This is a genomic window from Aminobacterium sp. UBA4908, assembly GCF_002398115.1.
Classification (GTDB): Bacteria; Synergistota; Synergistia; order Synergistales; family Aminobacteriaceae; genus Aminobacterium; species Aminobacterium mobile.
This window is the reverse complement of the sequence record NZ_DHCG01000002.1, coordinates 57,672-115,150: the sequence shown is the minus strand read 5'-3', so window position 1 is coordinate 115,150 and position 57,479 is coordinate 57,672. Positions and strand designations below refer to the sequence as shown.

The 57,479-nt window shown below is 42.5% G+C and carries 61 protein-coding genes and 1 tRNA gene (2 of these 62 cut by a window edge); 57 read left to right on the top strand and 5 right to left on the bottom strand.

Translation table 11 applies throughout. The annotated features are described in order from the left end of the window. Positions 1-508: the start of a pyridoxal phosphate-dependent aminotransferase gene (locus B4J50_RS01410; protein WP_286847635.1), read on the bottom strand. 530 nt of this gene lie to the left of the window's left edge; only the first 508 of its 1,038 coding nucleotides appear in the window; its start codon is at positions 506-508; its stop codon lies beyond the left edge, outside the window. Positions 509-768: 260 nt separating this feature from the next. Here B4J50_RS01410 and B4J50_RS01405 point away from each other — a divergent pair, with 260 nt between their 5' ends. The 31 genes from B4J50_RS01405 (at position 769) to B4J50_RS01255 (ending at position 30,645) form a co-directional block, all read left to right on the top strand. After that, positions 769-1,947 (top strand): HD-GYP domain-containing protein, encoded by a 1,179-nt coding sequence (locus B4J50_RS01405; RefSeq protein WP_286847634.1) that lies wholly within the window; start codon positions 769-771, stop codon positions 1,945-1,947. A gap of 101 nt (positions 1,948-2,048) precedes the next feature. Further along, entirely contained in the window at positions 2,049-2,621 is a 573-nt protein-coding gene (gene efp, locus B4J50_RS01400; protein ID WP_286847633.1) for an elongation factor P, read from the top strand. 20 nt (positions 2,622-2,641) lie between these two features. Beyond that, positions 2,642-3,064: a CD1247 N-terminal domain-containing protein gene (locus B4J50_RS01395; protein ID WP_286847632.1), complete on the top strand. Its 423-nt coding sequence runs from the start codon at positions 2,642-2,644 to the stop codon at positions 3,062-3,064. Positions 3,065-3,085: 21 nt separating this feature from the next. Next, the gene (locus tag B4J50_RS01390) at positions 3,086-3,631 is read left to right on the top strand and encodes an Asp23/Gls24 family envelope stress response protein (RefSeq protein WP_286847631.1); all 546 of its coding nucleotides are present in this window, start codon (positions 3,086-3,088) and stop codon (positions 3,629-3,631) included. Between the two features lie 69 nt (positions 3,632-3,700). After that, on the top strand, positions 3,701-4,189 hold the full coding sequence (locus B4J50_RS01385) for a hypothetical protein (protein ID WP_286933638.1): 489 nt from the start codon (positions 3,701-3,703) through the stop codon (positions 4,187-4,189). A gap of 3 nt (positions 4,190-4,192) precedes the next feature. Continuing rightward, complete coding sequence (gene nusB / locus B4J50_RS01380) at positions 4,193-4,669, top strand: transcription antitermination factor NusB (protein ID WP_024822178.1); 477 nt, start codon at positions 4,193-4,195, stop codon at positions 4,667-4,669. Continuing rightward, a complete protein-coding gene (xseA, locus tag B4J50_RS01375) occupies positions 4,626-5,846 on the top strand; it encodes an exodeoxyribonuclease VII large subunit (protein ID WP_286847629.1) in 1,221 nt (406 codons plus the stop codon). The genes nusB and xseA overlap by 44 nt, the downstream gene beginning before the upstream one ends. A 12-nt stretch (positions 5,847-5,858) precedes the next feature. Further along, entirely contained in the window at positions 5,859-6,869 is a 1,011-nt protein-coding gene (mtnA, locus tag B4J50_RS01370; RefSeq protein WP_286847628.1) for an S-methyl-5-thioribose-1-phosphate isomerase, read from the top strand. A 32-nt stretch (positions 6,870-6,901) separates the two neighbouring features. Beyond that, positions 6,902-8,143, top strand: coding sequence for an adenosylhomocysteinase (locus B4J50_RS01365; protein ID WP_024822181.1), 1,242 nt, complete (start codon positions 6,902-6,904; stop codon positions 8,141-8,143). A 3-nt stretch (positions 8,144-8,146) separates the two neighbouring features. After that, a complete protein-coding gene (locus B4J50_RS01360) occupies positions 8,147-9,430 on the top strand; it encodes an amidohydrolase (protein ID WP_286847627.1) in 1,284 nt (427 codons plus the stop codon). A gap of 21 nt (positions 9,431-9,451) precedes the next feature. Then, on the top strand, positions 9,452-12,100 hold the full coding sequence (alaS, locus tag B4J50_RS01355; RefSeq protein WP_286847626.1) for an alanine--tRNA ligase: 2,649 nt from the start codon (positions 9,452-9,454) through the stop codon (positions 12,098-12,100). Positions 12,101-12,102: 2 nt separating this feature from the next. Continuing rightward, positions 12,103-12,519, top strand: coding sequence for a Holliday junction resolvase RuvX (ruvX, locus tag B4J50_RS01350; protein ID WP_024822184.1), 417 nt, complete (start codon positions 12,103-12,105; stop codon positions 12,517-12,519). A gap of 3 nt (positions 12,520-12,522) precedes the next feature. Continuing rightward, on the top strand, positions 12,523-15,099 hold the full coding sequence (gene mutS / locus B4J50_RS01345; protein ID WP_333593008.1) for a DNA mismatch repair protein MutS: 2,577 nt from the start codon (positions 12,523-12,525) through the stop codon (positions 15,097-15,099). Beyond that, positions 15,086-16,852, top strand: coding sequence for a DNA mismatch repair endonuclease MutL (gene mutL, locus B4J50_RS01340; RefSeq protein ID WP_286847625.1), 1,767 nt, complete (start codon positions 15,086-15,088; stop codon positions 16,850-16,852). The genes mutS and mutL overlap by 14 nt, the downstream gene beginning before the upstream one ends. Further along, entirely contained in the window at positions 16,852-17,808 is a 957-nt protein-coding gene (gene miaA / locus B4J50_RS01335; protein ID WP_024822187.1) for a tRNA (adenosine(37)-N6)-dimethylallyltransferase MiaA, read from the top strand. Before mutL ends, miaA begins: the two co-directional genes overlap by 1 nt. Next, entirely contained in the window at positions 17,805-18,641 is an 837-nt protein-coding gene (gene ispH / locus B4J50_RS01330) for a 4-hydroxy-3-methylbut-2-enyl diphosphate reductase (RefSeq protein ID WP_286847679.1), read from the top strand. Before miaA ends, ispH begins: the two co-directional genes overlap by 4 nt. A gap of 22 nt (positions 18,642-18,663) precedes the next feature. Continuing rightward, positions 18,664-20,169, top strand: a complete 1,506-nt coding sequence (locus B4J50_RS01325) for a 30S ribosomal protein S1 (RefSeq protein WP_024822189.1) — start codon at positions 18,664-18,666, stop codon at positions 20,167-20,169. Between the two features lie 74 nt (positions 20,170-20,243). After that, positions 20,244-20,744 (top strand): peptide deformylase, encoded by a 501-nt coding sequence (def, locus tag B4J50_RS01320; RefSeq protein ID WP_024822190.1) that lies wholly within the window; start codon positions 20,244-20,246, stop codon positions 20,742-20,744. Further along, on the top strand, positions 20,741-21,676 hold the full coding sequence (gene fmt, locus B4J50_RS01315) for a methionyl-tRNA formyltransferase (RefSeq protein WP_286847624.1): 936 nt from the start codon (positions 20,741-20,743) through the stop codon (positions 21,674-21,676). Before def ends, fmt begins: the two co-directional genes overlap by 4 nt. Beyond that, positions 21,669-22,445, top strand: coding sequence for an ATP synthase (locus B4J50_RS01310; protein ID WP_024822192.1), 777 nt, complete (start codon positions 21,669-21,671; stop codon positions 22,443-22,445). Before fmt ends, B4J50_RS01310 begins: the two co-directional genes overlap by 8 nt. 41 nt (positions 22,446-22,486) lie before the next feature. Next, entirely contained in the window at positions 22,487-22,705 is a 219-nt protein-coding gene (locus tag B4J50_RS01305; RefSeq protein ID WP_024822193.1) for a 4Fe-4S dicluster domain-containing protein, read from the top strand. Between the two features lie 24 nt (positions 22,706-22,729). Continuing rightward, entirely contained in the window at positions 22,730-23,794 is a 1,065-nt protein-coding gene (gene vorB, locus B4J50_RS01300; RefSeq protein WP_024822194.1) for a 3-methyl-2-oxobutanoate dehydrogenase subunit VorB, read from the top strand. 13 nt (positions 23,795-23,807) lie between these two features. Continuing rightward, positions 23,808-24,554: a thiamine pyrophosphate-dependent enzyme gene (locus B4J50_RS01295; RefSeq protein ID WP_024822195.1), complete on the top strand. Its 747-nt coding sequence runs from the start codon at positions 23,808-23,810 to the stop codon at positions 24,552-24,554. Between the two features lie 12 nt (positions 24,555-24,566). Beyond that, entirely contained in the window at positions 24,567-25,127 is a 561-nt protein-coding gene (locus tag B4J50_RS01290; protein WP_024822196.1) for a 2-oxoacid:acceptor oxidoreductase family protein, read from the top strand. Then, complete coding sequence (locus B4J50_RS01285; protein ID WP_024822197.1) at positions 25,128-25,673, top strand: NUDIX hydrolase; 546 nt, start codon at positions 25,128-25,130, stop codon at positions 25,671-25,673. 65 nt (positions 25,674-25,738) lie between these two features. Beyond that, positions 25,739-26,620 (top strand): tyrosine-type recombinase/integrase, encoded by an 882-nt coding sequence (locus tag B4J50_RS01280; RefSeq protein ID WP_286847623.1) that lies wholly within the window; start codon positions 25,739-25,741, stop codon positions 26,618-26,620. 18 nt (positions 26,621-26,638) lie between these two features. After that, positions 26,639-27,472 carry a purine-nucleoside phosphorylase gene (locus B4J50_RS01275; protein WP_286847622.1) on the top strand — a complete coding sequence of 278 codons (834 nt, stop codon included), beginning with the start codon at positions 26,639-26,641 and terminating at the stop codon, positions 27,470-27,472. Next, a complete protein-coding gene (locus B4J50_RS01270) occupies positions 27,435-28,775 on the top strand; it encodes a thymidine phosphorylase (protein WP_286847621.1) in 1,341 nt (446 codons plus the stop codon). Before B4J50_RS01275 ends, B4J50_RS01270 begins: the two co-directional genes overlap by 38 nt. Further along, positions 28,772-29,713, top strand: a complete 942-nt coding sequence (locus B4J50_RS01265; protein WP_286847620.1) for a M23 family metallopeptidase — start codon at positions 28,772-28,774, stop codon at positions 29,711-29,713. Before B4J50_RS01270 ends, B4J50_RS01265 begins: the two co-directional genes overlap by 4 nt. Positions 29,714-29,732: 19 nt before the next feature. Then, entirely contained in the window at positions 29,733-30,227 is a 495-nt protein-coding gene (locus B4J50_RS01260) for an NUDIX hydrolase (RefSeq protein WP_286847619.1), read from the top strand. Positions 30,228-30,240: 13 nt separating this feature from the next. Continuing rightward, complete coding sequence (locus B4J50_RS01255) at positions 30,241-30,645, top strand: translation initiation factor (protein WP_286847618.1); 405 nt, start codon at positions 30,241-30,243, stop codon at positions 30,643-30,645. A gap of 12 nt (positions 30,646-30,657) precedes the next feature. On the opposite strand, the gene B4J50_RS01250 is transcribed toward B4J50_RS01255, so the two are convergent. Continuing rightward, positions 30,658-31,005, bottom strand: coding sequence for a nucleotide pyrophosphohydrolase (locus tag B4J50_RS01250; protein ID WP_024822204.1), 348 nt, complete (start codon positions 31,003-31,005; stop codon positions 30,658-30,660). A gap of 251 nt (positions 31,006-31,256) precedes the next feature. Continuing rightward, entirely contained in the window at positions 31,257-31,688 is a 432-nt protein-coding gene (locus tag B4J50_RS01245; protein WP_286847617.1) for an OsmC family protein, read from the bottom strand. Between the two features lie 90 nt (positions 31,689-31,778). Between B4J50_RS01245 and B4J50_RS01240 the strand changes: the two genes are divergently transcribed. Together B4J50_RS01240 and B4J50_RS01235 are read left to right on the top strand one after the other, a co-directional pair. Then, positions 31,779-32,213 carry a hypothetical protein gene (locus tag B4J50_RS01240; RefSeq protein ID WP_024822205.1) on the top strand — a complete coding sequence of 145 codons (435 nt, stop codon included), beginning with the start codon at positions 31,779-31,781 and terminating at the stop codon, positions 32,211-32,213. A gap of 246 nt (positions 32,214-32,459) precedes the next feature. Then, positions 32,460-33,167, top strand: a complete 708-nt coding sequence (locus B4J50_RS01235; RefSeq protein ID WP_286847616.1) for an SAM-dependent methyltransferase — start codon at positions 32,460-32,462, stop codon at positions 33,165-33,167. Positions 33,168-33,467: 300 nt separating this feature from the next. Here B4J50_RS01235 and B4J50_RS01230 read toward each other — a convergent pair. Beyond that, positions 33,468-33,566, bottom strand: a tRNA-Sec gene (locus B4J50_RS01230). A gap of 182 nt (positions 33,567-33,748) precedes the next feature. On the opposite strand from B4J50_RS01230, the gene B4J50_RS01225 reads away from it, so the two are divergent. Then, on the top strand, positions 33,749-34,993 hold the full coding sequence (locus B4J50_RS01225; protein WP_286847615.1) for a Zn-dependent hydrolase: 1,245 nt from the start codon (positions 33,749-33,751) through the stop codon (positions 34,991-34,993). A 63-nt stretch (positions 34,994-35,056) separates the two neighbouring features. Next, positions 35,057-35,548 (top strand): QueT transporter family protein, encoded by a 492-nt coding sequence (locus B4J50_RS01220; RefSeq protein ID WP_024822208.1) that lies wholly within the window; start codon positions 35,057-35,059, stop codon positions 35,546-35,548. A gap of 31 nt (positions 35,549-35,579) precedes the next feature. On the opposite strand, the gene cysS is transcribed toward B4J50_RS01220, so the two are convergent. After that, positions 35,580-37,001: a cysteine--tRNA ligase gene (cysS, locus tag B4J50_RS01215; protein ID WP_024822209.1), complete on the bottom strand. Its 1,422-nt coding sequence runs from the start codon at positions 36,999-37,001 to the stop codon at positions 35,580-35,582. 108 nt (positions 37,002-37,109) lie between these two features. On the opposite strand from cysS, the gene B4J50_RS01210 reads away from it, so the two are divergent. From B4J50_RS01210 to ispF, 22 genes are all read left to right on the top strand, one after another. Next, a complete protein-coding gene (locus B4J50_RS01210; protein ID WP_024822210.1) occupies positions 37,110-38,585 on the top strand; it encodes an excinuclease ABC subunit UvrC in 1,476 nt (491 codons plus the stop codon). Continuing rightward, complete coding sequence (gene ribD, locus B4J50_RS01205) at positions 38,563-39,672, top strand: bifunctional diaminohydroxyphosphoribosylaminopyrimidine deaminase/5-amino-6-(5-phosphoribosylamino)uracil reductase RibD (RefSeq protein ID WP_286847614.1); 1,110 nt, start codon at positions 38,563-38,565, stop codon at positions 39,670-39,672. The genes B4J50_RS01210 and ribD overlap by 23 nt, the downstream gene beginning before the upstream one ends. Further along, the gene (locus B4J50_RS01200; protein ID WP_024822212.1) at positions 39,654-40,316 is read left to right on the top strand and encodes a riboflavin synthase; all 663 of its coding nucleotides are present in this window, start codon (positions 39,654-39,656) and stop codon (positions 40,314-40,316) included. The genes ribD and B4J50_RS01200 overlap by 19 nt, the downstream gene beginning before the upstream one ends. Before the next feature lie 26 nt (positions 40,317-40,342). Beyond that, the gene (locus B4J50_RS01195) at positions 40,343-41,584 is read left to right on the top strand and encodes a bifunctional 3,4-dihydroxy-2-butanone-4-phosphate synthase/GTP cyclohydrolase II (RefSeq protein ID WP_024822213.1); all 1,242 of its coding nucleotides are present in this window, start codon (positions 40,343-40,345) and stop codon (positions 41,582-41,584) included. Between the two features lie 23 nt (positions 41,585-41,607). Further along, the gene (gene ribE, locus B4J50_RS01190; RefSeq protein ID WP_024822214.1) at positions 41,608-42,099 is read left to right on the top strand and encodes a 6,7-dimethyl-8-ribityllumazine synthase; all 492 of its coding nucleotides are present in this window, start codon (positions 41,608-41,610) and stop codon (positions 42,097-42,099) included. Beyond that, the gene (serS, locus tag B4J50_RS01185) at positions 42,092-43,375 is read left to right on the top strand and encodes a serine--tRNA ligase (RefSeq protein ID WP_286847613.1); all 1,284 of its coding nucleotides are present in this window, start codon (positions 42,092-42,094) and stop codon (positions 43,373-43,375) included. The genes ribE and serS overlap by 8 nt, the downstream gene beginning before the upstream one ends. Before the next feature lie 195 nt (positions 43,376-43,570). Further along, positions 43,571-45,277 (top strand): WecB/TagA/CpsF family glycosyltransferase, encoded by a 1,707-nt coding sequence (locus B4J50_RS01180; protein ID WP_034326688.1) that lies wholly within the window; start codon positions 43,571-43,573, stop codon positions 45,275-45,277. A 7-nt stretch (positions 45,278-45,284) separates the two neighbouring features. Then, the gene (locus tag B4J50_RS01175; RefSeq protein WP_024822217.1) at positions 45,285-45,752 is read left to right on the top strand and encodes a CBS domain-containing protein; all 468 of its coding nucleotides are present in this window, start codon (positions 45,285-45,287) and stop codon (positions 45,750-45,752) included. Beyond that, positions 45,736-46,077, top strand: coding sequence for a hypothetical protein (locus B4J50_RS01170; RefSeq protein ID WP_286847612.1), 342 nt, complete (start codon positions 45,736-45,738; stop codon positions 46,075-46,077). Before B4J50_RS01175 ends, B4J50_RS01170 begins: the two co-directional genes overlap by 17 nt. A 44-nt stretch (positions 46,078-46,121) precedes the next feature. Then, the gene (locus B4J50_RS01165) at positions 46,122-48,029 is read left to right on the top strand and encodes a V-type ATP synthase subunit I (protein WP_286847611.1); all 1,908 of its coding nucleotides are present in this window, start codon (positions 46,122-46,124) and stop codon (positions 48,027-48,029) included. After that, on the top strand, positions 48,014-48,232 hold the full coding sequence (locus tag B4J50_RS01160; protein WP_024822220.1) for an ATPase: 219 nt from the start codon (positions 48,014-48,016) through the stop codon (positions 48,230-48,232). The genes B4J50_RS01165 and B4J50_RS01160 overlap by 16 nt, the downstream gene beginning before the upstream one ends. Before the next feature lie 10 nt (positions 48,233-48,242). Further along, positions 48,243-48,881: a V-type ATP synthase subunit E gene (locus tag B4J50_RS01155; RefSeq protein WP_024822221.1), complete on the top strand. Its 639-nt coding sequence runs from the start codon at positions 48,243-48,245 to the stop codon at positions 48,879-48,881. Then, positions 48,793-49,890, top strand: a complete 1,098-nt coding sequence (locus tag B4J50_RS01150; protein ID WP_286847610.1) for a V-type ATPase subunit — start codon at positions 48,793-48,795, stop codon at positions 49,888-49,890. The genes B4J50_RS01155 and B4J50_RS01150 overlap by 89 nt, the downstream gene beginning before the upstream one ends. A 17-nt stretch (positions 49,891-49,907) precedes the next feature. Further along, complete coding sequence (locus B4J50_RS01145; protein ID WP_286847609.1) at positions 49,908-50,174, top strand: V-type ATP synthase subunit F; 267 nt, start codon at positions 49,908-49,910, stop codon at positions 50,172-50,174. A gap of 17 nt (positions 50,175-50,191) precedes the next feature. Further along, complete coding sequence (locus B4J50_RS01140; RefSeq protein ID WP_286847608.1) at positions 50,192-51,949, top strand: V-type ATP synthase subunit A; 1,758 nt, start codon at positions 50,192-50,194, stop codon at positions 51,947-51,949. Next, entirely contained in the window at positions 51,946-53,328 is a 1,383-nt protein-coding gene (locus B4J50_RS01135; protein WP_286847678.1) for a V-type ATP synthase subunit B, read from the top strand. The genes B4J50_RS01140 and B4J50_RS01135 overlap by 4 nt, the downstream gene beginning before the upstream one ends. Then, a complete protein-coding gene (locus tag B4J50_RS01130) occupies positions 53,325-53,978 on the top strand; it encodes a V-type ATP synthase subunit D (protein WP_286847607.1) in 654 nt (217 codons plus the stop codon). Before B4J50_RS01135 ends, B4J50_RS01130 begins: the two co-directional genes overlap by 4 nt. A gap of 5 nt (positions 53,979-53,983) precedes the next feature. Further along, positions 53,984-54,448 carry a 23S rRNA (pseudouridine(1915)-N(3))-methyltransferase RlmH gene (locus B4J50_RS01125; RefSeq protein ID WP_024822227.1) on the top strand — a complete coding sequence of 155 codons (465 nt, stop codon included), beginning with the start codon at positions 53,984-53,986 and terminating at the stop codon, positions 54,446-54,448. 27 nt (positions 54,449-54,475) lie between these two features. Continuing rightward, positions 54,476-54,784, top strand: a complete 309-nt coding sequence (locus tag B4J50_RS01120; protein ID WP_024822228.1) for a YbaB/EbfC family nucleoid-associated protein — start codon at positions 54,476-54,478, stop codon at positions 54,782-54,784. A gap of 1 nt (position 54,785) precedes the next feature. Then, positions 54,786-55,400, top strand: a complete 615-nt coding sequence (recR, locus tag B4J50_RS01115; protein ID WP_286847606.1) for a recombination mediator RecR — start codon at positions 54,786-54,788, stop codon at positions 55,398-55,400. 12 nt (positions 55,401-55,412) lie between these two features. Then, on the top strand, positions 55,413-56,588 hold the full coding sequence (locus tag B4J50_RS01110) for a PIN/TRAM domain-containing protein (RefSeq protein ID WP_286847605.1): 1,176 nt from the start codon (positions 55,413-55,415) through the stop codon (positions 56,586-56,588). Beyond that, positions 56,585-57,479 carry the 5' portion of a 2-C-methyl-D-erythritol 2,4-cyclodiphosphate synthase gene (ispF, locus tag B4J50_RS01105; protein WP_286847604.1) on the top strand. 284 nt of this gene lie beyond the right edge of the window, so 895 of the gene's 1,179 nt are visible here — the first part of the coding sequence; it begins with the start codon at positions 56,585-56,587; its stop codon lies beyond the right edge, outside the window. The genes B4J50_RS01110 and ispF overlap by 4 nt, the downstream gene beginning before the upstream one ends.

The following is a 57,479-nucleotide window of genomic DNA, read 5'->3' as shown; positions in this document are numbered from 1 at the left end:
CTATGACCGTTATAGCACTGTTCTCGTAAACTACTTTTTGTATAAATTGGAGAGGCATTTGCTTTCCTGTAGGATTATTAGGCGAATCAATAAGAACGAGGCTTGGTTTTTCTCTTTGCATAGTGTCAAAGAAAAGGTTTTCATTAAAAGAACACAACCCATCAGTCATATCTATAGGAATTGTTATATGCCGAGCATGAAAAACCTTACAAAGATGGGCGTATTCGGAAAAAGACGGCGAGAAAGTGAGAACAGTAGCACCTGGCTGTACATATGCGGTGAAAAGAAGGCATAAAACTTCATCTCCACCGTTCCCTAAAACAAAGAATTTGTTCGGGAAATGAAGTAATGAGCTTAGTGCGTCCTTTATATCTTTATATCCAGAATCTGGATAGCGATTCCACTCTACTTCACGGAGCGCGGAAAGAACCTTTTCTTTGATAGAAGAGGGCAACAAAAAAGGGTTTTCATTTTTATCCAGACGAACCATGTCCTCAATACGAAACATAAAAATCTCCTTCCCCTTCGGGACTTCAGCTAATTAAAGAATGAAAATTAATAAATGCAGTCTATCATTCACGGTAAAAGCTGTCAACTGGAATAAAAGAAAGTTGTGGCAAAACAGCTATAAATTTGTTTTGGGGGGAAAAATAGTATGTTTCCCTATCCGTTAATACAAAGCATAAAAGAGAGTACATGTTTTTTTGTTTTAGTGTAATATAGATCCATATTATAAAGAATCGAATAAATATACTGCGGAGGGAGACAGTGGAGGAGGCTATTAAGGTATCTATTAAAAATTTAGAGAAGTGGAGAGGAATAATTGTCGAAGATGTAATGAGCCGGGATAAGGCAATTCTTATCCCACAGGGAATTGACGTGCAATCTCTTTTTGCCAAGCATTCAGATATTATCAGAGATCTTGAACGGCATCATATAGAATGGGTGTGGATTCGCCCTCAACATTTATCGGAGGGAGTTACTTTCGAGTCTTTTTCTCATATATTTCCCGAATTAGATCCTCCATTGCTAGTCATCAGTCCACGATTTGCAGAAGTTATATCCTATCAATTTGAAGTTTTTTGTAAAAATATACAGAATAAGCGGGTTCGTCGCGAAGGCATTCGCTCTTTTTTGTATGCAGGGAATCTATTACAAGATGAAGTTTGTCAGGCTTCTTCCATTACTCTCTCCCTTTTCCAAAGCGATGATAAAGAAGAGAAAAAATATTTTATACACTCTATTAATGTAGCTTTATTGAGCGGTTTTATAGCGAAGCAACTATTTCCTCACTGGAAGGACACTATCAAGAAGGCTATTATTGCTGGCTTATTGCATGATATTGGAAAAACTTTATTAGCGCTTCCCCTAGAAGAACAAGAAAAACATACAGTCCTTGGAGAAGCTCTGATGAGAGAGGGAGGAGTTGAGGACGAGGATATTTTAGAAGGAGTACGTTATCACCATGAGAGGTGGGATGGAAGGGGCTCTTGCGGACTAAAAAAGGAAGAAATTCCTTTAATGGGAAGGATTGTTGCTGTAGCTAACTCTTTTGATTCCCTATCCCAACAAAATATTACTACCAGCTCACAGCGGCTCTCTTTCGTGATGACGAACGCTGGAGTTCGTTTTGATCCTTTTATAGCGCGGGCTCTCGTACCTACGCTAGGACTTTATCCGCCAGGAAGTGTAGTAGAGCTCTCTGATCATAGAAAAGCTGTGGTTATTGAAACCCGTTTCCGGAATATTTTACAACCTAGAGTGTATATTCCTGAAGAGGAAGGAACATCTTCAAAGGAAGAAAAGGTTCTTGATTTAGAACGTGTCCCTTCTTTATTTATTCGAAAAGTATGTACTGACGTTATCAAGAAACCAATAGAAAATTTATCCAATAAGGTTGTTATAGCACCTCGGAAAGGATACATCTATGAAAAATATACAGGGTAACGGAAAACGAACTTTGACTGCTCTTTGCATCCTAGACTAATATGCGGTATCCTTACTCTGATCCGTTATCAAGCTCTGAACTTTTAGGAGGTACGAAATGAATGAGTCAGGTAATTGACACAAGTGATTTTTATTCTGGAATAAAAGTAAGGTGGCAAGATGGCATTTGGGAAGTAGTAGAGTATCAGCACCATAAGATGGGGCGTGGAGGGGCTGTGGTCCGAACCAAGCTTAAGAATGTCGAGACAGGCTCCATCGTTGACACCACTTTCCGTTCCGGAGAAAAATTTGAAAGAATTATCTATGACGAAAAGCCAGCTCAGTTCCTATATCAAGAAGGGGATAATTACGTTTTTATGGATATGGTTTCTTATGATCAGCTTTATATCCCTAAAGATGTACTTGGAGATGCGGCCAATTACCTCACTGACAATCTTGAGGTGCAGCTTGAGATGTTTGAAGGACGAATTATGGGTGTGGAGTTGCCTAAGAGCGTAGAGCTGAAAGTCATAGATACTCCCCCTGGATTTAAAGGTGACACTGTTTCTGGAGGAGGCAAACCGGCAACTCTTGAGACAGGCATCACTGTTACAGTTCCTATTTTTGTGGAAGTAGGAGATACAGTTGTTGTCGATACCCGCAGTGGCGAATATCTTGAGCGGGCTAAAAAATAGAAAATAGGGGAGGGCGGGCCATGAGTGCTAAAGAGAAAATAGCATTTCTGAAAGGGTTGTTGGCTGGTCTCAATATGAAAGATGAGACAACAGTGAAAGCTTTTCAAGCTGTGACGGAGGCTTTAGATGCTCTAGCTGAGGAAATAGAAGAGCATGGAGATCTTATTGAAGAGCAGCAGGATTTATATGAAGAGCTTGCTGATGATTGGGCCCTGCTCGATGAAGATCTTGATAAACTAGAGCGCTCTTTTGCGGAGATTGTAGGGGAAGACTTTGAAGGTGGCGAGGAAGAGGAAGAAAGCGACTTCGATGAAACGTATGAATCGGTGTCTTGCCCTAAATGTGGCCATGTTTTTTACTACCAACCAGAAATGTATGAAGAAGACGAGCCCCTTCAGTGCCCAAACTGTGGGGAGTCTTTTGCTTTACCGGCAGAAGAATAAAACCGGATAGGAGGTTACGGGATGGATAACATTCGTGAAGACCTGGATTTTGAATCTCAGGAGAGGAATACTGAACAGGAAGAAATTCTAATGGAAGAACAAGGAATGGTAGAGGAACGAACTGTTCAGGGGAATGTTCACATCTCGGAAGAAGTTATTACCGAACTTGCAAAAAAGACTTTAACTATCATCCCAGGTGTGCAACCGGCAAGCCCCGGCCTTGTTTCAAAACTTGGTTTAGTAGGGCGGAAATCCATAGATGGGGTCAAGGTGTCGGTAGAAGAAAACGTTACGCCACCAACAATTACTGTGGACGTTTTTGTTTTGGTGAAATATGGTCTTCGCATTCCAGATGTAGCGTGGGATGTACAGGAGTCTATTAAAAACAATCTTGAGCAATATACTGGATACCTTGTGAAAGCTGTTAATATCAATGTGCAGGGGGTTTTTTTTGACGACCGTACCTCTCAACAAAATCAGCCTGGGCAAATATCTCCTGATCTTGAACATACTGTCGAAGGTCATGAGGTTAAAACCGAGCCTGGCGAAGAAGCTGATTTGAAATAAGCTTGATAGCATATATGTTCGACAGGCCGGCTAAAAAGCCGGCCTGTCGTATCCTGGGGGTGGTGAGACGTGTATCTTTACTGGAAAAATACAACTCTTGGAAGTATCAATTTTTCCAAGGAGGGGGTTTCTGCTTTTATTAATGCAATGCTTATGCCTTCTTATACGTGCAAGGAAGTGGCTCTTTCCAGAAGCGAAAGTTCTCTTTATATTGTATTATCCATGCCTCATCCCCATAATGTTCTTGAAGTTAAAATGCTGGAAGATAAGCTTTCAGACGCTCTCTCTGCTATGGGGTTAGGTGTCCATATTTCATGGACAGAAGAAAAGAAAGAGGCTGTTCGAAAAGAGCTTCCCGTTCAACTTCAGAAACCTTGGTTTTGGGCTGCTTGCGCCGCAGGAGTAACGGCTCTTGTCCATTTGCGTATTCGAGGCATCCTCTGGACGGCCGCAGTTGGTATCCTTACTTATTTAGTGGCTCAATATGCCCTTTCTAATAATGGTCAAAAAGCGATACGTGGTTTTATACAATATATTCGAGAGATCATCAGGAGGTAAATGTTGAGTAGAAACATCCTTCCCCAAAAAAGGCGCAGATCGCGAGAGATCGCTCTGCAGGTTTTATATGCTCTTGATATTCGTAATTGTGACTCAGTAGATCAGATTCTTGATTTTTATCCCGGGGACGATGAGGAACCGGATGTAGTATCTTATGCAACTGTTTTAGTAAAAGGAGTCTGGGATTCTCGTTTTGAAATCGACACTCTTATCAGAGAACATGTGGTAGGTTGGCGGCCTGAACGTATGGTGGCTGTTGATAGGGCTGCTCTTCGTCTAGCCATTTTCGAGGGCATTATAAAGCAGATGATACCTATCCCCGTGGCTATCTCCGAAGCTGTAGAATTGGCGAAAGCTTTTGGAACAGAAGAATCTGGACGATTTGTAAACGGAGTCTTAGGAAGAATCGTTCGAGCACTTTCTCTAGCAGAAAAGGATGAAAATCATGTCGGGGATGACTCTCCCCACTCTCACAGTTGACGAACTTACTTCTCGCATACAGGCCCTTTTTTATGCTGATGCAGTTCTTCAAAATCTTGTAGTAGTAGGTGAAATAGCTGAGATTACAAGACATACGAGTGGCCATGTATACTTCACTCTCACTGGGGATGAAGGGCGTCTTTCATGTGTTTTATTCAAATCTGATGCTGCTCGTGTCCCGTCATGGCCTAAAAAAGGGGATGAAGTCTTAGCTGAAGGTCGTATCGGTTTGTATCCGCCCCGTGGAACATATCAACTTTATGTGCGTCGTTTAACACCTCTTGGGGTAGGAGCTGCTGCTCGAGCTAAAGAAGAGCTTCGTTTACGCTTAGAAAAGGAAGGTCTCTTTGACCTGCGGCTGAAGAGGAAACTGCCTGACATTCCAAAGAAAGTAGCGGCTATAACTTCAGCTACAGGGGCTGCTATCCGAGATGTATTAAAAGTATCACATAATCGTTTCCCTCAGTGTGACATTATAATTTTACCCTGCCTTGTTCAAGGATACGATGCTCCTGTAGACATTTGTACGGCTTTCAGCCGAGTCCGCACTCTTAATTCCATAGATGCAGTGATGCTTGTACGCGGTGGAGGGAGTCGAGAGGATCTTAATCCTTTTGATGACGAGAGGGTTGTGCGGGCCATTCGAAGCTGTCCCTTCCCTGTTGTAACAGGAGTGGGGCATGAGATCGATATGACATTGTCGGATCTTGCCGCTGATGTAGCTGCTTCTACGCCATCTGCAGCTGCAGAGCGACTTTTTCCTGATAAAATTGACCTTCTCCGTAGAGTAGAATATCTTTCTTCTTCGTTGCTTGGTGCCGTGAGAAACGATGTTAGAAATTCACAAAGAAACCTGAATCTTTCTCAAGATGCGCTCACGGGAATTATGCACACATTAGTTCGAAAGAATGAAAAAGAGCTCTTTGATATTCGGAAAGACATGCTTCGACTCGTTTCCGCCCGTTTTCAGGAAAACAAGAAAGCCTTAATAGCAGCGATAGGGGCTCTTAATGCCCTTTCACCTCTCTCTATCCTTTCGCGCGGTTTTATTAGCTGTACGAGAGAAGATGGCACAGTGGTCAGTTCGGTGAAACTTTTACACCCTGAGGACAAGTTGGCTCTTTCTTTTATTGATGGGCGAGCACTGGTTCGAATCGAAGAAGTGCAAAGTTCATAGGAGGAGAGGTAGATGGCGTTGCCTTCACCAGTTTCTTGGGATGCAGAGAAAAACAGGCTCAAAATTCTAGATCAAAGACAGCTTCCATGGAAGGTGTCTTTTCTCTTTTGTAGTTCGTATCTAGATGTCGCCGAAGCCATAGAGACTTTAGCTGTTCGTGGAGCGCCGGCTATAGGAGTTACAGCTGCATATGGAGTGGCCCTGTCTGCCCTACATGGGGAGAAAAAAAGCGTAGATTTGGCGTTGAAAAGACTTGCTTCCACCAGGCCTACGGCTATTAACCTTTTTGGGGCACTTCATAGAATGAAAAAACGAGCGGCAACGTTAGGTAGCAAGGTTTTGTTTACAGGACTTCTAGAAGAAGCCCATAAAATTTTAGAAGAGGATTTAAAGGCGAATCGACAGATGGGCGAATTGGGGAAAACCTTATTCCCTCAAAAATCTATAGTTTTAACCCATTGTAACGCTGGGGCTTTAGCAACTGCTGGATATGGCACTGCACTTGGAGTTCTGCGAGCTGCTCGGGAACATGGGAAAGAGATCAAGGTTTTTGTAGACGAAACTCGGCCAGTTTTTCAGGGAGCCAGGCTAACAGCGTGGGAGCTCCTTCAAGATGGTTTCGATGTTACTGTAATTTGCGATAATATGGCGGGGGCATTAATGCAAAAAAACGCCATTACTTCTGTTATTGTGGGGGCCGACCGGATTGCTGCCAATGGAGACACAGCGAACAAAATAGGTACCTATAGTCTTGCTATTTTAGCCCATTACCATCAAATCCCTTTTTATGTTGCAGCTCCTACAACAACCATTGATTACTCTGCGAAGGCTGGCTCTCATATTTGTATAGAGGAGAGGGATGGTACTGAAGTTCGAACTTCTTTGGGGAGTCCCCTTATTCCAGATTCTTTTCCTGTTTGGAATCCCGCTTTCGATATAACCCCTTCGCAGCTCATTTGCGCTATTATCACTGAAAAAGGCGTGGTATTCCCGCCTTTTATTGAAAATTTGGCGAAGCTATAACAATCAGTTCTTATCCGAGGAGGAGTATTCTTATGAAGGATCGCATTGCGAACATATCATTGGCTCCAAGTGGCTATAAAAAAATCCGGTGGGCGTGGCATTTTATGCCGGTTCTCAATGCTTTATCGGAGGAATTTTCTTCTACTCAGCCTTTTCAGGGGATGACTCTTGCTGCGTGCTTACATCTTGAAGCCAAAACGGCATGTTTGCTCCTTACCCTTAAAAAACTTGGAGCTGAAGTATGGACTGCTGGAAGTAATCCTCTTTCCACTCAAGACGATATTTGTGCCGCCTTAGTTTCTGAAGGGATCCATGTTTTTAGCCATCATGGAATGACGGAGAAAGAATATACAGAAAATTTAAGAGATGTTCTTACGTCTCGCCCTCAAATTCTTATCGATGATGGTGCGGATCTAACTGCTATCCTTCACGCGGAATTTTCTCATCTTGTATCAAGCGTTCGAGGAGGAGCAGAGGAAACTACCACAGGGGTCAAAAGACTTAAAGCCATGGAAAGGGAAGGCCTTTTAAAGATCCCTTTTCTTGCTGTAAATGACGCATATAGCAAATTCCTTTTCGATAATCGCTACGGCACTGGACAATCGGTGCTCGATGGCCTTATGCGAACTACGAACATGCTTATTGCTGGGAAAAAAGTGGTAGTTGCGGGGTATGGATGGTGTGGTCGAGGTGTGGCCATGCGAGCTCGCAGCATGGGAGCCACTGTGATTGTTGTGGAGACAGATCCTCACAGAGCCTTTGAAGCTCTCATGGATGGGCATCAAGTAATGGATATGAAGCAGGCAGCTCCTTTGGGGGATATTTTCTTAACTTTGACAGGAAATACTCGTGTGATTCGACGTGAACATTTTGAGCTCATGAAGAGTGGCGTGATTTTAGCAAATGCCGGGCACTTCGATGTGGAAATCTGTAAGGAAGATCTATTATCTCTAGCTTGTTCTGTAGAGTCGACACGAGATAATATCGAGACTTTTACTTTCCACGATGGTCGGAACGTTCATCTTCTTGGCGAGGGACGGCTTGTAAATTTAGCCTGTGCTGACGGTCATCCTATTGAAATTATGGATTTGAGTTTCGCATTGCAGTTGGAAGCTGCTCTGTACCTGGCTACGAATAGTATGAAGCCAGGTGTTTATGGAATACCTCTGGCTCTTGATCGTCGCGTTATGGAAGTTAAACTTGCGTCAATGAATATTTCGTTGGAGAGCCTTACTCCTGAACAGGAAAAATATATGAAGAGCTGGGAGGAATAATACATGGCCTGTCTCTTTAAAAATGTTTACGCCTATGACGGACAAATGTCTCATGCCTATCTCTGTGATGTACTCGTAGAAAAAGGCTATATCTCTCGAATAGAAGGAGCGGGAAGAATAGCAGAGGAACACTTTTCTCTTATAGATTGTGATGGCAAAAAAGCACTACTCCCAGGTTTTGTGAATGGGCATACTCATGCTGCAATGACTCTTCTTCGAGGGTTAGGGGAAGAAACGCCTTTGATGACATGGCTTAAAGAGCAGATTTGGCCTATTGAAGCCAAATTGACTCCAGAGCGAATCTATTGGGGGACAGCTATTGCCCTTTTGGAGATGGCCTCGTGTGGGGTTACTTGTTTTGCCGATATGTATTTTGAAATGGATCAAGTAGCCCAGGCGGCAGAGATGATGGGGATGAAATGCGGTCTTTCCAGAGGGCTTATTGGTGATGACCCGAAACGAATTGAGGAGAATCTAATCCTTATCGATGAATGGCATGGGAAAAACGGACTTATAACGGTTCAACTTGGCCCTCATTCTCCTTACACTGTTCCTATGGCCGCCATGAAGACTATTGCATCTTTGGCAATAGAACGGAACGTTCGAGTTCATACACACTTCCTGGAAACGGAGTGGGAGTTATCATATCTTGAAGACGAGCTTCATTGTCATCCTGTTGATTATTTAGAGAAAGTTGGTTTGCTTGAAACCCCTGGAACGATACTTGCTCACGGCGTGTGGTTCCCAGTAGAAGACATTTCGTCTCTTATTGGCACAAATGTGACTATCAGTCATAATCCAAATAGCAATTTAAAGCTTGGTAGCGGAATTATGCCTCTTCCCCAAATGCTCAATGCAGGGCTTCATGTTTCTTTAGGGACAGATGGGGCTGCCAGCAACAATAGGCTTGATATTTGGGAAGAAATGCGCCATGCCGCTTTGATTCATAAAGGAGTGCATAAAGATCCTACCATAGTCAGAGCCAAGGAACTCTTAAACATGGCAACCCTTTGGGGTGCTCAGAGCCTTGGGTTTGAAAAAACAGGATTGATTCGGGAAGGCTGGGATGCGGATCTTGTTTTAATTGATCTCGATACCCCTCACTACCTTGGCTTTGACGAGGAGAATCTTCCCGTATATATTGTCTATGCGGGATCTTCAGCCGATGTGGAGGCGACCATGGTGAAGGGGCGATGGATATATTTTAATGGAGAATTCCCCTCAGTTGACAGGGAAGAAATATTATCTCAGGCTGCAGAGGCCCGTAAAAATTTGATTCGTAAGTAATGTGAAAGAAGGGGAGAATAAATGCACTGGAGAACAGGGAAAGAAATACGCTCTCTATTTATTGACTTTTGGATATCGAAAGGGAGCAAACATTGCCCTAGCTTTTCATTAATACCGAATGATCCTACATTGCTTTTTACAATAGCTGGTATGGTCCCATTCAAGCCTTACTATTTAGGGATTGAGCAGCCAGATTTTACGCGAGCAGTAACTTCTCAGAAGTGTGTTCGAACAAATGATATAGAAAATGTAGGACGTACGGCACGACATCATACGTTCTTTGAAATGTTGGGGAATTTTAGTTGGGGAGATTATTTTAAGAGGGAAGCGATTACGTGGGCGTGGGAATTCCTCACTGATGTTATAGGCCTTGAACCTGAGCGTCTTTACGCTACCATCTACAAAGATGATGAGGAAGCTTACTCTGTCTGGAGGAATGAGGTCGGACTTCCAAACGAGAGAATCTATCGCTTCGATAAAGATGAAAATTTCTGGTTTATGGGCAATGTTGGGCCGTGTGGTCCTTGTTCTGAGATTATTTACGATCAGGGGCCGGACTTCTCTTGCGGAAAACCTACTTGTGCTGTGGGATGCAGCTGCGATAGATATTTGGAGATATGGAATCTTGTCTTCACCCAGTTTGATCTTCAGGAAGACGGAAGCCTCAAACCACTACCTAAGAAAAACATAGACACAGGGATGGGCTTAGAGCGACTCACGTCTGTCGTTCAAAGAGTGAGAACTGACTTTGAAACAGATTTATTTAAACCTTTAATTGATCATGCCTGTTCCATGACCGGCGTTACATATGGGGCTTCTCGTTCTGATGATCTTGCAGTGAGAGTCATAGCGGATCATGTACGTTCCGTTGCATTTATGATCGCTGATGGAATATTGCCCTCTAACGAGGGGCGTGGATATGTTTTGCGCCGCTTGATACGCAGAGCAGCTCGTTACGGGAAACTTCTCGGCTTGGATCGTCCCTTTTTACTTGATTTCCTGCCAGATGTCCTTCAGCTCATGGCGGATCCGTATAGAGAACTTGTGGACAACCGTCCAATGATTGAACAAATTGTAGCTATGGAAGAAAAACGTTTCGGGAAAACTTTACAGCAAGGTACTGAGTTGATAGATCAGGAAATTTCTTCTTTGAAAGGCCAAAGAGGGCACGAGCTTTCTGGTGCGGTGGCCTTTGAACTGTATGATACGTATGGTTTCCCTCTCGAATTGACAAAGGAAATCTGTGCAGAGAACGATGTTGATATTGATGAGAAGGGTTTCCAGGAAGAGATGGAGAAGCAGAGAGAACGTGCACGCGCCTCTAGCAAGCAAATAAGCAGTGAAATGAAGGGAGATGTTTATTCTCTCATAGCAGCGGATATAGGGCTTACAGCTTTTGAAGGATACACTCTATCTGAACAGGAGACAGAGGTTCAGGCCTTAATTAAAGACGGGCAACAGATACATACTCTTTCTGCTGGAGAACGTGGCGAAGTTGTTTTGAAAGCCACACCCTTTTATGCAGAACGAGGAGGACAAATAGGAGATCAGGGTTTTTTGATTGCTCCTGGAATGAAAGCTCATGTTCTTGATACGACTGTCCAGACCGCTAATCTCATTGTTCACTCTGTGTCTGTTCTTGAAGGGGCTTTATCAAAAGGAGATATAGTTAAAGCGTCAGTCAATAAAGAGCGCAGAGATGCAATTCGCAGAAATCACACGGCCACCCATCTCCTACACGAGGCTCTTTCAAGGGTATTAGGAAATCATGTTCGTCAGGCAGGCTCCTTAGTCAACGAACATTTTTTGCGTTTCGACTTTACTCATTTCGAACAGTTGTCAAGGGAACAAATAGATGAGGTAGAAGAAATTGTAAATGAGCGAATTCTCGATAATATCCCCCTTGAGTTCCTGGAAAGCAGTTTAGAAGAAGCGAGAACTATGGGTGCGAAGGCTCTTTTTGATGAAAAATATGGAGATGTTGTACGGGTTGTACGTATCCCAGATTTTTCGATGGAACTGTGTGGTGGCCTCCATGTAGATGCTACTGGTGATATTGGGTTGTTCAAAATTGTTCGAGAGGAAGGCATTGGAGCTGGGACTCGACGCATTACAGCCATAACAGGGATGGAAGCGCTGAAGAAATATCAACAGAATTTTAAAGTCTTGGATAGCCTTTCAAATATGTTGGCCCTTACAGATTCTTCCTTATTGGTGGAGCGGATAGATGGGATGCAAAATGACATTCGAAACCTTACACGGAAGATAGAAGAACTTCAATTGAACAATTTGGCTGCAACTATGGATACATCTGTTCGTTCCGAGAAATATCCTGACGGGACCACTCTTTCTACAGGGAGTTTTAAGAATGTTCCCATAGATATGCTACGGGAGTTAGGGGATCGTATTAAAGCTAAAACGAAGAAAGTTGTTATTGTTCTCTTTACAAAAACAGGAGAGGGCAGTATACAGCTTATAGCTATGGCTGATAATGAAGCTGTGGCTGGAGGCATACACTCTGGGAAGATTGTACGAGAAGCTGCTGGAATTCTTGGTGGCGGTGGCGGTGGAAAACCCTCTATGGCTCAAGCAGGTGGGAAAAACCCGGAAAAAATTGCCGAAGCTATTGATGCTGTTAAATCTCTAGTGAAGAAACAGTTGGAAGCTTGATAATGGAGCGCATTTTGGCTCTTGATATTGGAACCAAAAGGATAGGTGTTGCTGTATCCGATCCCCTGGGAATGTTTGCTCAGGGGATCGGTTATATTCCAGCAAAAAAAGAATGGCTGGAAGATCTCGATCGACACGTAGCTCACTTTAACCCAACTGTTATTTTAATAGGTTTGCCATTGCGTACCAATGGACGTTGCGGCCCAGAGGCAGAAAAGATTCAATGCATAGCCAAAGAAATTGCTGATAGATATGCTAATATTTCAATTCAGCTTTGGGATGAGCGTTTCACAACCACACTAGCTCAGCAGGCCTTGTTGGAAGGAGATGTCTCCCGCAGTAAAAGACGGGAAAAAGTAGATCAACTGGCAGCGGTACTTATTCTTCAGAATTATCTTGATTACAGGAGAGGTGTGTAATATTTGAAACTTCCTCCTAACGTAAAAATGACACCGATGCTTTCCCAATATGTGAAATGGAAAGGAAAATATCCAGATTGCCTCCTTTTTTTCCGAATGGGAGATTTTTATGAGATGTTTTTTGATGATGCTCATATAGCCTCAGAGGTTCTGGATATTACATTGACCAGTCGAGACCCTGAAAAGAGCATTCCTATGGCAGGAGTTCCCTACCATGCAGTGCATAATTATTTGGGACGGCTTATTAAAGCTGGATATAAGGTGGCCATTTGCGAACAGATGAGCGAGCCAGATGGGAAAACCCTTGTCGAGCGCGAAGTGATTCGCATCGTTACTCCCGGAACATATGTTCCAGAAGATGCGGGAGAGGAAGGACGACTCGCAGCTCTTTCCATCATAAATGATGACAGAGTGGCTCTGGCCATGCTTTTAGTAGATACAGGGCGTCTTGAAATGGGGACCCTCGCTACAGAAGAGGCTCTTTCTGTCCTTACCGCCTTTAATCCAGGAGAAGTGCTTATAGAAGATACGACACAGAAGGATGCCCTCCCACCAGAGCTTCAGGAATTCTTTTTACTGAAGCGTTCTCGTGAACATTTCGTACCAGAAAGTTCTACTCGATGGTTATGTCAAATGTTGAATGTTCCTTCTCTGAGTGCCTTTGGGGTTGATGATGGCTCTTCAGAATGTGGTTGCGCTGCTGCTGTGTTGCGTTACTTGGAAGAGACCCAATTCGGAGCTATTCATCATATTACGCGTCTTTTCCCTTTAAGAGAGCAAGCATATCTTTATCTAGACACCACATCTCAACGTAACTTGGAGTTGGTGGACAGTGATGGCCCTACTTTATACTCGGTGCTCAACAAATGTAAAAACCCTATGGGGCGCCGTTTGTTGAGACAGTGGATTCTTCGCCCATTACTTGATGTAGCAGAGATTCATAAGCGGCAAGAAGGGGTAGAGGAACTTTTACAAAATGCCACATTGCGTATTAATCTTCAGAAGACACTAAGTTTGTGCCGAGATATAGAGCGAGCATCCTCTCGATTAAGTCTTGGAACGGGAGGGCCTCGAGATCTTGGAGCTATCCGAGACACACTTCAGCTTTTACCAGAAATACTTGAGCTGTGTATGAGCGGATTTCTTTCGTCATATGTTGAAAAGAATGAACAGTTATTAACCCTCAGGACTCTTTTGTCCTCCTCTCTTAACGACGAGTTGCCACGAAGCCTTCAAAGCGGTGGTGTCATTCGTTACGGATATAATGAGGAGCTTGATTCTTGGCGGGATCTGAAAGATCACGCCGATGAATGGTTAGGGAAATATGTGGAGAGAGAAAGAGAAAAGACAGGCATTCCGAAACTAAAAGTAGGAAGCAACAAGGTTTTTGGTTATTATCTGGAAGTAACTCGAAGTAACGCAGACAAAGTCCCTGAAAACTATATACGCAAACAAACTCTTGTTTCTGCTGAGCGTTTTATAACTACAGAACTCAAAGAATTTGAGGAAAAAATGGTGGTTTCCGAGCAGAAAATAGTAGATATAGAGGGTGTCCTTTACAAGGAACTCGTGAAAAAGACTTTAACTCATATCATGGAAATACAAGATGCCGCCGCCATGATAGCGCAACTCGACGTTTTAGCATCGTTGGCTCAGGTTGCTTGGGAGCGAAATTATATTCGTCCAGATCTTGACGAAAGCCTTGAGATACATATAGCAGGAGGGCGTCACCCCGTTATAGAAGCTACTTTTTTGGATCAGCCTTTTGTGCCTAATGATGTAGACCTTGATGGAGAGGGCATTCGGATCGCTCTTATTACAGGGCCTAACATGGCGGGGAAATCCACATATCTTCGTATGGCAGCTCTTCTTGTTATTATGGCTCAAATGGGATCTTTTATTCCTGCATCCTCTGCAAAAGTGGGAGTTGTAGACCGAGTTTTTACTCGGATCGGAGCTCGAGATGAGTTGGCTCGCGGAAACAGTACTTTTATGGTGGAAATGATCGAGACAGCTAATATTCTCCATAACGTAACAGATAGAAGCTTAGTGGTGCTTGATGAGGTTGGGCGAGGTACATCTACTTACGATGGAATGAGTATTGCATGGGCTGTTCTTGAATATCTTCACAATGATTGTAATGCACGCCCAAAAGTTTTTTTTGCTACACATTATCATGAGTTAGTGGATTTGGAGAAAAAACTATCTGGGTTGAAAAACTATAGTATGGCAGTTCATGAAGGAGGGGAAGGGATTACTTTCCTCCATAAAATAGTTGAGGGACCAGCTGATCGTTCCTATGGGATAGAAGTGGCTCGCTTGGCAGGTATCCCTTCTACAGTTTTAAAGAGGGCTTTCCATCTCCTCGAAACTTTTGAAAAGACGGAAGAGATGAAACCTCTTCCTCTGGTGAATGAACCGAGTCATCAGATAAGCCTTTTTCCTGTAACCAGTCAGGCTATAATTGAAGAACTAGCTACGATTAATCCAGATAAAACGACGCCTTTCAGAGCTTTAGAGCTCTTATATAAGATTACAGATCGCTGTCGAGAGGAGCTTCGAAAAAATGGGGATTTGTAAACTCTCAAAAGAGATAGCTCTCAAAATAGCTGCGGGAGAGGTTGTAGAGCGCCCAGTATCTGTTGTAAAAGAAGCTATAGAAAACTCTTTGGATGCTGAGGCCTCCCGCATTCTTATAACTCTTATGGAAGGTGGAAAAACATCTATCGTAGTAGAAGACGATGGGGTAGGAATTACCTGGGAAGACATGTCTTTGCTCCTTACTCGATATGCGACAAGTAAAATTTCCTCCCTTGAGGATCTCTCTCATATAGGTACCTTAGGATACAGAGGTGAAGCTTTGGCAAGTATTGCTTCCGTCAGTTGTATAGATATTCGAAGCAAGGCAAGGGGCGCTGAAATTGGTGGGCTTCTTCAGGCAGAAGGGGGTACTATTACATGCTTGGATCAGCTCCCATGGAAAGAAGGGACGCGGGTTCAAGTCGAGAACCTTTTCTTTAACTTTCCTGCCCGTAAGAAGTTTCTGCGGAGCAGTTTGGCGGAACTTAAGAGAATCTCCACGGTGGTGCGAGATTATGCTGTCGCGTATCCTAGCGTTTCCTTTTCACTTTACCATAAAGGAAATAAAACATTTGAATCTCTGGGAAATGGCGAGCGTATTAAAGTTTTACAATCTCTTTGGGGGCTAGCTCCCGAGATACGGTCTACTGTAGTGCAATGTGGTTCTGTTTCTCTGGAGTGTTGGTGGCAATCAACTCCAGGTCGGCAGCGTAATTCCATTACTACCTTTGTCAACGGAAGAAGTGTTTCTGACCCCCTTATCAAAGGGGCAGCTTCAGTAGCCTGCAAGGACTTATCAGGGAACTGGATGCTCTTTTTTTCTCTGCCAGCCGATTTAGTGGATGTGAATATTCACCCTGCCAAAGCAGAGATACGGTTCCGGTATCCTTCCGAGATTTTTGAGGTGGTAAAGGCCGCTGGTCAGGATTTGCAAAGCAGAGCTACAAAACTTTTTGTGTTCCCTGATTATCCAGCCATGCTAGGGGAAGACAATAAAAGAGACGTTCCTTTGCCGCACTCTTACACTCCCTGTATGTTAGCGCCTGATAATTTTTTTACACGAGTTTCTTCTCCAGGTGACGTTCTAAAAATAAAAACAGGAAGCGATTCCTCTATTTCTTCTTTAAGTAGTGACGATGTGGAAACAGAAAGAAAATTTCTTGACGATTTTTCTTCCAGATCGCAGGTTCGATTTATATCTCAAATGGCATCAGGATATCTTCTTTTTGAGCATAACGGGGCTTTAACTCTTATGGACCCCCATGCAGCTCATGAACGAGTGAAATATGAGGAAATAGTACGCCAGATAGCAGAGCATGGAGTTGTTTCTCAAAAATTGGCACCTTCTCTCCCTATCCCTCCCTCTCTTGCTACAGATGCAACAGAGTATTTAGATAAATTGAGAGAAGCAGGTTTTTCTTTTGAGACGGAGAATGGACAGCTTTTACTTTCATCAGCTCCCGATCTCCAAATAGAAGGAGGAAGCGGCCCTTTATTTCTTTTGAGAACAGCTATATTGATGTGGCAAGAGACAGGATCTCGATCGATTGATGACGTTCTTTGGAGGAAATGGGCTACGGCAGCCTGTAAAAAAGCAGTTAAAATTACAACCCGATGCTCGCCCCAAGAAGCACTTCATCTTTGGGCATCTCTTCATTTATGTTCAAATCCAGCTGTGTGTCCTCATGGTCGCCCTACTACTTTAACGCTAGAAGAACTACAGATCGAACAATATTTTGGGAGGGAAAAATAATGAATATCCCCCATCAGCTTATTGCTATTATAGGCCCTACTGCAGTAGGAAAAACTCAACTGAGTCTCTATTTGGCGGAGAGGCTTAATGCTGAAATTATCTCTGTAGACTCAAGGCAAGTTTATCGTTATATGGATGTTGGAACTGACAAGGTATCTCCTGAAATTCAACGTCACATCTTACATCATCTTTTAAATGTGGTAGATCCTGACGAAATTTTTTCGGCAGCTGATTTTGTTGAAAGAAGCATGTCTTGCATAAAACGTATCGCAACAAGAGGGCACGTGCCTTTATTTGTAGGGGGGACCCCTTTCTATTATCAGGCACTTTTCGAGGGAGTGTTAACGCAGGATCTTCCTCGTGATAGAGACGTGACTGATGAGCTTGAGATGTTTGCGCAGCAGCAAGGCAATAGCGCTCTCCATGCTAAGTTAGCCGATGTAGACCCGGTCAGAGCGTCACAGCTTCATGAAAATGATGTGCGTAGGGTAAGCAGAGCTCTTGAAATTTATACTCTTACAGGAAAAACTGCTACATGGTGGTACTCTCAGGGGAAGGAACGAGGCGCTCAATTTTGCCCCCTCTATATCGGATTGAATAGGCCTAGGCCTTTATTGTTTCAGACAATAGAAAAACGTGTTCGTGAACAATTTTCTACTGGATTTGTCGAAGAGGTAGAATGGCTGCTTGCTCATGGTTTTGATGAACGTTTCCCATCTATGCAAGGTTTTGGTTATAAAGAAATTGTTGAATATCTTAGAGGTTCCATTACGAAGGAAGAGGCAATAGAGGGAGACATTAGCGCCACTAAAAAATTTTCCAGAAGGCAGATGACATGGTTCAAGAAGTTTTCCCCAACTCTGTGGTATGATATCTCAGATAGAAACATAGAATCTCTATCAAGCGAGGTTTATGATGCTTGCTTAAGGCATCTTGAAAGGGGCAACGAAATCTGAGTCGTGTTATTATAGCAAACCCGACGGGGTTTTGTTTTGGTGTACGAAGGGCTATAGAAGCATTGGAAGACATTCTAACAAAAAGAGGCTTAGTATACTGTATTGGTATGCCCATACATAATCCCCAAGAAGTAGACCGTTTAGTCCGAAAGGGGCTTGTCGTTGTTGATTCTCCTGAGTTAGTTCCACCCTCGTCTCAAGTTTTCGTTAGAGCTCACGGTATATCTCCTACCCTTTTTTCGGTTCTAAAACAGCGGAGTGCATGCGTTATTGACGGAACATGCCCTTTTGTAAAAAAAGCCCAGGAACGCGCCAAACATTTGGCAGAAAGTGGCTATTTGGTCTGTATTGTCGGAGATGCGAGTCATCCGGAAGTAAAGGCCTTGCTAGGAACGGTAGGAGGGCATGCGATTGTTGTTCGAAATATAAACCAGGCAAAAGATATTGGTAAAATTTCTAAATTAGGGGTAATATCACAAACGACACAAGATGAAAAAGATTTTTCCTCTATAGTGGCAGAGCTAACACTTCATACAAAAGACATGCGAATATATAATACGATTTGTAATGCCACGCGGGCTCGACAGAATGCAACACGGGAACTAGCAAAAGTAGTGGAAGGTATTATTGTAATTGGTGGAAGAAATAGTGCCAATACTGGTAAACTTTACGATATTGCCAAATCTACGGGGGTTGACGTCGTCTGGATAGAGCACGCCCAAGAGTTGGATAGGGGGTGGTTATCGGGAAAGGCCCGAATAGGAATAGCTGCTGGAGCCAGTACTCCGGATTGGCTAATTCATCAACTGAAACAAACTATGGCGATCACGTAGGAGTCAAGGGGGATGGAAGGTTATGGTAGAAGAAATGATTAATAATGAGTTTGAAGGAACTGAAAATCTTGAGAGCATGGAGACCATGCTTAAAAATTATGAAGTTGAGGAAATCCACAAAGGTAAGGTCGTAACCGGAACTATTGTGGGAGCCACGGATGATGGGTGGCTTGTGGATGTAGGATATAAATGTGAAGGTTTTCTTCCCAGAAGAGAATGGTCACATAAAATTTTGGTGGAAGAAGAAGATGAGCCTTCTGTAAATGATGAAGTACAGGTGCAGGTCATTAACGTTCGCCACGGCGAAGATGCACAGCTTCTAGTAAGTAGATGGCGCTGTGAGTTCGACAGCAGATGGGCAGAATTGGAGAACTACCTTTCCTCCCATGAACTCATTACAGTGAGAGGGCTCCGCAAGGTTAAAGGTGGCCTTATGGTAAATTGCTTTAACCTTGAGGGCTTTATTCCTATCTCTCACCTTGCTGAAGAAGGTCGAGGCGTAAATCCCGGCCGTTTTGTTGGTGAAGTTTTTGATGTGAAATTGCTGGAAAAAGATCGCCGTAAACGGAGACTCGTCCTTTCCAGACGTCTTCTTGTGGAAAAAGAAGTAGAAGAAGAAAGAGAGAAGTTCTATGCTTCAGTAGCAGAAGGGGACATCCTGGAAGGGAAAGTAAGTAGTATTACTTCTTTCGGCGTATTTGTCAATCTTGGCCCTATCGACGGTCTCGTACATATTAGTGAGCTTTCTTGGAAGCGGAATATAAAGCCCAAAGAAGTAGCTAAAAAAGGAGACACAGTGAAGGCCAAAGTCATTGGCATAGATAAAGAAAACAATCGCATTTCTCTCAGTATCAAACAAACTCAGCCAGACCCTTGGACTCTTGTTGAGGAGAACTGGAAGTCAGGAGATAGGGCTAAAGGTCTTGTAACCAATGTTACGAACTTCGGCGTTTTCGTAGAAGTAGAGCCTGGCATAGAGGGTCTCATTCATATTGGCGATCTGAGTTGGGCTCGCATTAAGCATCCGAGAGAAGTTCTGAAAAAAGGGCAGGAAGTAGAAGTTATAGTCCTAGAGGTTGATGCTGAGAAGAAACGCATGAGCCTTGGATACAAGCAGCTCCATGACCCTTGGGCTGGAATAGAAGACCGCTATTCTAAAGGACAGGATCTTACTGTTAAAGTTGTACGGCTTGCAGATTTCGGGGCTTTTGTTGAGGTTGAAGAGGGAGTAGAGGGACTTATTCATATCTCCCAACTCAGCACAAAACGAGTAGACAAGCCTGAAGATGTTTTATCTGAGGGAGAAGAAATTCTCGCTAGGGTCATTGAAATTAACCCCGCAGAGCGACGAATGAGATTAAGCATCAGCGCTCTTTACGAAGAAGAGATCCGCAAGCAGCGAGAAGAGGAAAGGAAGAAGAAACAATCTCAGAAAGAAGAAGAGCACAAACACAAACAGCAAACCTTCCATGAAGAAGAACCCTCTATTACGATAGGGGATGTACTTAAAGATATTCTCAACAAATAAGAAGTTCAGGGGCTGCTCTTCATGCAGCCCCTTTTCATAAGAATGCATAAACATAAATAAGAGGGGCGAAATTTATGGGAACGCTGCAAATTAGAAAATACCCTGACCCAATTCTTCGGCGTGAGACTGAACCTGTAGAAGAGTATGGGCCAGATTTAGTAGAACTTATAAACGAAATGAAAACTATTATGTTAGAAGAGGATGGGGTCGGCCTAGCCGGTCCACAGGTGGGGCTTCCCAAAAAAATAGCTGTTGTTTTTTACGAGGGTACGCTCTATGTTTTGATTAACCCTGTTCTTATTTCTAGTGAGGGCGAACAAGCAGGAGAAGAAGGATGTCTCAGCTTCCCTGGCATATATGGAAATGTGGTGCGCCCACGCAATGTTGTGGTCGAAGCCCATGACGAGAAGGGCATTAAGCGCACGTTAGAAGCGGACGGATTTTTAGCGAGAGCTTTTCTTCATGAGATGGATCATCTAGAAGGAAAGCTTCTCATTGATCACTTTTCCCCTCTTAAAAAAAATATTATTCGTAAAAGAATGCGACAACTGGAAAGGGATGAAAGGCAACGATGATCTCTTGGTTTATTGGGGCCGGTTCTTTCGCAGCTCTTTGTCTTCGTCATTTAACTACAGACTATGGTATGGCTTTCGATAAGATTATTACAAGTGAGCCAACACGGGGAGGACGAGGAATGAAAGAAAGACCATCTCTTGTGGAAGAGGTAGCCAAGGAACTAGGATTTCCAGTCTGTAGAACAGGAAAATTATCGCAAGATAACGGCTTAAAGGAAGCTTTGCTCGCATCTATGCCAGAAATAATTGTGGTAGTTGATTTTGGGCAGAAAGTTCTTGATCCTTTCCTTAGTGTTCCTCGTTGGGGTTGTTTAAATATTCATCCTTCCTTGTTGCCTCAATATAGAGGTGCCGCTCCAGTTCAACGTGCAATTATGGATGGATGTCAAGAAACAGGGGTTTCGGTCTTTAGACTTGTCGAGGAAATGGACGCCGGTCCAATCTTGGGACAAAAACGTATTCCTATCGATTCTCATATAACATCTGGGGAGCTTTTCCAGATTTTAGCCAAAGAAGGTGGCAATTTACTGAAAGTAGTTGTAAAATCATGTATCGATGGGAATAGTGAGGTAAGAGAACAAAATTCTAAATTAGCCTCCTATGCACCGAAAATAGAGAAAAGAGAGACTTATCTTGATTGGAATCAAAAAGCAGCACATTTTCATAACCTAGTCCGAGCCTTAAATCCCCAGCCTGGTGCATATGTGCTTGTTAAAGGGCGGCGGCTCAAAATATGGAAGACAGCTTTAGGCGATACTTTCTCTGGTTCCCCTGGGGAAGTGGTTGGCTTCCATGATGAGTTCCCAGAGATAGGGGTGAACGAGGGTTCTGTTCTTCTTCTTGAAGTCCAACCGGAAGGGCGACGTGTCCAGTCAGGAGCAGAGTGGAGTAGGGGTATCCATCTCAAGAAAGGGGACTATTTAGATGGCTAGTCACGAAGAGGTTCTAGCACGTCTTGTTGAGCGCTACGATTGGCCAAAAGCGGTAGCTGTGACAGGAGCCCTTGGTTCTGGAAAAACAGAGTGGGTACTTAATTTAGCGGTGGGACTTCAGGCTGCTGGAGATAAAGTCACGATTGCCGACATTGACATCATTAATCCGTATTTTTGTATCCGCCAAGTGTCTGAAACTCTCGAAAGTAAAGGCCTTTCTGTAATTACTATCCCTGATCAGGGAAAATGGTTAGATATGTCTCTTGTCACTCCTAAAGTTGATTGGGCCCTTCATGATGAAACAAGCCGTTTGCTTATGGATATAGGCGGAGATGCTGAAGGTGCTTTAGCTCTAAAACAATTCGAGCCTATCATAAAAAAAGTAGGCTATCGTTTAATTCTTGTAGTAAATTCTTTCCGTCCTCAGACCTCTACAATTTTTCGCATAAAGAAAATGATGGAAAAAATGGAAAATATTTGTGGCCTTGAAGTTAATGCCCTCATTTGTAATTCTCACCTTATGAAGGAAACGACAGTAGCAGATGCTGTAGAGGGTATTCAAACGGTAATTGAGGCTGGTCAAGCTTTGGAACTTCCCGTTCTATACGCAGGTGTGGATTCTACCCTTGCTTCGGCAGTGGAGAAAAAGTTGGATGATCTTTCTATCTCTGTTCCCATATGGCCTCTTTCCAGATATATGCTTCTCCCGTGGGAGGATGGCTATATGTGGTCAAGTAGAAAGTTAAATGAGGATAAATCCCATTCGTAGAAAACCAAACGTATTAAAAAGTGGAAGGGGTGTGTCTCGTAATGGCAAAGGGACGAATTCAGGTTCTTGAAGAGTATTGCAAAAGCTGTGGGCTTTGCGTAGCTGCCTGTCCCGTCAAAGTTCTCCGAATATCGGAGAAGATCAATAGTAAAGGGCACAGACCGGTGGAGCAGTTCAAAGAAGGGTGCATTGGATGCGCTATGTGTGCAACTACATGCCCTGATGCCGCGATCGAAGTTTATAAGATCGTTGAAGGCTAACGTTTTTCTGGAGGTGGAAAACTTATGGGACGAGTGCTAATGAAAGGAACTGAAGCCATAGCGGAAGCCGCTATTCAGGCTGGCTGTAAGTTCTTCTTTGGATATCCCATCACGCCGCAAAATGAGATTCCCGAATATATGTCTGCTCATCTTCCGGAAGTTGGCGGGACTTTTGTTCAGGCAGAGAGCGAAGTAGCAGCTATTTACATGATCATGGGTGGCGGTGCTACGGGACATAAAGTGATGACGACCTCTTCTAGCCCTGGTATCTCCCTTATGTCTGAAGGGCTAACATATATGGCTGGTTGTGAGATTCCGGCTGTTATAGTGAATGTTATGCGTGGTGGGCCTGGCTTGGGCGGAATCCTTCCTTCTCAAGCAGACTATCTTCAGGCCACAAAGGGCGGGGGTAATGGAGACTATAATTTGATCGTTCTAGCTCCCAGCACGTTGCAGGAAGCAGTAAACTTGACCCAATTAGCTTTTGAGCTATCACAGAGATACAGGAATCCTGTTATGATGCTTGCCGACGGCTTCATGGGGCAGATGATGGAAGCTGTGGAAATAAAGCCTTATACAGATAAGGATATTCCTGACAATACTACATGGGCTCTCGGATATATGGAGGAGCGAAAAGGGCAAAAAAGTGCCCTGAAGAGTTTATATCTCTCTCCTGAGGCTCTGGAAGATCACAACATCAATCTTCAGAAAAAATATGCACTCATCAAAGAACGAGAAGTTCGTTGTGAATCTTACCTAACAGAAGACGCCGAACTTGTTATAGCTGCCTATGGAACTACTGCCCGTATTTCTCGCTCTGTTATTAATAATCTTCGTCAAGAGGGGCATAAAGTAGGACTGATTCGTCCTATTACCCTTTGGCCATATCCCTACGCAGAGTTTAAAAAACTGCCTGGATCTGTCAAGCACATTTTGGTAACAGAAATGAACTGCGGTCAGATGATAGATGATGTCAAAGTCGCAACAGAGAGCAAAATACCTGTGTCTTTCTATGGTCGAACAGGTGGCATGTCGCCCTCTGTTAAGGAAATTGAGACTCAGTGCAGGAAATTACTCGGTCTGGAGTAGGGAGGGATATGTAATGAAAGAAGTTAAAGTGTATGAACGCCCCAAAACATGGATGCCTGAGGTTCATACTCACTATTGCCCTGGCTGCGGACATGGAATAGCTCACCGTCTTATATGTGAGGTTATAGATGAACTTGGTATTCAGCAGGATGTTATTGGAGTAGCGCCAGTAGGCTGTGCTGCCATGATGTACGATTACTTTGATACTGATTTTTGTGAGGCAGCCCACGGTCGTGCACCAGCAGTCGCTACAGGATTGAAACGAGTGCGTCCCGATAAAACAGTTTTTACCTATCAGGGAGATGGGGATTTAGCCTCTATCGGTACAGCTGAAATAGTACATGCTGCAAATCGGTCTGAGAATATCACAGTGATATTCATAAATAACGCCATCTACGGCATGACCGGTGGACAAATGGCACCTACAACTCTTATTGGACAGAAAGCTACAACGTGTCCATTGGGGAGAGATCCCAAGGTAAACGGATATCCCATTAGAGTCTGTGAGCTGCTAAACGCATTGGCGGCACCTGGCTATATAGAGCGTGTCACAGTAGCTCAGCCTAAATACATTATTAAAGCTAAACAGGCTATAAAAAAGGCCTTCCAGTACCAATTAGATGGCAAGGGCTTCTCTTTTGTAGAAATTCTCTCTTCTTGCCCCACAAACTGGGGGATGCGCCCAGTGGAAGCTTTTGAGTGGACTATTAACAGTATGATGCCATACTATCCTCTCGGTTTATTTAAAGATTACGAGTAGGGGGCGGGATGAATGACAAAGATCGATAAAAGTCTTATAGCCGCTGGTTTTGGAGGGCAGGGGGTTATGGTTCTCGGCCAGCTTGTTGCGTATACTGGGATAGAAGAAGGAATGCATGTGACATGGATCCCTTCCTACGGGCCTGAAATGAGGGGTGGGACAGCTAACTGTGGCGTGGTGCTGAGCAGCGAGGAAATAGCCTCCCCTGTGGTAGCAGAAGCTGATGCTGTCGTTATTATGAACCAGCCTTCTCTAACAAAATTTGAAAAATTTGTTAGAAAAGGCGGTGTCCTTCTTTATAATAGCGATCTTGTTACATACGCTGCTCCTCGAAAAGATATCACTGTCATTCCAGTTCCTGCAAATTCAGTAGCAATAGAACTCGGGAGCGATAAAGTAGCGAATATTGTAGCGCTAGGTGCCCTCGTAGAGGCTACTTCTATAGTTAACCCTCTTGTATGCATAGAGACGATTAAAGAAAAACTGGGGAAGAGAAAACCTAAGTTCCTTCCCATGAATCTCGAAGCCTTTGAAAAGGGAAGGGAAATAGTCAGAAAGGTCCTTGGAAAGTAAATGGGTGCTATCGAAAAAGTTCTATCACGAAATCTTATCTATCGTGGGAAAATTATAGACCTTCGTATAGACAATGTTCAACTTCAATCTGGTCGGAAAACAATCCGAGAGGTAGTGGAGCATGAGCCTGCAGTAGCTATCATTCCTCTCACGGAAAAGAATGAAGTGCTTCTCGTACGGCAATATCGTCATCCTCTTGGAGAGGATATCCTTGAAATTCCTGCAGGTATTGTTGAAGAAGGTGAAACCTTTCGAGACACTGCGGAACGAGAATTGCAGGAAGAGGTGGGATATCGTCCTAATGACCTTGTAGAAGTTGGCAAGTTCTATACATCTCCAGGTTTTAGCGATGAAGTGATCGTTGTTTTTGTAGCTAGGAAACTAGTTCCATCTATTCTTGATGGAGATGAAGACGAGTGCATTGAAGTCGAATCTGTTCCTCTCAATGACGTGCCAGAACTTTTAGGTAGCGGAAAGATTAAGGACTGTAAAACATTTGCCGGGCTCTCATGGCTTCTTTATAAACATAGCCGGAGAGAAATATAGAGGCCTAAGAATGTAGGGGCTGGTAGATCCAGCCCCTACTTGTTATATTTATATGAGTGATATCAATGAATAATAATTATGTCCAATTACTAAATGATTTTCTCGATTATTTGTTCCTCGAAAGAGGTTGTAGCGAAAATACAATCTTAGCTTATCAGCGTGACATTACTGTATGGGTGAGTTTCTGCGAAGAAAAAAGACTTTCCCCCTTCCCACCCACTCTCAGCGCATTAGAAGGGTATCAAAAGAAACTAGCGTTAGAGGGTAAAAAACGTTCCACACAACAGCGATCTATAGCAGCTCTTCGTTCGTGGTTCAAATATTTGGAAATGGAAGAATTAATTGATGAAGAGATTGAACTCCCCACTCTTCCCTTTAAGGGGAAAAATTTGCCTCGCATCTTGAGCGAAGGAGAAGTGGAAAGAATTCTTCATGCTTGTGCAGGAGATACATTTCTTGAAGTACGAGACAGAGCACTTTTGGAGACTGCGTATGGATGTGGATTAAGGGCGAGCGAACTGTGCTCTTTGCAAATAAAAGACTTAGATTTTTCTAGTAAAACTCTTCGTGTCTTGGGCAAAGGGAACAAAGAAAGAGTGATCCCTTTTCTGGGAGAAGTGAGCCGAAGAGTGCAGCTATATGTAGATGCATTCCATAAATCTATCTTTGCGCCAGAGCTTTTTCTCTCTGTAAACGGGAAACCTCTTCAACGAGTGGATATATGGCGGATAATTAAAAAGAGAGGGAAAACTGCAGGTATTCCTTCCAGTCGTCTTTATCCCCATATCCTCAGGCATTCCTTTGCTACCCATTTGCTACGAAGAGGAATGGATTTGAGAACCTTGCAGGAGATATTGGGGCATGCCTCTATTGCTACAACAGAAAAATATGTTCATTTTGACCTGGAACTCAGAGACATATATGATAAGGCTCATCCAAGAGCTTAATTTTTAGGAGGTGCTGAAATGGATTATAAGAGAAAAGTTCTTGAAGCCTTAACATACATCAAAAAAAGAGTGACAACACAGCCTCAGGCAGCACTTGTTCTTGGTTCTGGATTGGGAGGACTTGCTGACTCTATCCAGCACCCAGTCATCATACCGTATAAAGAAATTCCTGGTTGGCCTATTTCCACTGCTCCTGGTCATGCAGGTCGCCTTGTGTGTGGCTTCCTCGGCAACGTCTATGTTGCTGTTATGCAGGGGCGGGTGCATTTTTATGAAGGTTACTCTATGCAAGACATTGTTTTCCCTGTACGTGTTTTAGGTGAGTGGGGGATCCCTTATTTTATCGCCAGCAACGCTTCTGGAGGGATCAACCTTGGATATGTCCCTGGCGATTTAGTCATGCTCTATGATCATATTAATTTTATGGGAGTTAACCCACTCGTAGGTCCAGTTTTCTCAGAGAAAGAAGAGCGGTTCCCAGATATGTCTTATGTTTATGATAGAGACCTGTTGGATATAGGAGAGGCAGTGGCGAGAGAAGAGGGTATAACTGTAAGACGCGGCGTTTACATTGCTTTTTCAGGCCCATCCTATGAAACCCCAGCAGAAGTGCGCATGTGTAGAACTCTTGGGGCAGATGCTGTAGGGATGTCTACTGTACCTGAAACCATAGTTGCTCATGCTATGGGAATGAAAGTTTTCGCGCTGTCTTGTATAGCTAATTATGCGGCAGGTATTACAGCGCAAAAACTATCGGAAGAGGAAGTTATTAGAGAAATGGGTAAAGCTACAGGTGCGTTGACCACTCTTCTTCGTGGCCTTCTTGCTAAAATCGGAGTGGGAAATGTTTGATATTTTACGATTTCTTGAAGATAAAAGAGATGGCAGAGCTCATTCTCCAGAAGAACTTAAGACTTTTGTAGAAAAATTTTATCAGAGAAGTATTCCAGACTATCAAGTAAGTGCTTGGCTTATGGCAGTGTTTCATCAAGGACTCTCCCAAAGCGAGCTTAGGTCCTTTACTGAGGTTTTGGCTTCTTCTGGTCATAAAGTAGAGTTCCCTTCTGATATTAAAATTGTAGATAAACATAGTACAGGTGGCGTGGGGGATAAGACCACCCTTGTAGTAGTTCCACTTGTTGCCGCTGCTGGCGTTTCAGTGGCTAAACTTTCAGGACGAGGATTAAGCTTTACAGGTGGGACAGTAGATAAGCTGGAAGCTATACCTGGCATGAATGTGCATCTCTCTCTCGAAAACTTTATAGAACAAATACACCATATTGGATGCGCTATTTCAGGTCACTCTCTAGAACTTGCACCAGCAGAGGGGCTTTTTTACACTCTTCGAGATGTAACGGCCACTGTGCCGTCTCTTCCTCTTATTGCCAGCAGCATCGTGAGTAAGAAATTAGCGGGAGGAGCCTCTCGGTTTGTTTTTGATGTAAAGTGCGGTAAGGGAGCTTTTATGACAGATCTAGAAGAGGCTAGAGCTTTAGCGCAAATGCTTGTCTCTCTCTCAAAATCTCTTCGTCGGGAAAGTATGGCATTGATCACGGCAATGGATCAACCTTTAGGGCGATGGGTAGGGAATAGTATGGAGGTATTGGAAGCCATAGAAACCTTACACGGACGCGGTCCCGCTGATACTGAAACCCTTTGTTTGCATCTCGCCGGAGCTATGCTTTATTTGGGGGGAGGAGCAGAAACTTTTGCAGAGGGGCTTTGTCAATGTAAAAAAGTATTGAAAAATGGAGCAGCCTTGCAGAAGTTCAAAGAACTTATTCAGGCTCAAGGTGGAGAAGCAGCGGTATGTGATACCCCTGAGCTTTTCTTGAAACGAGCCCCATTCGAGTATGTTATTGCTGCAGATCGCGATGGGTACCTCAACTCTATAGATGCTCGGCAGGTGGGGGAAGGAATTAAACGTCTTGGTGGCGGAAGGGCGACAAAGGAAGATATTATAGATCTATCTATAGCTATAGAAATATGTGGAAAAATAGGAGATTTTGCAAAAAAAGGAACTTCTTTACTTAAAATATATTACTCTGAGGAAGGGAAACTAGAGCAGGCTTTACCTTTTTTTCAACAGGTAGTTTCTATATCTCAAAAGAAACCTGTGCCACAAAAACTTATAATGGAGATTGTTAACGCATGAAATCTAATTTCTTTCATTATTCATACATATCTATCGTTAAAGTGTTAGCTCTATCTTTTTGTTTGTTATTTGGATCGGTTTCCATTGCCCAAGGGCGGGAAATAACCGTTTCGTGCCCACTTGACGTAGAAATTGGAGTCCCTTTCCTTCTTTCTATTACAGTTCTGGAAGGCCCTGTTTCAGGAGAAGTTGTGTGGTGCGACCAAATTATCCCTTTCGAACTCTTGCCTTCTTCATCAGAACAGAGGAAGGATTTCCTTTTAGGGACAAATGTAAGGACGGCTTACCCTGGGAAAGCTACTTTGATTGTAAAAATAGTGGCAGAAGGGGAGCAGAAACACTTGGAGTTCCCCTTGATAATAAAGGCGAAAACCTATCCAGAAGAACATCTTACTCTCCCTAACCATATGGTAACGCCTCCAGAAGCAGCATTGCAGAGAATAGCGAAAGAACGTGTAGAAACCCGTAAAGTGCTCCTTCACATTAACAAGGAATCTCACTGGGAGTTACCTCTCTTCAAACCAGTAGATGGCGCAGTTACCAGCGTATATGGCAAGAGAAGAGTTCTTAACGGGAGGCCTTCAAGTCCTCATGCTGGCGTGGATTTTAGAGCAGCTCAAGGAACTAAAATAAAAGCCGCTCTTGGTGGTGAAGTAGTGTTGGTGGCTGATCATTATTTTAGTGGGCGTACTGTTTTTATAGACTCTGGTTCTGGTGTTATTTCTATATACGGGCATCTATCCAGGCCGTATGTAAAAAATGGAGATTTCATTAAAAAAGGGGACGTCATAGGCGAGAGTGGGCAAACAGGGCGAATAACCGGGCCTCATCTTCACTTTTCTCTATCCCTTCAAGGGCAATTAGTAGATCCAGCACCTCTCTTTTTATTAGATCAAGAACCAATTGTTTCTCGGAATCAAAAATATTTTTTAGAATAGAAGGCAGGGAGGCTTTTGTATGAACATGTGCGACTATGCCTATAATTCTATAGTAGTTTTTTGTTTCATTATCGAAGGGAATAGGCTGTTGCTTATCCATCGAGAGCAAGATCCCTACAAAGGAACTTTAACAGTGCCAGGCGGGAAGAAAGAGCGAGGGGAAAGTATATCTCAAGCGTGTATACGAGAGGTACGAGAAGAGACCGGACTTGTCCCATGTGCTTTAGAACTGGCAGGAGTTGTTCATAACTATCAAGAGGGCGAGGGGCATGAAACGTTAACATTCTATTTTACTTGCCATTCTTTTTCGGGAGAACTTCGGAGTGGAGAAGAGGGGAGAGTGGAATGGTACGATATAGATGCGAGTTTCGCTCTTAAAGATACAAACCTTCACTATTTACAAATAGCCCCCTTTGTATTTGCGAGAAAGGGAAAACCGTTTGAGGGGCAGATTGTAACTTTAAAGAATGGAGAAATTATACGGTCGACCCTAGACTACTTAAAAGATATTTAAAGAGGCGAAACATATGGCGAGGAAAAAAAATAATGAATACAAGCTAGATAACGAACCTTTATATAATAATCCTTTCCGTTCTCTTTTAGGTGAATCGGAGTTGTCTTTAGAAGAAAAGAAGCACAATGACGAAGTTGAGGAAAATTTTCTCTCTCGTCAGGATGTTTCTCTCGGGGAGATTTTAAAGGGGAAAATAGTTCTTAGAATTGAGAAAAAAGGACGTTCTGGGAAGACGGTTACGATTGTAGAAACCCGTTCAGGGACTCTTGAAGAAAAAAAAGTTTTGGCCCGTTGTTTGCGCAGAAGCCTTGGATGTGGTAGCACAGTAGAAAATGACCTCATAGTAGTTCAAGGAGATCAGCGAGACCGAATTAAAAAAATTTTGGAAGAAAAGGGGAGCAAAAATATATCCCTTTAACTGTATCGCTTCTTAAAGTCGGTTGTATTTCGTGGCTTTACCTTTTGAAAGAGCGACGGGGTATTTTATCCCATTTTTTTCTATTTTATTGTTTACAGCCTTCTCTAAGTCAATAGAAAGCTTGTCACAAATACGGAGGAGATAAATGGCTATATCAGCAACTTCTTCCTCAACGAATATCTTATCTTCTTTTTTGGCTATTTCGTAAGATTCTTCTTCTGAGAGCCACTGGAACAGTTCTACCAATTCGCCTGTTTCACCAGCTAGAGCCATCACTAAATTTTTAGGGGAGTGGAATTGCTCCCAATCTCGTTCTGCGGTGAAAAATCGCAAGCGTTTTTGTATTTTTTCTACATCCATATAGAATAACCTCCATAAAAAAACGATAAGAGAGAGGGATATACTCCCTCTCTCAACTAGACTTAACTTAACATTATAAGAATACCATAGAAGAGTGAAGGGGGAAAATGGCAACAGCATGTGAAAGACCTTTTAGAAATGTTGCATCTACTAAATTTGCAACACTTAGTGGATTAGTAGCGTACTTCGTATGTATTTTTTGTACTAAGGCTGCTAGCTGTTAGAAAAAACGATTTAGTTTTAGCATAACTTTATACCTTTATAACTCTGGATTTTGTACTAATCTCAATACTTTTTTTTAATGTTATCCATACAGGAGATATTTTTTCTGCTTGCAATATTGTATTTTGAAGATCTAATTCACTAGCGTCACTAGATTCTAAAATAGCTTCAAAATCGATCCTTTGGAGCGATAAAGGTTGAGTTCTATTTATGCCTATTGCATTCATCCTGAATCCCGAGACATTTCTCCCCATTTTCCTCAATAAATACACAATCGTTGTACTTACGCATCCTGCAAAACCCATTAGTAATAATTCGAGACCTTTATAACCTCGTCCATCACCTAAAGGGGGCAGGTAATCAAAAATAATCGGATGGTCAGGATTAGTTTTTGATACGCCATTAAATTGAACTTTTTGATTTGTTAGTTTTACATTTACTTCTGACTGGTTATTATTCACATTAATTCCCCTTCCTTTAATTGACTAAATTTTATATTGCTACAATAAGATCATTTGTAAAAAATAAAAAACAAATATGGAGGCTCTATTATGAATCTAGAAGAAAAATTAAAGATGTTACAGTTGTGTTATGTTGCTGCTCTTGCTGATTCAACCTTACGATATAGTAACGAGGGGATATTAGAGAAAATAACGGAACAGAAGCGCAATGAACAAATGGAAAATGGAGCGATGTTAGCTGGAAAATTTGGTGTCCAGGATCCTAAACGAGCATTTGTAAATGTACAAAGTTTGTTTGGTTGTGCCAGTTGGAATTGTGAAGATGTTGCAGATGGTTTTTTTGCAGTGAATATGAGTTGTACGTTGTGTTCTATGTGTAAAAAGATGGGAACAAATAGTCCGTGTCAACTCTTTTGCCTCTCCCCAATAGAGGCTATGATTAGGAGTATAAAACCTGATTCTACTTTTTCTATTCGAAAAACGTTATGGAATGATGATAAATGCATTGTCAAGGTAGGTTTATAAATAGATTAATCCTGTTTTAGATAAGAAGTGTATTTTAATATATTATTACATTACAATACATTCAAAAAATATTATTTGCTCAAGAATGGTCGATGCAAGATATTTTATGCTCGTTGAATTTAATATATGGTGTTCGCTAGATTTAGAAGGTATCAGTCAGACGAGGTGAAAGAGTCAGTCGAGCCTTTCTGTTCTGTTTTGAAAAAAGGAGGAAACAACCCTACAAATAAGAGAGGAATGTAAAAAATGGAAACCAAAAGAGAAGATTTATTTACTCGGGAATTCTTACTTCAAAACATGATGGGACCTAATTGTATCAGAATTCTTGATGAGCTTTTAACTTCAGTAGAATTACATTCGGGGATGCGTGTCTTAGATTTGGGTTGCGGCAGAGGACTAACATCAATTTTTCTAGCAGGGGTATATGATGTTGAAGTATTTGCTACAGACCTATGGATTGATGCGACAGAAAATTATGAACGGTTCAAGCTTGTTCAACTTGACCATAAAATTATTCCAATTCATGCAGATGCTCACGAATTGCCCTATGCTAAAGGTTTTTTTGATGCGATTATTAGTATAGATGCATATCACTATTTTGGTGCTAAAAGAAGCTTCTTAGACGAATATATAGTCCCCTTAACTAAAAAAGGTGGCATTATAGCAATTGCCGTTCCTGGATTGCAAAAAGATTTTTTTAATGATGTTCCTGAAGTATTGAGACCTTATTGGCAAGAAGACATGAATTTTTATTCAAGAAGTTGGTGGCATTCTTTATGGGAAGAGTCTGAGAAGGTGAAAATAGAGCAGAGCCTATCTTTGTCTTGCCATGAAAAAGCATGGGAAGATTGGTTAGAATGTGACAATCCACACGCGAAAAGAGATATAGAAATGATGAAAGCTGAAAATAACCAATATTTTGACACCATAGGGTTAATAGCAACAGTAAAATGAATAACATATCGATAATGTTGCATATAAAAAAACAAAGACAAACTTTTAATGGCTATAGTTTACACTGTGTCCAGTCCATAGCCCGTTTTCGCTTGTCATAGAGCGGGAATGATGATAAAGAAAAGCCGACTACCATATGAATTTTCACCCTCCTTTCTTCACCTTTTTAATCACAACTTAACTACACTGTGGTAAGTGTGTGTAGCAATGTGTGTAGCAAAGTGTTTATAAGGCTTTAAGGGTGCAAATTCCAGTAATCGGCTTCTGAAAAGTCTGTAATATCAAGGCTCCATAAAAAAATGGCGGAGGCGTGTGAGAATCGAACTCACCAAAGACAGCCAACGCCGCCTCTCGGCCGGATTTGAAGTCCGGGGGCCCCACCAGGAACCATTCGCCTCCACAGAACAATTGATAATTGTAAATGGGAAAAGCAAAAAAGTCTAGGTGTGGTGAGGGGGTATAATACTTTTAATTGTTCCTTATGCAAAAGTTACTTCGTGCTCAATTTTCGTACTCTTATAAAACGACCTTTAGTATGGCATAATTTCTTGAAAATAATTATAAGAATTGGGGAGTAGATTATGTTTGAAGCTAATGTCCGTAGAATACAGCAAGATTTGGAGACCATATCGACGTTTACAGCTACACCTGGCAACGGAATTACTCGTTTCTCTTTTACGGATGAAGATCGAAAAGCAAGAGATTTTATCTGCTCTAAAATGAAAGAAGCAGGTTTGCATGTATATACCGATGCCGCAGGAAATCTTTTTGGTAGAAGAGAGGGTTTAATAGGCCAAGGCCCAATAGTTATGGTAGGGTCTCATTTCGATTCAGTTCGTAATGGCGGCATGTTTGATGGCCTGGCAGGCGTTGTGACAGGATTGGAAATAGCGCGGATTTTACATGAGCACAATATCCAAACTCAATACCCTATAGAATTTGTAGCCATGATAGAAGAGGAAGGATCTCGCTTTGGCGCTGGACTTTATGGAAGTCGAGCTATGGCTGGTCAAGTGTCTCAAGAAGAGCTGGATGGCTTTTATGATGAGGAAGGGGTTCCCCTTCAAGAAGCATTGCAAGAGTTTGGTTTAACTCCTTCTCGTCTTAAAGAAGCGATAAGGCAACCTGAAGATTTAAAAGCATTTATTGAACTTCACATAGAGCAGGGACCCGTATTAGAAACTGAATCTATGGAGGTAGGTATAGTAAATACTATTGTTGGTATTACACGGTATGACATAGAAATTACAGGTCGTGCCGATCATGCGGGGACCACACCCATGCATATGAGAAAAGACGCTCTTTTGGCAGCTTTGGAAGTGGCACGTGACGTTCACCATGCAGCTTCTGAAAAAGGGGAGGGAACGGTGGGAACTGTCGGGAAACTGGTTGTTTATCCAGGTGGATCTAATATTGTACCGGGCAAAGTGCTTTTCACTGTAGATATACGCTCTACGGAGCAGAAAAACATAGAGAATGTGGTTTCTCGAATGAAAGATACTCTTAATAGAATAGAGAAAAGTGAGGGATTTACCATTCAAATAGAGCAGAAACTTCTTATTCCTCCCGTGCGTCTTTCGCGAGAAATCCAGACCTATTTTATAGAAGAAGCGAAAAAGCGGGGAATACGTTATCGTTCTATGGTAAGTGGTGCTGGCCATGATGCCATGATTATGGCGGATCTTACAGAAGTAGGTCTTATTTTTGTTCCAAGCAAAGATGGACGTAGCCATTGTCCAGAGGAGTGGACGGATTATGAGCAACTCAAGAAAGGTGTAGATGTTGTTTTAGGAACAGTGATGAAAATAGCCAAGGCAATAGTATAGGTATTTAATGAGGGGATATATACTTTAACGATTCCTGGGTAACTTTTGTTGGAGGAAACAATGATGAATAGAAAAGTGAAGCAGTTTTTTAACGTTAAAACTATAGTTATTTCGAGTTTAATAGCAGCAATTTATGCAACATTGACGATCCTTCTGGCTCCCATCTCTTATGGCCCTATACAAGTCAGGGTATCTGAGGCCCTTACTCTTTTACCATATCTTTGGGTAGAGGCAATCCCGGGGCTTTTTATAGGTTGCCTCATTTCTAATTTTGTCGGGGGGTTCGGTTTAATAGATGTTGTTTTTGGAAGCATTGCGACTCTTGCCGCTGCTGTTGTTACCAGTCGTATGCCCAATCCCTACATGGCAGCAGTCCCTCCTGTGGTGTTCAATAGCCTTATCGTAGGGGGATATTTATCTGTTCTCGCAAAAATGCCTTTTACGTACACGGCCCTGTATGTAGGATTGGGAGAAATAATAGCATGCGGGTTCCTCGGCATTCCGTTGGTTATCTTTCTTGAAAGGAAAGTATTAAAGCGCGAGGGGAAAGATTAAATCCCTCCCCTGCGCTTTTTTATACCACTTATTAAAGTTCTTTTTTCCACTTCGTTCCTTCTGGAGTGTCCTCTAGAATAATACCTTTAAGAGCTAATTTATCTCGAATAGCATCGGATTTAGCAAAGTCTTTTGCTTTCCGGGCATTGGCTCTTTCCTGAATAAGACGTTCTATTTCTGCTATATCTATGTCCCCGCTTGAGCCCTCAGATTCTAGATTGATAATACCCATGATAGAGTCAACTTTTTTAAAAAATGTTTCTATAGCACTGCAAGCCTCGGGGTCTAGGGTATTATTTTCTTTCAAGTATGTATTGGCGAGGCGTACGACCTCAAAAACGGAGCCAAGCGCACCTGCTGTATTGAAATCATCGTTCATTTCTTCGTGGAATTTAGAGTCAGCTTGGCGAATTTCCTCAACGAAAGCCCGCGTACCTTCTTTTTCTTCTTGTGCTCTAGTCTCTTTAGCGTACTGTAGGTCGGACCAGCAGTTTCTTAGCCGCTCTACTGCACCAGTTGCCTGGTTAAGTCCCTCTTCGGAAAAGTTAATAGGGGAACGGTAGTGAGCACTTAACATGAAGTATCTGATAGCTAAAGGGGAATATTTCTCTCGAGCTTTTCTTACTGTAAGAAAGTTCCCTAAGGACTTAGACATTTTTTCTTTATCGATAAGCAGATAACCGTTGTGAAGCCAGTATTTCACGAATTGTTGCCCCGTCGCTGCTTCTGCTTGAGCGATCTCGTTTTCATGGTGAGGGAAGATAAGATCACTTCCACCTGAGTGGATGTCAAAACTGTCCCCTAAATATCTCGTAGACATAGCGCTGCATTCGATATGCCATCCAGGGCGTCCCAATCCCCACGGACTTTCCCATGCTGGTTCCCCGGGCTTTTGCTTTTTCCAAAGGACGAAATCGAGAGGGTGGTGTTTCTGTTCGTTAATATCGATTCTTGCTCCTGATTGTAGCTCTTCAATACTTTGTTTGGAAAGCTTTCCATACTCAGGGAAACTTTCTACACTAAAAAATACATCTCCATCGACTACATAGGCATGTCCTTTATCTACTAAGGTTTTTACCGTTTTTACAATGTCTTCCATATGTTCTGTAGCTCGGGGATGAATGGTGGCGCGATGGACACCGAGAGCATCCGCATCTTCAAAATATTCATCGATAAAGCGATTAGCGAGCTCTGCAACAGAGATACCTTCTTCATTAGCTCTTTTTATCATCTTGTCGTCAATATCGGTAAAATTCTGTACGAAAACTACGGAGTACCCTAATTTTTCCAAATACCGTCTAAAAACATCAAAAACTATGAAAGGGCGAGCGTTACCAATATGGAAATAATCATAGACTGTCGGTCCACAGCTGTAAAAGCCAACTTCCCCTTCCTTGAGAGGAACAAAGGGCTCTTTTTTTCGTGTTAGATCATTGTATAGAACAAGACTCACTCTATCCACCTCCAATTGCTAGAATACATTATAATATGGTGTTATATTCCATGAACGTCAAGTAAGGATATAGGGTGATAAAAAAGAATGCACAACGATGATTCTTTAATGGTAAACCCAAAAATAAAAAACATAGTAAAAAATCTTCCTCTTCGGCCTGGCGTGTATATTATGCGCGATGAAGAAGGGAATGTCATCTATGTAGGAAAGGCTAAATCTCTTCGGAAACGGGTTTCTTCATATTTTAGACATCAGGGTTTTGCTTCTCCGCGGCTTCGTAAGCTTGTTGAAACTATAGCAGACATTTCAACTATTCGCACAGAAACAGAAGCTGAAGCTTTAATTGTAGAATCGAGACTTATAAAGAAGTATAAGCCCTTCTTTAACATAGATTTGAAGATGAACGAACGATATCCTTATATAAAAATTACTAATGAACGATTTCCTCGCCTCGTCATTACACGAAACAAAGAGGATGATGGCTCTATTTATTTAGGCCCCTATATCAGCGCGAAAGACGTAAGAGTGTTGTTGCGTCTCATAGAGAGATATTTCCCTTTGCGTTCTTGTAAAGCCGAAGTACGACCTGATAAAAGACGGCGTCCTTGTCTTAACTATGCTTTAGGTCGATGCTTGGCTCCATGTGCGGGGTTATGCGGTGAAACGGAATATAGAGAAAGAGTGGACGATATCGTTTTGTTACTTCAAGGACGTTCTTCTGAACTTGTAGAACGAATGCGGAAAAGGATGGAATTATCGGCATCTGATCTGGATTTCGAAAAGGCCGCACGGTATCGAGATACTATTCGTGCTATCTGGCGCTTATCGAGACAGAGAGTTCCTACAAGTCTTCAGGAAGATCTGAATGCAGAAACATGGGATACGCTAAACCAGCTACAAGAGATACTGAAAATGGATACGTTACCCTGGAGAATTGATGGTTTTGATATTTCCCATATGTCTGGACGGGAAACATATGGCGTTGTTGTGGTTTTTGAACAGGGTGTAGCCAATCCTTCTTTATACCGCCGTTTTAAAATCCGCACGGTGGAAGGCATAGACGATTTCCGTTCCATGGAAGAAACCGTTCATCGTCGATACCAGAAGGTGCTAGAAAACAATGAGCCCTTACCACAACTTATTCTTATAGATGGTGGGCCAGTACAGCTGGAATTTGCGAAGAAGGCTCTGTCTGATCTTGCCCTTGTAACTATTCCTGTTATTTCTCTGGCAAAAAGAGAAGAGCTGATATACCATAGCGAGAAAGAATTGCCAATTCGGCTGGATTGGGCAGATCCTGTTTTACAGCTTTTGCAGAGGGTACGAGATGAATCTCACCGTTTCGCTATAAAAAGTCATCGCCGAGGACGGGGAGTGAGGTTGACCCGCTCTAGGTTAGAAGATATTCCTGGTGTAGGTAAGCATACAGCGGCGTTGCTCCTTTCTCATTTTGGCAGCATGAAAAAAATAGCGACATTATCCCCCGAAGAGCTTACTACTGTAAAAGGGATTGGTCCTGTGTTGGCAAAAAAAATAGTTTCTTTTTTTAGAGGTGAAGAGCATGAGCCTGAAACAGAGGCGTGAAGACGAGTACTTCATGCAAAGAGCTATCAGCTTGGCCTGGCGTGGTACTGGGCATGTGAGCCCCAACCCCAGGGTTGGCTGTGTTTTGGTTAAAGAAGGGCATATTGTAGCAGAAGGGTATCACCAATGTTATGGTTCTCATCACGCAGAAGTAGAGACCCTCCGTAAAGCCGGTTCTTCTGCTCAAGGGGCCACTGCATATGTAACCCTTGAGCCCTGTTCTCATTGGGGGAAAACGCCTCCATGTGCTCCTCAATTAGTAAAAGCTGGTTTAAAGAGAGTTGTAATAGGAATGAAAGACCCTCATGACGTAGTAAATGGGCGTGGCATTAGAATTTTACAAGATGCCGGCGTACCTGTGGAATGGGGGATACTAGAAGAAGAGTGTAAGTGGCTTAATAGAGGCTTCATTCGAAGAGTCCGCGATGGGCGGCCGTGGGTCACTTTAAAAACAGCTTCGACGCTTGATGGGCGCGTAGCTATGCAGAACGGAGAGAGTCAGTGGATTACAGGTGAATCTGCACGAACTATGGCACACCTCCTACGAGGAGAGCACGATGCTATTATGATAGGGGTAGGAACGGTGCTTCATGATAACCCGTCCCTTACTGTTCGGTATACATCTGGAAAATCGCCGCTTCGTATTATTTTAGATACCCATTTGCGAACCCCCTTAGATGCGCAAATCCTCAACGGAGAAGGAACCGTTATTATTGCAGGTTTCTCGTCAAAAGAATCGAAGAAAGCCAAAGAGATGGGAAGAAGAGGGAAGAATGTTCTTTTCCTTCCGGAGAAAGCTGGCAAGGTAGATTTACAAAAAGTCATGTGTGCCTTAACCGATCTTGGGGTTAATATGGTTCTTGTCGAGGGTGGAGCTACGTTAACTTCCTCTCTCTTAGCGGAAGCCCTAGCAGATGAAATATCTCTTTTTATAGCCCCTTCTTTCATGGGACAAGGTATTTCTGCTTTCGAAAAATTTATAATTCCTTCTCTTCAAGAGCTTATTCATGTAAAACTGAGGTCAGTAACGAATGTAAGTGGAGATTTGTGGGTGGAGGGGGTCCTGGCATGTTCACCGGCCTTATAGAAAACATAGGGAAGCTCGTATCTATGACACCTTTTAACGAAGTGTATAAGATAACGATAGAAGCCCCATCAATAGCTTCATCCCTTTACTTAGGACAGTCTGTAGCCGTTTCAGGAGCATGCGTAAGTGTGGTGGCCTATGATACTTCTTCTTTTACAGCAGATTTGATGCCAGAAACACAAAAAAGAACGAAATTTAAGTATTTACGTCCAGGTGCTCTTCTTAATTTAGAAAGGGCTCTTCAGGTTGGGAACAGGCTTGATGGGCATATTGTCAGTGGACATATCGACGGGATAGGGAAGATCGCTGAAATAAAAAATGAAGGGCTTACTCGGCAGCTTTGCATAGAGACAGAGGAGAGTATTACAGAGACGATTGTTGAAAAAGGGTCTGTTGCCCTTGATGGTGTCAGTTTGACTATTATTGAAGTTTCTCGCAACTGGTTCTCGGTAGGCTTAATTCCAACAACGATGAAAGATTGCACTCTTGGACAAGCCAGAATAGGGGAGATTGTCAATATAGAAACTGATATTTTAGGAAAATATGTTTTAAAATTTATGAGTTTTGGAAGAGAGAAAAAAATATCAGATTCTCCCAACGGTCTTACGATAGATCGCCTTCGTGAGATGGGATGGATGCAGTGATTTCAGATAGAAAGGACCGAGAATGGATGAATAGCGAGCAGGAACGACTTTTTAGTTCTATAGAAGAAGCGATAGAGAATATACGTGATGGGAAAATGGTAATAGTAGTAGATGACGACAATCGCGAGAATGAAGGAGACTTAGTGATTGCCGCCGAAAAAGCAACCCATGAAGCCATCAATTTTATGGCTCAGGAAGCAAGGGGATTAGTTTGTGTTCCCATTACACAAGAGAGGGCTCATGAACTACAGCTAAACCCCATGGCACCGAATAGTTCCGATCGTCATGGTACAGCTTTTTTAATTAGTGTAGATGCCCAGGAAGGGACGACTACAGGTATTTCGGCTCATGAGAGAGCTTTAACCGCTCGTTTATTAGCTGATCCCCGTTCATGTGCTGGAGATTTTCTTAAGCCAGGGCATATGTTCCCTCTTGCAGCTCGCAAGGGCGGGGTTTTGAAAAGAGCTGGACATACAGAAGCGGCGGTGGATTTGGCTCAATTGGCAGGACTTTTTCCAGCGGGAGTTATCTGCGAAATAATGAATCCTGACGGGACTATGGCTCGCTTGGATGATCTGGTGATTTTTTCCCAAAGGCATGAAATTCCCATTATTTCTATAGAAGAGCTCATCCGATACCGAAGTCGTCGAGAAAAGCTAGTGGAACGAGTAGCAGAAGTAAAACTTCCCACTGCTTACGGATCTTTTACGGCCTGTGCCTACCATAACATTCTTGATGAGGATCAAGATCGAGTCCACATCGCCTTGGTAAAGGGTGAAGTATCTGGTCAGGAAAATGTCTTGGTTCGAGTTCACTCAGAATGTTTAACCGGAGATGTTTTTGGTTCTCTTCGTTGCGATTGCGGGCCACAGCTGCACGCTGCTATGGCTCAAATAGAAGAAGAAGGGCGAGGGGTCGTCCTTTATATGCGCCAGGAGGGGCGAGGAATAGGCATTGTAAATAAGCTCAAAGCCTATCAGCTGCAAGAGAAAGGCCTTGATACAGTGGAGGCGAATGTTGCTCTTGGTTACGCTCCTGATCTGAGAGATTACGGTGTAGGAGCTCAAATTTTAATGGACTTGGGGTTGAGCTCTATTCGCCTAATGACGAATAACCCCAAAAAGGTTGTAGGATTGGAAGGGTATGGACTGAAAATTACTGAGCGGGTGCCACTTATCATCGAACCGAATAAGTACAACGAAAGATATCTCAGCACCAAAGAAAAAAAGCTCGGTCATATGCTCCATCTTAAAGATATACTTCGTTAGATATAGAAAGGGGGAACATCTCCATGAAAGTATCAGAAGGGAAACTTATTGGTAGTGGCTTGCGTTTTTGTCTTATAGCTTCGCGTTTCAATGAACTCATTTCATCAAAACTTATCGAAGGTGCCAAAGACACTCTTTCTCGTCATGATGTTTCTTATCAAAATATAGATATTATATGGGTTCCTGGGGCTTGGGAGCTTCCTCTTTTAGCGAAAGAAGCGGCTCTTTCTGGCCGTTATGACGGAATTATAGCTCTGGGGGCTGTTATTCGTGGCGATACGCCTCACTTTGATTATGTATCTGCAGAAATGTCAAAAGGACTTGCGTATGTAGCAATGGAGCAGAGAGTGCCCGTCTCTTTCGGCGTCTTGACGTGCGACACATTAGAGCAGGCTTTGCTTCGTGCTGGAAGTAAAGCCGGTAATAAAGGAGCAGAAGCAGCATTGGCTGCTATTGAAATGGCAAACCTTTTGAAAGGTCTTCGCGCAGGAAAGGAGCAGACAGATAATGCTTGAAATAAAATGGATTCGAAACAATTTAGATGAAGTGAAGACGTTCCTGAAAAATCGGTATAACGATTTTGATGTGGATCGTATAGTAGCTCTCGATGAAGAAAAAAGAAAACTTTTGGCTGAAACAGAAAACTTAAAAGCCCAAAGAAATGAAGGTTCTCGGAAAGTTGCAGAAGCTAAAGCCACAGGCAAAGATGCCACTGATCTTATGGAAGAACTTCGGGAGCTGGGCCAACGGGTTAAAGATATAGATGCTGCTGTAGGGAAACTGGACGAAGAGCTTCAGGCCCTTTTGCTTCAAGTTCCTAACAGGCCACATGATTCTGTCCCTGTAGGTAAGGATGAAAATGATAATGTTGAAATTCGCAAATGGGGAACTCCAAAAAAATTTGATTTTGATCCCCAAGCTCATTGGGATATAGGCGAAAAATTAGGGATACTCGATTTTGAAAAAGGAGTAAGTTTGTCCCAGAGTCGTTTCACTGTACTACGGGGGTTAGGAGCCAGGTTGGAAAGAGCCCTTATCAATTTTATGTTAGATCTTCATACTATGCATCATGGCTACAGAGAAATTCAGCCGCCCTTTATGGTCAACTCTCAGACCATGCTCGGGACAGGACAGCTTCCTAAATTTGCTGAAGATCTTTATAAATGTGAAAATGAAGATTTATGGCTTATCCCTACTGCTGAAGTGCCCTTGACAAATCTTCATGCAGGGGAAATTATTCCAGAGGAGCAGCTTCCTCTCTATTACACGGCTTATACCCCTTGTTTCCGTAAAGAAGCAGGAAGCTATGGACGCGACGTACGGGGTATGATGCGACAGCATCAGTTTGACAAAGTTGAAATGGTAAAACTTTGCAAACCGGAAAATAGTTATAACGAGCTTGAGAAATTAACAAATAACGCCGAAGAAGTTCTTCAAAAATTAGAGATCCCTTATAGGGTTATATGCTTATGTACAGGAGACATGGGGTTCGGAGCAAGTAAAACCTATGACATAGAAGTTTGGCTTCCTTTCCAGGATAAATATCGAGAAATTAGCTCTTGTAGTAACTGTGAAGATTTCCAGGCACGTAGAATGGGTACGAGATATAAACCCACAGATGGAGGGAAACCACGTTACGTACATACGTTGAACGGCTCCGGAATTGCCATAGGGCGTACTCTTATTGCTGTTTTGGAAAATTATCAAAGAGAAGATGGATCTGTGGAAATTCCAGAAGTTCTTGTTCCCTATATGGGAGGAGTTCGAGAGATTTCTTTGCCTTTAGCTTAGGCCTTTTTGAAAATTATACTATTTTGATAAAGATCGCTATAAAAATAGCGATCTTTATCCTTTTCCTATGGTAAAGAGTGCAAAAGCCTTGTAAAATTGATAAAATATCATAGTGAGTGTTTTTGCTTGATTTTTTTAAACTTTAGTTGAAAGGTGGGGCTTGTCATAGTCAGCTTTAATTCGCTAATCCCCGATATGAATCTTTTTGCCTTTATTGGCATTCTCGTCATTACATGTTTTCTTTTCCAGAGACTATGCAGGCGTTCTCTCGATAACAGTCAATACAATTATCTTCGAGATATTCTTCTCATCGGGGCATGGATGGTAAGCGGAATTTGGTCGGGCGATCCGGAAGTGACCCTTATTATTGGGGCTTCCGTTGTTGCTGCTGTGATAGGAATGTATCAACACGTTTATCCCCAAAAAAAAATACGTTTCCTTTTCCTTGGTTTAGGTGTTTTATTTGCTGCTGTTGGCCCAAGAATCTCCTTTTTAGGACTACCTCATGGAGAATACTTCTATTTATCAGATTTTATCGCTGTATTTTTAACGGGCCTATGGCTTGCTGTTTTTCCCATTCTCATCCAAGAGCTCGATAATATTCCAGGGATGGCAGGACATTTGCTAGCTGTTTCTTTTTCTATATTGTTAATAGCAACGGCTCTTTCAGGACAATATCTACCCGATGCCTTGTTTACCAGTATGACGGGGCTTTTATTGCTTGGCGTTTTTTGGAGCCGGCACGGACATATGTATCGTCGTCTTGGCGAATCCCTTTCCGCTTTTTGGGGAGTTCTTGTGGCTGGTACGTCTCTGCTCGGCGTTAGCAAGGGAATTACATTCAGTACATTAATGGTTTTGCCGTTAGGATTATTTGCTATCCCTCTTATGGAAACATCGTTGCATTTTGCCAGCTCTTTACTCTCTGCAAATCCCAAAGGGGCGATGGTTATTTATCGTAGCCTTATAGGGAGAGGGCTTGATCATCCTAGTGCTGTGAAGTTTATTACTTCGATTTGTGCTTTAACAGGTGCAATTATAGCCATGTTCCAACTCTCTGAAGGAAAAGCCTTAGTTTTCTTTGTGAGCGGCATTATTATTTTTGCTGGTGTAACCCTCGTCCCTGTTTTTGCTCGCCTTATGAAAAACAGGTCTGTGAAAGGAGAGAAGCCTGACCTTTGGGGAGTGACTATAGATAATGTTTCTATGAACTATGCTATTACTAAAGTGTATTCTCTTCTCAGTCAAAAAGAGGGGGGAGTCCTTATTTCCACCGTTAATTCCCTTGCCGTTCAAACAGCATTAAAAGATGAGGAGTATAGGAAAATTGTGGCCCAATCGGCACTCACTTTAGCGGATGGAACAGGGCTTATATGGGCTTTACGTTTCTTAGGTAAACCTGTTCAAGAACGTATTACTGGCATAGATTTCCTCTGTCAGCTATGTCGTACCGCCAGTGTAGAGGGGTGGCCGGTCTATTTTCTGGGCAGCAAACCTGGGGTAGCACAGAAAGCGGCAGAGAATTTAAAAGAACAATATCCCGGATTGGTTATAGCAGGTGTTCAGCACGGCTATTTTACTGAGAAGGAAGAAGAAAAGGTCATAAAGTCTATTTGTGAGTCTGGAACCCAGTTATTGTTTGTAGGGTTAGGTATTCCTCGACAGGAAAAATGGATATATAAGAATATGAAATCTCTTGGTAACGTTGTTGCTATCGGTATAGGAGGTTCCTTTGACGTAATTTCCGGATCTCTATCTCGCGCCCCTATGCTTATACAAAAAATGGGCTTAGAATGGTTGTATCGTCTTATTCAAGAGCCATGGCGGTGGAAAAGAGATCTGGAGCTTTTTACTTTTGTCTGGCGCGTTTTGCTCACTAAAATTGGTATTATCAGGAGGTAATATTTGAGTGAACACCTTTGCGCGTGAATTAATGCATAAGGACCTCGCAGCAGTAATGGAGGAAGACTCTATCCTAGATGTAGTTCGTATTTTATATAGCCATAATATATCAGGTATCCCAGTGGTGCGAGAAGACTGGGAACTTATAGGCTATATTTCAGAAACAGATATTTTAAAAGCAGCAGTTCCCACCTATTTGGAAGTTTTAGCCCAAAGTTCCTTTCTTGACAACGGAGAAATTCGCCTTGTAGACCGTTTTAAAAACCTCGGCAAAAAAACAGTTAAAGATTTTATGACAAAATCTCCTGTCTTCGTAGATTCGTCGGCAAGCCTCATGACTGTTGCTGACTTAATGCTGCGGAAAAAAATAAAAAGGCTCCCTGTCGTTGAAAACAACAAGCTTATTGGAATTATTAACAGAGATGCTTTCTGTGAGTTTGTTATGGAGGAGCATGAAAGTGACGAAAGCGAATAATCCCCTCGAAAACAACACGCCTCTTGATTTCGTAGAAAAAACCATAGAAACCTACCGTCAAAAATTAGAAGAAGAGCTTGAAAATGAAAAAAAAAGGTTGTTAAAAGAAAAAGAAGAGGCTTTCAACCGTTTAAATTTGATGGAGAAAAATTCCATTGAAAAGGTTGAACAGGAATGGTATGAAAAAGAGCTTGCTATAAAGATGAGGGTCTCTGAGCGCGAAAAACAGTTGCATAGCCAATTAAATGAAGTTATGGAGACGTTAAAGACATCTGGTCGCGTTGCCCGAATAGTGGAAGAAATAGTGGAAGAAATAGTGCCATAAGCAAAGGCTGGAGGAGGGTAGGGGGAAAGGAGATGCTTATTTAATTGATTCGAGATATGTTAAGACTCGCCATATGGGGGGTAACAAGGCGTAAATCTGATATTATTGCAACCCTCCATGATTTAGGCATATTGCATTTAGATCCCCCAAAATCTCTAGACATAACATCCCCACAACTCGATAGGCTAAAGCTTCTTCGCGGGAAGTTGCTTGGCGTTCTAGAGGCATTGGAATGGACAGGTTGGGCAACTCTTAAAGAAAGCGATATTTCTCATGCTCGCTACAGTTTAAATTTGCCCTTCGATGATATAGTGAGTGAAATTAGTCATAGCCTTGATCAATTTTCCAATAGGTTAGGGTGTTCGTTGAACGAACGTAAAGATTTACAAGATCTTTACGTAAAGTTAAAAAATGCTCATGAAATATTGCTTCATTTCCACTCTTTCTTAAGGAAAGATATTTCTGAAGGTTATTATGTCTCCTTATGGTGGATGAACAAAACAGACATGGCAGAAGCACTTACGCTGATTCGAAATGAAATATCTCGTATAGCTCCAATAAAAACGGGAGAATATATGCGTTATCATCCTTATATTCAACCTGACGGAGAAATGCTAGTCGCTGTTGCTGTGAACGAACAATTTTCTGAGATGGTATCTCGAATTATGGAATCTTGTAATGGTGCTCTTTGGAAGGCTCCGAGTGGATATGAAAGGGAAAATATCCTTGAGACCAGTGATGCCATTGAGGAAGGCCTTAATTTACTGCCAGAAAAGCGGAGAGAGCTTGAAAGTGATTTAAAAAATACAGCTCAAATATGGGGGCCCAAACTTGCAGCTATCTATATATTGGCTGACGAAAAGTTAGAGGAAATTTTCTTAGGGAAAATGGCCCATTCTTTAGGAGATGCTTTTTTGATAGAAGGATGGATCCCTGCAGATGAACTTGAAAAAGTATTGTCTTCCCTTAGAGAAAATTATGGTTCTGACGTTTTCGTTCAATGGCGTTATCCCTCTGCTGCAGAATGGAATGACGTCCCTATTTCTCTTTCTAATTCCACTTTATCTCGTCCGTTCGAACTTTTCTTAAAGCTACTACAACCACCTCGTTATAAAACAACTGATCCTACATCTGCTATAGCTTTATTCTTTCCCCTATTTGGAGGGTGCATGGTAGGAGATGTCGGATACGGACTCCTTATTTTTCTACTTGGTTTTTCCCTTCGCAAAAGATCTCAAAATAGAATATGTAATGATTTAGGCGTCATTGTAATATTCATGGCTATATGGAGCATTGCCTGGGGAGTTGCTTACGGAGAGTTTTTTGGTGATGTTGGACATCGTCTTTTTGGAATGGAACCTCTTTGGGTAGAGCGTTCCCATGCAGTTATGCCAGTTATGATTCTAACTATCGTAATGGGAGCAGCTCACATAATCTTAGGGCTTTTTATAGGTCTTTATGAAGGAATAAAAACGAAAAGACGCCATGTGTGGATGGAGAAAACAGGTAATTTATGTGTTTTGTTCGCACTCATAGGGGCTCTCGTAACTCTTAAAGGATGGTTGCCTCAAGAGGTATTCACCATTGCCCTGTCGAGCCTCATAATAGGGTTAATCCTTCTCATAGCTGGAGGAGGTATTGGTGGGCTAGTAGAGTCAATGGGGGCTATAGGGAACATCTTAAGCTACGTTCGAATTGCGGCTATAGGTCTTTCTTCAGCTATCTTAGCTCTTGTGGCTTCAAAGTTTATTGATGTTTTTGGGCTGTCTCTTTTAGGGATATTTCTTGCTCTAAGTGTTCATTTACTTAATTTTGTACTAGCCATTGGAGGAGCTAGTATCCACTCAGCCCGTCTCCACTATGTAGAATTTATGGGTAAATTCTATTCTGGTGGTGGTAAAGACTATAAACCATTTTCTCGGGGGAGGGAATTTAGATGGAGAAGGGGATAATTGCATTGGCGGCGGCTTTAGCGGTAGGTATCCCAGCTTTTGCTACAGCGTTGGCTCAAGCAAAAATTGGAAGCGCTGGGGCTGGAACTGTTGCAGAAAAGCCAGAAACAGCCGGAGTCATGATTATTCTTGAAGCAATTCCTGAAACTATGGTCATCCTTGGTTTTGTTGTTGCCATTATGCTAATTCTTCAATTTGCCTAGGTGATTGAACGTGTCTGAACGCACAAACTCTCAGGATCTTTTACAGTTCATAGAATCTCTGAGGAGGGAGCATGAGCTTAATTTAAACGACCTTAGGAAAAAAACAGAATGGGAGGTAGCGGAAGCAATTGCAACCCAAAGGATGGCTGTTGAGAAACGTATAGTTACTATGCGGGCTGATCAAGAAAACAGGGCTGATGCTTTGTTCCGTCACAATGTAACGTTGGCACATAGCCAATTTCGTAAAAGATTTTTAGACGAATATGATTATTTTGTAAAAGAAATAGAGATAGAAGCTCAGTCTCACCTCAAGAGATTGCGTCAAACTTCATCTCGTTACGAAGATATTATGGCACGTTTGGTATTAGAAGCTATGAATTTATGTACGGGGCCTTGTCGTGTAAAGGTCCTCCCAGGAGATAGTTCTTTTGTTCCAGATAGAGAAGAGATATTAAGCGTAAAAGAGAATCTATCTGAAGAGCTGTGGGGAGGATGTATTGTAACTTCGGAAGATAATATCTTTATTATAGATAATACCTTTAAAACGAGGTGGCAAAGACTTGAGCCAGCCATTATTAGAAAGATTTCTAGGGAAGCTCGAACAATTCTTCAAGACACGGAGTTCATGCGAGAATTACGGATATCTTAATGCTCGTATTCGGGCTCGTATTTCTAATTTCCTTACAGATGGAGATTATCAGAGAATAGCAGAGGGGAATTTAGAAACCTTTGAACAATACCTCCTCGAAAGCCCTTATTCCGAGAGCTTTCGTTTCCAGTTAGTAATGTCCCATAAAGGGATTCTTCGTCGTATAGAAGCTGCTATAGCCCATCATGTTAGTCGACAAATGCGTTTCCTTAGAGAAAAGGCGGAAGGTGAGGCTCAGAAACTATTAGAAATAGCATTGGCTCGCTCAGACCTGCTAAATGGAAGATTGATCCTTAGAGCTTCCTTTAGCGGGAACCGTGGGGGGGGAGAACCCCAGTGGCATAATTATGGGGCTTTGCCGGAAGAGTTTTATGGGGAGTTATGGGGGAACCAGATAACATCCTCAGATATTATTGGGAAGTGTCGAGCTAATGGTCACCCTTTCGCCCTTATTTTAGCCCGAGCTATTTCCGAGATGGATCATTCCAGAGACATTGTTCAGGCCGAACGATTCCTATTGCAACATATGCTGGATTTTGGCTGGCAAACTATTGCCTCGTTTCATTCAAAAAACAGCCAGATGCTATCAGAATACTTAGGGCGATCTATAGATATGTGGAATTTAGGAATCTGGCTTCGATGGCAAAACGAGTATATTCAAAAGAATGAAGCCGTAGGTATGTACATACCGAATGGTAAATGGCTTTCTCGAGAGCGCTTATCAAAAAACAGCTCCCTTAAAGAACTTGTATATTTGACCCCTTGGCAGAAGACGTTAGAAATGGAAGGGAAACAATCTCCTCATGATTATCAGAGAAGTTTATTTGTAGAATTTATGAAGTGGCAAGCGAACTTATTTAGAGGGGATCCTCTTGGGATTGAAGTGAGCTTAGGTTTTATGGGTAAATATTTTATCGAGTGGCATAATTTAAATCTCTTGGCAGTAGGGCTTTCCATAGATTTGCAGAAAGAAAATCTTTTATCCAAGCTTATTCCTGTAAGCTTTTAGCTGGAGGGCAATAGATTATGGTATCTCAAGAAAAACGAGCTGTAGTTTTAGGAAAACAATTGTTTGTAGATCTATGGAGTCTGGAAGGCTTTGAAGGGATTGTGTGTGAGAATCCTTCGGATATTGCTGGTACATATCGTGAGTTACTGGAAGAATCAATTGCTTTTATTATCGTGGAAGAACAATGGTTTAATGAACTTCCCGATACCTATCGTAAACGGTTTGAGAAGATGCAAAGACCAGTGTGGATCCCTTTCCCTTCATTACTTCTGGGAAGGGACTGAGAGAGGAGGCCATAGCAGTGTCTTCAGGAAAAATAACGGGAATATCCGGGCCAGTTGTGCGTGGCTTTACTCTTTCTCCTGTAAAAATGTTTGAGGTTGCTTACGTTGGAGATAACAAGCTTCTAGGAGAAGTGATTCGAATAGAAGGGAACTCTGTAGATATACAGGTATACGAAGATACATCAGGAGTTACTAACGGAGAGCCTATAGAATTTTCGGGGGAGCTTTTAGCAGTAGATTTAGGCCCTGGAATTTTGGGTAGCGTCCTTGATGGAATTGGTCGCCCTCTAAGAGTTTTAGGTGAGGAGGGTATTTATCTCAAACGGGGTATACATCTTAACTCTATAGATAGAAACAAAATATGGCATTTTATACCTCTCCTGCAACCAGAAACTTCCATAAGCTCTGGAACAATTCTAGGCTATGTAATAGAAGGTTCTTATTTGAGGCACTATATTATGGTTCCTCCAGAGATTTCAACAGCTGTTGCAGTATGGGTGGCTCCAGAAGGAGACTATTCCGTAGAAACCCCCCTGTGTTGCCTAGAAAGTGGAGAAGAGCTTTGTATGAAACAACGATGGGAAGTCAGACGTTCCCGCCCAGTAGGAAGTCGTCTTCCTTTCGATGCCCCGCTCCTCACGGGGCAACGTATCCTCGATACCCTGTTCCCTATCGCTCTTGGTGGAGCGGCAGTTTTGCCGGGAGGGTTTGGTACTGGGAAGACGATAACTCAACAGTCTTTAGCAAAATGGTGTAATGCCGATATTATTATTTATATCGGTTGCGGCGAGCGAGGAAACGAAATGACCGAAGTTCTTGAAGAATTTCCAGAACTTAATGATCCATTCCATGCTGCTCCTCTTATGGAGCGGATGGTTTTGATTGCTAACACTTCTAACATGCCTGTTGCGGCCCGAGAGGCTAGCATATATTTAGGAATGACTTTAGCCGAGTATTTTAGAGATATGGGATACAACGTCGCTATTATGGCAGATTCCACTTCAAGATGGGCGGAAGCTCTTAGAGAAATTGGAGGGCGTCTGGAAGAAATGCCAGGCGAGGAAGGATATCCAGCCTATCTAGGAACCCGATTGGCTCAATACTATGAAAGAGCAGGAAGAACAGTCGTGTTAGGTGTGCCTGAACGAGAAGGATCTGTAACAGTTATTAATGCTGTTTCTCCCCCGGGAGGGGATTTTTCCGAACCTGTTACACAAGCCAGCCTGCGTCTTTCTGGCGCATTTTGGGGGTTAGATAAGCGTCTGGCCCAGCAGCGGCATTTCCCAGCTATAAACTGGCGTCAAAGCTACACTTTATATGAAGAAAGTTTAGCTCCTATCTTCGAGAAAAAACTCGGCCCTCAATGGAAAGAACTTAAAAACTATCTAAAAGAGATGCTAGACCGAGAGAAAGTACTTATGGACCTCGTTCAACTTGTGGGAAGAGACGGTCTTTCTGAAAAAGATAAATGGCTTTTAACTCATGCTGATACGATAAAAGTCATTTACTTGCAACAAAATGCTTTTAGTGAAGCAGACGCAAGCTGTTCCATGAAAAAACAGTTTGCATTGCTTCATATATTACGACGTCTTGATGCGCTTGTTCAACAACGAATAGAGGAAGGGCTCTTGTACGATCAAATAGCTAACTATCCCTTGCGCGTAGAGCTTTTACGTCTGCGAGAGGCTGCAGAAGAGAAATTAGAGGAACGAGGGACAACATGGCTTCTCCGTTTTTCAGAGAAGCTCAACGATCTGGTGGTGGTTCCCGAATGAAACTTTTCTTAGAAGGTTATCGATCTGTATCAGGCATATCAGGACCTCTTCTCTTTGTGTCTGGCATTAGAAAAGCAGGATATGGAGAGCTTGTGCGCATAGAAACACCTACAGGGATACGGACAGGCCAGATCCTTCAGATACAGGGAGATCTCTGTGTTATTCAAGTTTTTGATGGAACGATTGGCCTCAACATAAAAAACACGACTGTGTGGTTTGAGAGAGATGTGGTAAGGATGCCAGTGGGAGATGCTCTTATAGGCCAAATTCTCAGCGGTCGTGGGCAGCCTCTTGACGGTGGCCGCTTATCTTTTATCGATAAGGATTTGCCTATAACAGGAATGCCCATCAATCCTGTGCAGAGGATGAGCCCTAATGCATACGTTGAGACTGGCATATCTACTATTGATCTTATGAATACTCTGGTGCGGGGGCAAAAACTGCCAGTTTTCTCAGGTTCAGGACTTCCAGCTAATGAGATAGCTGCCCAGATAGTACAGCAAGCTCGAGTTCCTGGAAGAGAAGCGGAGTTTCTTGTCGTATTTGCAGCTATGGGAATTACCCGCAGGGAGGCTCGCTATTTTATCGATACATTCCAACGTACAGGGGCTATCAATAACGGAGTGTTTTTTTTAAATCTTGCCAGCGATTCTGCTGTAGAGCGACTCTTAACTCCACGTATGGCTCTTACTACTGCAGAATATTTTGCTTTTGAAAAAGGTTACGACGTTTTGGTCGTTATGACTGATATGCTCTATTACTGCGAAGCATTACGAGAAATCAGTGCCGCTCGAGAAGAAGTTCCAGGGCGACGAGGGTATCCAGGCTATATGTATTCAGATTTAGCGGAGATTTATGAGCGTGCGGGCTGCGTGAAAGATTGCTCTGGAAGCGTTACTCAGATACCTATTATTACTATGCCTGATGATGACATGACTCACCCTGTAGTGGATCTTTCTGGTTACATAACAGAGGGACAAATTGTTCTAGACCGAAGCATTCACGATCGCGGGGCCTTTCCACCCATTAATGTTTTGCCTAGCTTAAGTCGTCTCATGAATAAAGGGATTGGAAAAAAGAGAACTTTTGATTATCATAGGGCTTTGGCTGACCAACTCTATGCATCTTATGCTCGTGCTCAGGAACTTGCGAGATTGCGATTAATTGTGGGTGATGATGGACTTACAGAAACCGAACATCTTTTCCTTAAGTTCGGGGAAAAATTCGAAAAAAAATTTGTCAGCCAAGGTAATATATATCGCTCCCTTCATGAAACAGTAGAAATAGCTTGGCAATGTTTAGCAGAACTTCCTGCGAGAGAGCTCTACCGTTTACCGGAGCATTATATTACAGAGAAACTTGGGACTCATTCACAATGAACGAGAACCTTAGACCACCGACCAGGGAACAACTTATTGATGTCCGTCGTCAAATGGCCACAGTTCAATATGGAAAAGAGCTTCTCGAAAAAAAACGAGATGCTCTTTTAAGGACGTTAGAAGAGGATCGACGAAATTTCAAGAAGTTGGAATCTTTCTTTAGAGAACAGATGCGCCATATCTCTTTTATATATGCTCTTATTCGAATGTATGAAGGGCAATCGGTCTTACAATTCATAAAGCCAGAAAGAGAACATACTCAAGTAGATGTGGAACGACATACCCTTATGGGATGCCGTTATTCCCAGTTCAAACCGTTAAAAGAACAAGTATTTTCTCTCTCAGGGCTTGCCTATGACCCGGCGATGGCATCGTTATATGTAGATGATTTACTCAACGAAATGAAAAAAATAGAGGAGAAAGTATGGCTTTTTATCAACTTGAAAGCTAAACTATCCGCTCTCGAAAAGGAGCTTTCTAAAACAATGCTTAAAATTAATACTCTACAATATATTTTAATTCCTACTCTTCATAAGGAAGAGAGTCGAATTCGTGATATCCTATCTGAGCGGGAACGTCAAGAACGATATGCGGTTAAAAAACTTTCCAAAAAGAAAAAGTTGCAAGGTTTTTCTTATTTCCCGGAGTAAGAGTGATGAAAATTGTTATAATAACTATAGGGCAACCTCGGGACCGTGCTCTTAGAAACATGGTCTCCGAATATTTGAAGCGTTGTCAGCCTTATCTTCCTATAGAAATAGACTATGTTCCTGAAGGAAGAAGGGCTTCCAGTCCGGAGAAGGTTGTAGAACGGGAATCCGAGGCTTTGCTGAAGAAAGTAAAAGAACGGGATTTTCTCGTTCTTTTAGACGAAAGAGGGCAACATTTTACCAGCCGGGAGTTCTCTCAATGGCTTTATCGCCATATTGAAGAGGTACATGGGAGGCTGGTTTTTGTTATTGGAGGAGCATATGGTCTTTCAGACAAGATAAAAAAAGAGAGTGGAGAATTAATTTCTCTATCGGAAATGACTTTTCCTCATGAGTTATGTCTTCTCTTTCTTTCAGAACAACTTTATCGAGCTATAGCAATACACGAAGGAATGGCATATCATCATTAATTATTTTATAAAGGAGAGTAGGATGTTATGAAAATGGACAAAATTATGAAACAGGCTCAGAAAATGCAAGCCCAAATGATGAGGATTCAGGAAGATTTGGCACAAGAGAGAGTGGAAGGAAATGCTGGGGGAGGGATGGTTAAAGTCGTTGCCAATGGTCAAGGAGATATTTTATCTATAAAGATAGAGAAAGAAGTTGTGAATCCTAACGATGTTGAAATGCTGGAAGATATGGTTCTTGCTGCAGTCTCAGAAGCTCTTAAAAACAGCAGGGATATTGCCAACGCAAAAATGGGGCAGGTTTCCGGAGCTCTTGGAGCATTGGGGTTAATGTAACGTGTCTCTTCCGGAACCTCTACAACAGCTAATATCTCTTTTAAAACGATTCCCCGGTGTGGGCGAAAAAAGTGCCCGCAGGATGGCCTTTTTTATCATACAGCAGCCAGATGCATATTCAAAAGAACTTGCCTCTTTACTCAAAGGATTAAAGGAGTGTCTTCATGAGTGCCCTCTTTGCGGTAATATTACAGATGTTGATCCTTGTTCCATATGTGCCGATCCTCTACGAGATAGACGCCTGTTGTGTGTTGTAGAGTCGCCAGAAGATCTTTTAAGCATGGAGCAAGCAGGAATATATAATGGGTTGTATTACATGTTAAGAGGCAGAGTTTCTCCTCTCGATGGGGAGGATTTATCTTCTACCGAGGTAGAGCATCTTCGGCAACGTATTCTTGAAACAGAAGCCAAAGAGGTTATTATTGCTACCAATCCTCGAGTGGAAGGAGACCTGACGTTTTATTCGTTATTGTCAGAATTAGGTGATCTACATGTGAAAATCAGTCGTCTAGCCTATGGACTCCCTGTGGGGGGAAGTATAGAATTTGCCGACAGAATTACATTGCATGCAGCCTTTGAATCCCGAATTGAAGTCAAAAAGAATATGAGAAAATAGGAGGTGAGGGGTATGGCTGATGGTTTTGGCAATGTGTTGCGACGGGTATGTCGAATTTTGATGATGATATTTTTTGGAATTGCAGGGTACCAATTAGCGTCTCTTTTTGTTCCCTATATTCCGGCACCTGTCTCAGAATCAGTGCGAGCATGGCTCCCTGCATGGTTAGCAAAACAGGTTTTTTACACTTTCGCTTGTGTGGGGATTTTTGCTCTTATAGGTTGGGCAATTACGCCTTTGCTTCTCAAAGGACTTGGCTTTATTGGGGCCTTATTTGAATATCATCTAAAAACTCTTAGTTGGCAGGATATATCTTCTGCTACTTTAGGACTGATTGTCGGTCTTCTTATTGCAAATCTTATCGCAGTTCCTTTTTCCGATCTCCCTGTTGGGAACTATATTGCAATTGTACTCAATATAGTTCTGGGTTACCTAGGCGCGCGAATTTTTTGGAAGCGTCAGCAAGACATTCGTGGCGTTTTTAATTTAGGCGCTCTTAAGGAGCGTCTAGCTACCCGAAAAACTAAAAAAGGACGCGCCATTCACGAAGATATTGAAGGAGAGGAGGATCTTTGCCCACCCCGTAAAATTCTTGACACGAGCGTTATTATCGATGGTCGAATTCTCGACATTGCCCGGACTGGATTTATGGAAGGTGTATTAGTTCTTCCCCGCTTCGTCTTATTAGAGCTTCAGGCAGTAGCAGATTCTACGGACCCAGCTCGCCGAACGCGTGGACGAAGAGGCCTTGATGTAGTGAATGAGCTTCAAAAGCTCTCCTCTCTTGATGTGGAAATTATGGAAGTTACCCTTAAACAACTGAAAGTAGAGACAGTTGACAGCGGTCTTGTGGCATTAGCGCAGCAAATTGGAGGAGAAATTCTTACCACAGATTATAACCTTAACAAAATAGCGCAAATCCAGGGAATTACTGTTTTGAATGTCAATGATTTAGCGAATGCGATGAAACCAATGCTTCTTCCCGGAGAGTCTATCATCGTAGATGTAATCCGGGAAGGGAAGGAGCCTCATCAGGGTGTTGGATATTTAGATGACGGCACGATGCTGGTAGTAGAAGATGGGGAGAATTACATAGGAAAACGAGTAGAAGTGGTAGTGACCTCCATGCTTCAGACATCTGCGGGACGAATGGTTTTCGGTCGTATCCGTAGAGAGGTCAGGCCGTGAAGACTTTCTCTTTTATAATAGCGGCAGCCGGTTTAGGAGAGCGCATAGGAGGCTCTCCTAAACAATTTAGGCTTCTTGGTGGCACCCCTCTTTGGCAATGGAGTTCCCACGTAGCTGAAGAACTCCTCGCTCTGGGGAAAATTCAGGAGATCATTTTAGTTGTCCCTTCTGATAGTATAACCCGCATAAAAAAAACGTTATCAACGTTATCAGAGAAAACGTCTTTTCTTGTTGTAGCAGGAGGCACAACTCGTTCTCAATCGGTTCGAAACGGAGTAGCAATGGCATCCTCTGATTATGTCTTAATTCATGACGGAGCCAGACCTTTTATAGATAAAGAACTTTGCATAACTATAATGGATCATGTGAATCCCAATTTGGGCGTTATTCCGGTAGTCCCAATATCCGATGCACTGAAAAAGATAGAAATTGTTGAAGGGGAAGAGCGTGTTTCTTCAACTTCTAGAGAGCATCTTTATACTACACAAACTCCACAATGTTTTCCCCGTTTGCAATTACTAGAGGCTCTCGACACAGATAAAGATTTACTTTTTAAAGATGAAGCGGAAGCTTGGATCGCTTTAGGGAAAAAAATTGTTACGATACCAGGAGCAAGACACAATATGAAAATTACTTATCAGGAAGATTTTATACTAGCTCATCAAATAGCGAGTAATAATAGGGAATATCGGGTTGGAAATGGATTTGACATCCATCCTCTTGTGCCTTCCAGACCATTGATTCTTGGAGGAGTAGAAATAGAATCTCCTTTAGGCTTGGATGGGCATTCTGACGCAGATGTACTTGCTCACGCTGTTATGGATTCTCTATTAGGGGCCGCTGGCCTTCCTGATATAGGAAAACTTTTTCCAGCGTCTGATCCTCAATATA

What these genes read in the sequence shown, in the direction of transcription:
- efp (WP_286847633.1), top strand. Translation starts at nt 2,049, where the DNA reads ATGAGTCAGGTAATTGACACAAGTGATTTTTATTCTGGAATAAAAGTA.
- B4J50_RS01395 (WP_286847632.1), top strand. Translation starts at nt 2,642, where the DNA reads ATGAGTGCTAAAGAGAAAATAGCATTTCTGAAAGGGTTGTTGGCTGGT.
- B4J50_RS01390 (WP_286847631.1), top strand. Translation starts at nt 3,086, where the DNA reads ATGGATAACATTCGTGAAGACCTGGATTTTGAATCTCAGGAGAGGAAT.
- xseA (WP_286847629.1), top strand. Translation starts at nt 4,626, where the DNA reads ATGAAAATCATGTCGGGGATGACTCTCCCCACTCTCACAGTTGACGAA.
- mtnA (WP_286847628.1), top strand. Translation starts at nt 5,859, where the DNA reads ATGGCGTTGCCTTCACCAGTTTCTTGGGATGCAGAGAAAAACAGGCTC.
- B4J50_RS01365 (WP_024822181.1), top strand. Translation starts at nt 6,902, where the DNA reads ATGAAGGATCGCATTGCGAACATATCATTGGCTCCAAGTGGCTATAAA.
- B4J50_RS01360 (WP_286847627.1), top strand. Translation starts at nt 8,147, where the DNA reads ATGGCCTGTCTCTTTAAAAATGTTTACGCCTATGACGGACAAATGTCT.
- alaS (WP_286847626.1), top strand. Translation starts at nt 9,452, where the DNA reads ATGCACTGGAGAACAGGGAAAGAAATACGCTCTCTATTTATTGACTTT.
- ruvX (WP_024822184.1), top strand. Translation starts at nt 12,103, where the DNA reads ATGGAGCGCATTTTGGCTCTTGATATTGGAACCAAAAGGATAGGTGTT.
- mutL (WP_286847625.1), top strand. Translation starts at nt 15,086, where the DNA reads ATGGGGATTTGTAAACTCTCAAAAGAGATAGCTCTCAAAATAGCTGCG.
- miaA (WP_024822187.1), top strand. Translation starts at nt 16,852, where the DNA reads ATGAATATCCCCCATCAGCTTATTGCTATTATAGGCCCTACTGCAGTA.
- B4J50_RS01325 (WP_024822189.1), top strand. Translation starts at nt 18,664, where the DNA reads ATGGTAGAAGAAATGATTAATAATGAGTTTGAAGGAACTGAAAATCTT.
- def (WP_024822190.1), top strand. Translation starts at nt 20,244, where the DNA reads ATGGGAACGCTGCAAATTAGAAAATACCCTGACCCAATTCTTCGGCGT.
- fmt (WP_286847624.1), top strand. Translation starts at nt 20,741, where the DNA reads ATGATCTCTTGGTTTATTGGGGCCGGTTCTTTCGCAGCTCTTTGTCTT.
- B4J50_RS01310 (WP_024822192.1), top strand. Translation starts at nt 21,669, where the DNA reads ATGGCTAGTCACGAAGAGGTTCTAGCACGTCTTGTTGAGCGCTACGAT.
- B4J50_RS01305 (WP_024822193.1), top strand. Translation starts at nt 22,487, where the DNA reads ATGGCAAAGGGACGAATTCAGGTTCTTGAAGAGTATTGCAAAAGCTGT.
- vorB (WP_024822194.1), top strand. Translation starts at nt 22,730, where the DNA reads ATGGGACGAGTGCTAATGAAAGGAACTGAAGCCATAGCGGAAGCCGCT.
- B4J50_RS01295 (WP_024822195.1), top strand. Translation starts at nt 23,808, where the DNA reads ATGAAAGAAGTTAAAGTGTATGAACGCCCCAAAACATGGATGCCTGAG.
- B4J50_RS01290 (WP_024822196.1), top strand. Translation starts at nt 24,567, where the DNA reads ATGACAAAGATCGATAAAAGTCTTATAGCCGCTGGTTTTGGAGGGCAG.
- B4J50_RS01285 (WP_024822197.1), top strand. Translation starts at nt 25,128, where the DNA reads ATGGGTGCTATCGAAAAAGTTCTATCACGAAATCTTATCTATCGTGGG.
- B4J50_RS01280 (WP_286847623.1), top strand. Translation starts at nt 25,739, where the DNA reads ATGAATAATAATTATGTCCAATTACTAAATGATTTTCTCGATTATTTG.
- B4J50_RS01275 (WP_286847622.1), top strand. Translation starts at nt 26,639, where the DNA reads ATGGATTATAAGAGAAAAGTTCTTGAAGCCTTAACATACATCAAAAAA.
- B4J50_RS01265 (WP_286847620.1), top strand. Translation starts at nt 28,772, where the DNA reads ATGAAATCTAATTTCTTTCATTATTCATACATATCTATCGTTAAAGTG.
- B4J50_RS01260 (WP_286847619.1), top strand. Translation starts at nt 29,733, where the DNA reads ATGAACATGTGCGACTATGCCTATAATTCTATAGTAGTTTTTTGTTTC.
- B4J50_RS01255 (WP_286847618.1), top strand. Translation starts at nt 30,241, where the DNA reads ATGGCGAGGAAAAAAAATAATGAATACAAGCTAGATAACGAACCTTTA.
- B4J50_RS01250 (WP_024822204.1), bottom strand. Translation starts at nt 31,005, where the DNA reads ATGGATGTAGAAAAAATACAAAAACGCTTGCGATTTTTCACCGCAGAA.
- B4J50_RS01240 (WP_024822205.1), top strand. Translation starts at nt 31,779, where the DNA reads ATGAATCTAGAAGAAAAATTAAAGATGTTACAGTTGTGTTATGTTGCT.
- B4J50_RS01235 (WP_286847616.1), top strand. Translation starts at nt 32,460, where the DNA reads ATGGAAACCAAAAGAGAAGATTTATTTACTCGGGAATTCTTACTTCAA.
- B4J50_RS01225 (WP_286847615.1), top strand. Translation starts at nt 33,749, where the DNA reads ATGTTTGAAGCTAATGTCCGTAGAATACAGCAAGATTTGGAGACCATA.
- B4J50_RS01220 (WP_024822208.1), top strand. Translation starts at nt 35,057, where the DNA reads ATGAATAGAAAAGTGAAGCAGTTTTTTAACGTTAAAACTATAGTTATT.
- B4J50_RS01210 (WP_024822210.1), top strand. Translation starts at nt 37,110, where the DNA reads ATGGTAAACCCAAAAATAAAAAACATAGTAAAAAATCTTCCTCTTCGG.
- ribD (WP_286847614.1), top strand. Translation starts at nt 38,563, where the DNA reads ATGAGCCTGAAACAGAGGCGTGAAGACGAGTACTTCATGCAAAGAGCT.
- B4J50_RS01200 (WP_024822212.1), top strand. Translation starts at nt 39,654, where the DNA reads ATGTTCACCGGCCTTATAGAAAACATAGGGAAGCTCGTATCTATGACA.
- B4J50_RS01195 (WP_024822213.1), top strand. Translation starts at nt 40,343, where the DNA reads ATGAATAGCGAGCAGGAACGACTTTTTAGTTCTATAGAAGAAGCGATA.
- ribE (WP_024822214.1), top strand. Translation starts at nt 41,608, where the DNA reads ATGAAAGTATCAGAAGGGAAACTTATTGGTAGTGGCTTGCGTTTTTGT.
- serS (WP_286847613.1), top strand. Translation starts at nt 42,092, where the DNA reads ATGCTTGAAATAAAATGGATTCGAAACAATTTAGATGAAGTGAAGACG.
- B4J50_RS01180 (WP_034326688.1), top strand. Translation starts at nt 43,571, where the DNA reads ATGAATCTTTTTGCCTTTATTGGCATTCTCGTCATTACATGTTTTCTT.
- B4J50_RS01160 (WP_024822220.1), top strand. Translation starts at nt 48,014, where the DNA reads ATGGAGAAGGGGATAATTGCATTGGCGGCGGCTTTAGCGGTAGGTATC.
- B4J50_RS01145 (WP_286847609.1), top strand. Translation starts at nt 49,908, where the DNA reads ATGGTATCTCAAGAAAAACGAGCTGTAGTTTTAGGAAAACAATTGTTT.
- B4J50_RS01135 (WP_286847678.1), top strand. Translation starts at nt 51,946, where the DNA reads ATGAAACTTTTCTTAGAAGGTTATCGATCTGTATCAGGCATATCAGGA.
- B4J50_RS01130 (WP_286847607.1), top strand. Translation starts at nt 53,325, where the DNA reads ATGAACGAGAACCTTAGACCACCGACCAGGGAACAACTTATTGATGTC.
- B4J50_RS01125 (WP_024822227.1), top strand. Translation starts at nt 53,984, where the DNA reads ATGAAAATTGTTATAATAACTATAGGGCAACCTCGGGACCGTGCTCTT.
- B4J50_RS01120 (WP_024822228.1), top strand. Translation starts at nt 54,476, where the DNA reads ATGAAAATGGACAAAATTATGAAACAGGCTCAGAAAATGCAAGCCCAA.
- B4J50_RS01110 (WP_286847605.1), top strand. Translation starts at nt 55,413, where the DNA reads ATGGCTGATGGTTTTGGCAATGTGTTGCGACGGGTATGTCGAATTTTG.